47 protein-coding genes and 8 pseudogenes are annotated in these 50,454 nt (G+C 32.5%); 39 read left to right on the top strand and 16 right to left on the bottom strand.

Features of this window, described 5'->3' with window-relative positions; translation table 11 throughout:
• The first annotated feature begins 431 nt into the window (after positions 1-431).
• Complete coding sequence (locus MKX45_RS12210; protein WP_012477785.1) at positions 432-1,280, top strand: ParA family protein; 849 nt, start codon at positions 432-434, stop codon at positions 1,278-1,280.
• Between the two features lie 18 nt (positions 1,281-1,298).
• Positions 1,299-1,598 carry a hypothetical protein gene (locus MKX45_RS12205; RefSeq protein WP_012477786.1) on the top strand — a complete coding sequence of 100 codons (300 nt, stop codon included), beginning with the start codon at positions 1,299-1,301 and terminating at the stop codon, positions 1,596-1,598.
• Between the two features lie 216 nt (positions 1,599-1,814).
• Here the strand turns inward: MKX45_RS12205 and MKX45_RS12200 are convergent.
• Positions 1,815-2,920, bottom strand: a protein-coding gene (locus MKX45_RS12200; RefSeq protein ID WP_340817404.1) for an IS3 family transposase whose coding sequence is annotated in 2 segments (ribosomal slippage) — positions 1,815-2,704 and positions 2,704-2,920 — 1,107 coding nt in all. Because the reading frame shifts where the segments join, the coding sequence is not laid out codon by codon here.
• Between the two features lie 170 nt (positions 2,921-3,090).
• On the opposite strand from MKX45_RS12200, the gene MKX45_RS12195 reads away from it, so the two are divergent.
• From MKX45_RS12195 to recA, 3 genes are read left to right on the top strand one after another with little or no spacing between them, the layout of a single operon-like run.
• Entirely contained in the window at positions 3,091-4,557 is a 1,467-nt protein-coding gene (locus MKX45_RS12195; protein ID WP_340817402.1) for a Y-family DNA polymerase, read from the top strand.
• Positions 4,554-4,946, top strand: coding sequence for a hypothetical protein (locus MKX45_RS12190; protein WP_047686797.1), 393 nt, complete (start codon positions 4,554-4,556; stop codon positions 4,944-4,946). The genes MKX45_RS12195 and MKX45_RS12190 overlap by 4 nt, the downstream gene beginning before the upstream one ends.
• Positions 4,947-4,960: 14 nt before the next feature.
• Positions 4,961-5,986, top strand: coding sequence for a recombinase RecA (gene recA / locus MKX45_RS12185; RefSeq protein WP_340817401.1), 1,026 nt, complete (start codon positions 4,961-4,963; stop codon positions 5,984-5,986).
• Positions 5,987-6,237: 251 nt separating this feature from the next.
• Here recA and MKX45_RS12180 read toward each other — a convergent pair whose 3' ends face one another.
• Positions 6,238-7,161 (bottom strand): hypothetical protein, encoded by a 924-nt coding sequence (locus MKX45_RS12180; RefSeq protein ID WP_311916900.1) that lies wholly within the window; start codon positions 7,159-7,161, stop codon positions 6,238-6,240.
• A 221-nt stretch (positions 7,162-7,382) separates the two neighbouring features.
• On the opposite strand from MKX45_RS12180, the gene MKX45_RS12175 reads away from it, so the two are divergent.
• Positions 7,383-8,264: a nucleotidyl transferase AbiEii/AbiGii toxin family protein gene (locus MKX45_RS12175; RefSeq protein WP_311806017.1), complete on the top strand. Its 882-nt coding sequence runs from the start codon at positions 7,383-7,385 to the stop codon at positions 8,262-8,264.
• A 215-nt stretch (positions 8,265-8,479) separates the two neighbouring features.
• Positions 8,480-8,569 (top strand): annotated as a pseudogene (locus MKX45_RS12170) (IS6 family transposase); the annotation flags it as partial.
• A 102-nt stretch (positions 8,570-8,671) separates the two neighbouring features.
• Here MKX45_RS12170 and MKX45_RS12165 read toward each other — a convergent pair.
• The 4 genes from MKX45_RS12165 to MKX45_RS12150 form a co-directional block, all read right to left on the bottom strand.
• Complete coding sequence (locus MKX45_RS12165) at positions 8,672-9,304, bottom strand: ABC transporter ATP-binding protein (protein WP_023189878.1); 633 nt, start codon at positions 9,302-9,304, stop codon at positions 8,672-8,674.
• 1 nt (position 9,305) lies between these two features.
• Positions 9,306-11,297 carry a DUF1430 domain-containing protein gene (locus MKX45_RS12160; protein ID WP_340817397.1) on the bottom strand — a complete coding sequence of 664 codons (1,992 nt, stop codon included), beginning with the start codon at positions 11,295-11,297 and terminating at the stop codon, positions 9,306-9,308.
• A gap of 9 nt (positions 11,298-11,306) precedes the next feature.
• On the bottom strand, positions 11,307-11,585 hold the full coding sequence (locus MKX45_RS12155) for a hypothetical protein (RefSeq protein ID WP_340817396.1): 279 nt from the start codon (positions 11,583-11,585) through the stop codon (positions 11,307-11,309).
• Positions 11,586-11,746: 161 nt separating this feature from the next.
• Entirely contained in the window at positions 11,747-11,941 is a 195-nt protein-coding gene (locus tag MKX45_RS12150) for a hypothetical protein (RefSeq protein WP_340817394.1), read from the bottom strand.
• 60 nt (positions 11,942-12,001) lie between these two features.
• Here MKX45_RS12150 and MKX45_RS12145 point away from each other — a divergent pair.
• Positions 12,002-12,681 (top strand): IS6 family transposase gene (locus MKX45_RS12145; protein ID WP_340817392.1). Its coding sequence is split into 2 segments (ribosomal slippage): positions 12,002-12,326 and positions 12,326-12,681, totalling 681 coding nucleotides; the frame shifts between segments, so codons are not numbered across the junction.
• Between the two features lie 137 nt (positions 12,682-12,818).
• Here MKX45_RS12145 and MKX45_RS12140 read toward each other — a convergent pair.
• Positions 12,819-13,976, bottom strand: a pseudogene (locus MKX45_RS12140) (IS3 family transposase).
• Between the two features lie 336 nt (positions 13,977-14,312).
• On the opposite strand from MKX45_RS12140, the gene MKX45_RS12135 reads away from it, so the two are divergent.
• The 8 genes from MKX45_RS12135 (at position 14,313) to MKX45_RS12100 (ending at position 23,060) form a co-directional block, all read left to right on the top strand.
• Positions 14,313-14,540 (top strand): hypothetical protein, encoded by a 228-nt coding sequence (locus MKX45_RS12135; RefSeq protein WP_340817390.1) that lies wholly within the window; start codon positions 14,313-14,315, stop codon positions 14,538-14,540.
• Between the two features lie 248 nt (positions 14,541-14,788).
• Positions 14,789-17,866: a type I restriction endonuclease subunit R gene (locus tag MKX45_RS12130; protein WP_340817389.1), complete on the top strand. Its 3,078-nt coding sequence runs from the start codon at positions 14,789-14,791 to the stop codon at positions 17,864-17,866.
• Positions 17,866-19,461, top strand: coding sequence for a type I restriction-modification system subunit M (locus tag MKX45_RS12125; protein ID WP_340817387.1), 1,596 nt, complete (start codon positions 17,866-17,868; stop codon positions 19,459-19,461). Before MKX45_RS12130 ends, MKX45_RS12125 begins: the two co-directional genes overlap by 1 nt.
• Positions 19,454-20,680 (top strand): restriction endonuclease subunit S, encoded by a 1,227-nt coding sequence (locus tag MKX45_RS12120; protein WP_340817385.1) that lies wholly within the window; start codon positions 19,454-19,456, stop codon positions 20,678-20,680. The genes MKX45_RS12125 and MKX45_RS12120 overlap by 8 nt, the downstream gene beginning before the upstream one ends.
• A gap of 26 nt (positions 20,681-20,706) precedes the next feature.
• A complete protein-coding gene (locus MKX45_RS12115; RefSeq protein WP_340817384.1) occupies positions 20,707-21,042 on the top strand; it encodes a hypothetical protein in 336 nt (111 codons plus the stop codon).
• A gap of 115 nt (positions 21,043-21,157) precedes the next feature.
• A complete protein-coding gene (locus MKX45_RS12110) occupies positions 21,158-22,048 on the top strand; it encodes a hypothetical protein (RefSeq protein ID WP_340817382.1) in 891 nt (296 codons plus the stop codon).
• A 2-nt stretch (positions 22,049-22,050) separates the two neighbouring features.
• Positions 22,051-22,638: a site-specific integrase gene (locus MKX45_RS12105; protein ID WP_270338050.1), complete on the top strand. Its 588-nt coding sequence runs from the start codon at positions 22,051-22,053 to the stop codon at positions 22,636-22,638.
• A gap of 161 nt (positions 22,639-22,799) precedes the next feature.
• Complete coding sequence (locus MKX45_RS12100) at positions 22,800-23,060, top strand: hypothetical protein (protein ID WP_017865369.1); 261 nt, start codon at positions 22,800-22,802, stop codon at positions 23,058-23,060.
• Positions 23,061-23,259: 199 nt separating this feature from the next.
• Here MKX45_RS12100 and MKX45_RS12095 read toward each other — a convergent pair.
• Positions 23,260-23,337 (bottom strand): annotated as a pseudogene (locus tag MKX45_RS12095) (IS6 family transposase); the annotation flags it as partial.
• Between the two features lie 864 nt (positions 23,338-24,201).
• On the opposite strand from MKX45_RS12095, the gene MKX45_RS12090 reads away from it, so the two are divergent.
• From MKX45_RS12090 to MKX45_RS12065, 6 genes are all read left to right on the top strand, one after another.
• Positions 24,202-24,408 carry a hypothetical protein gene (locus tag MKX45_RS12090; protein ID WP_023189873.1) on the top strand — a complete coding sequence of 69 codons (207 nt, stop codon included), beginning with the start codon at positions 24,202-24,204 and terminating at the stop codon, positions 24,406-24,408.
• A gap of 21 nt (positions 24,409-24,429) precedes the next feature.
• Positions 24,430-24,621 carry a hypothetical protein gene (locus MKX45_RS12085; RefSeq protein WP_011834679.1) on the top strand — a complete coding sequence of 64 codons (192 nt, stop codon included), beginning with the start codon at positions 24,430-24,432 and terminating at the stop codon, positions 24,619-24,621.
• A 51-nt stretch (positions 24,622-24,672) separates the two neighbouring features.
• Positions 24,673-24,849 (top strand): hypothetical protein, encoded by a 177-nt coding sequence (locus MKX45_RS12080; RefSeq protein ID WP_003140242.1) that lies wholly within the window; start codon positions 24,673-24,675, stop codon positions 24,847-24,849.
• 192 nt (positions 24,850-25,041) lie between these two features.
• A complete protein-coding gene (locus MKX45_RS12075) occupies positions 25,042-25,722 on the top strand; it encodes a hypothetical protein (RefSeq protein ID WP_021721732.1) in 681 nt (226 codons plus the stop codon).
• A 5-nt stretch (positions 25,723-25,727) separates the two neighbouring features.
• A complete protein-coding gene (locus MKX45_RS12070) occupies positions 25,728-26,321 on the top strand; it encodes an ATP-binding cassette domain-containing protein (RefSeq protein ID WP_032946499.1) in 594 nt (197 codons plus the stop codon).
• A 200-nt stretch (positions 26,322-26,521) separates the two neighbouring features.
• Positions 26,522-27,358: an AraC family transcriptional regulator gene (locus MKX45_RS12065; protein ID WP_251904868.1), complete on the top strand. Its 837-nt coding sequence runs from the start codon at positions 26,522-26,524 to the stop codon at positions 27,356-27,358.
• Positions 27,359-27,600: 242 nt separating this feature from the next.
• Here the strand turns inward: MKX45_RS12065 and MKX45_RS12060 are convergent, their stop codons facing one another.
• The 3 genes and pseudogenes from MKX45_RS12060 to MKX45_RS12050 all read right to left on the bottom strand — a co-directional run bounded on the left by MKX45_RS12060 (position 27,601) and on the right by MKX45_RS12050 (position 29,640).
• Positions 27,601-27,924, bottom strand: coding sequence for a hypothetical protein (locus MKX45_RS12060; protein ID WP_251904867.1), 324 nt, complete (start codon positions 27,922-27,924; stop codon positions 27,601-27,603).
• 4 nt (positions 27,925-27,928) lie between these two features.
• A complete protein-coding gene (locus tag MKX45_RS12055) occupies positions 27,929-28,765 on the bottom strand; it encodes a hypothetical protein (protein ID WP_259760165.1) in 837 nt (278 codons plus the stop codon).
• Positions 28,766-28,959: 194 nt separating this feature from the next.
• Positions 28,960-29,640: pseudogene (locus MKX45_RS12050) on the bottom strand (IS6 family transposase).
• Positions 29,641-29,700: 60 nt separating this feature from the next.
• Here MKX45_RS12050 and ssb point away from each other — a divergent pair.
• Positions 29,701-30,153 (top strand): single-stranded DNA-binding protein, encoded by a 453-nt coding sequence (gene ssb / locus MKX45_RS12045; protein ID WP_340817372.1) that lies wholly within the window; start codon positions 29,701-29,703, stop codon positions 30,151-30,153.
• 152 nt (positions 30,154-30,305) lie between these two features.
• Complete coding sequence (locus tag MKX45_RS12040; RefSeq protein WP_080613287.1) at positions 30,306-30,407, top strand: putative holin-like toxin; 102 nt, start codon at positions 30,306-30,308, stop codon at positions 30,405-30,407.
• A 331-nt stretch (positions 30,408-30,738) separates the two neighbouring features.
• Here MKX45_RS12040 and MKX45_RS12035 read toward each other — a convergent pair whose 3' ends face one another.
• Both MKX45_RS12035 and MKX45_RS12030 read right to left on the bottom strand, forming a co-directional pair.
• The gene (locus MKX45_RS12035; RefSeq protein WP_017865312.1) at positions 30,739-32,547 is read right to left on the bottom strand and encodes an AAA family ATPase; all 1,809 of its coding nucleotides are present in this window, start codon (positions 32,545-32,547) and stop codon (positions 30,739-30,741) included.
• Positions 32,548-32,627: 80 nt separating this feature from the next.
• A complete protein-coding gene (locus MKX45_RS12030; protein WP_017865313.1) occupies positions 32,628-33,197 on the bottom strand; it encodes a recombinase family protein in 570 nt (189 codons plus the stop codon).
• A 292-nt stretch (positions 33,198-33,489) separates the two neighbouring features.
• Here MKX45_RS12030 and MKX45_RS12025 point away from each other — a divergent pair.
• From MKX45_RS12025 to MKX45_RS12015, 4 genes and pseudogenes are all read left to right on the top strand, one after another.
• Positions 33,490-34,028 (top strand): annotated as a pseudogene (locus tag MKX45_RS12025) (IS6 family transposase).
• A 94-nt stretch (positions 34,029-34,122) separates the two neighbouring features.
• The gene (locus MKX45_RS12020) at positions 34,123-34,698 is read left to right on the top strand and encodes a VanZ family protein (RefSeq protein ID WP_014017398.1); all 576 of its coding nucleotides are present in this window, start codon (positions 34,123-34,125) and stop codon (positions 34,696-34,698) included.
• A gap of 420 nt (positions 34,699-35,118) precedes the next feature.
• Positions 35,119-35,295, top strand: coding sequence for a putative holin-like toxin (locus MKX45_RS12565; protein WP_080613289.1), 177 nt, complete (start codon positions 35,119-35,121; stop codon positions 35,293-35,295).
• 66 nt (positions 35,296-35,361) lie between these two features.
• Positions 35,362-36,734, top strand: a protein-coding gene (locus MKX45_RS12015; protein WP_340817370.1) for an IS3 family transposase whose coding sequence is annotated in 2 segments (ribosomal slippage) — positions 35,362-35,821 and positions 35,821-36,734 — 1,374 coding nt in all. Because the reading frame shifts where the segments join, the coding sequence is not laid out codon by codon here.
• Positions 36,735-37,060: 326 nt separating this feature from the next.
• Here MKX45_RS12015 and MKX45_RS12010 read toward each other — a convergent pair.
• Positions 37,061-37,444 (bottom strand): transposase, encoded by a 384-nt coding sequence (locus MKX45_RS12010; protein WP_340817368.1) that lies wholly within the window; start codon positions 37,442-37,444, stop codon positions 37,061-37,063.
• 157 nt (positions 37,445-37,601) lie between these two features.
• On the opposite strand from MKX45_RS12010, the pseudogene MKX45_RS12005 reads away from it, so the two are divergent.
• The 10 genes and pseudogenes from MKX45_RS12005 to MKX45_RS11960 all read left to right on the top strand — a co-directional run.
• Positions 37,602-37,901 (top strand): annotated as a pseudogene (locus MKX45_RS12005) (DDE-type integrase/transposase/recombinase); the annotation flags it as partial.
• A 69-nt stretch (positions 37,902-37,970) separates the two neighbouring features.
• Positions 37,971-39,035, top strand: a complete 1,065-nt coding sequence (locus MKX45_RS12000) for a glycosyltransferase (RefSeq protein ID WP_340817366.1) — start codon at positions 37,971-37,973, stop codon at positions 39,033-39,035.
• Positions 39,036-39,059: 24 nt separating this feature from the next.
• Positions 39,060-39,989: a glycosyltransferase gene (locus tag MKX45_RS11995; RefSeq protein WP_340817364.1), complete on the top strand. Its 930-nt coding sequence runs from the start codon at positions 39,060-39,062 to the stop codon at positions 39,987-39,989.
• 276 nt (positions 39,990-40,265) lie between these two features.
• On the top strand, positions 40,266-41,282 hold the full coding sequence (locus MKX45_RS11990; protein WP_340817362.1) for a hypothetical protein: 1,017 nt from the start codon (positions 40,266-40,268) through the stop codon (positions 41,280-41,282).
• Positions 41,272-41,904, top strand: a complete 633-nt coding sequence (locus MKX45_RS11985) for a YveK family protein (protein WP_340817359.1) — start codon at positions 41,272-41,274, stop codon at positions 41,902-41,904. Before MKX45_RS11990 ends, MKX45_RS11985 begins: the two co-directional genes overlap by 11 nt.
• Positions 41,897-42,994, top strand: a complete 1,098-nt coding sequence (locus MKX45_RS11980; RefSeq protein ID WP_340817357.1) for a glycosyltransferase — start codon at positions 41,897-41,899, stop codon at positions 42,992-42,994. Before MKX45_RS11985 ends, MKX45_RS11980 begins: the two co-directional genes overlap by 8 nt.
• Positions 42,995-43,002: 8 nt before the next feature.
• Positions 43,003-43,950: a glycosyltransferase gene (locus tag MKX45_RS11975; RefSeq protein ID WP_340817355.1), complete on the top strand. Its 948-nt coding sequence runs from the start codon at positions 43,003-43,005 to the stop codon at positions 43,948-43,950.
• Positions 43,951-44,801: 851 nt separating this feature from the next.
• Positions 44,802-45,482: pseudogene (locus MKX45_RS11970) on the top strand (IS6 family transposase).
• 321 nt (positions 45,483-45,803) lie between these two features.
• Entirely contained in the window at positions 45,804-46,934 is a 1,131-nt protein-coding gene (glf, locus tag MKX45_RS11965; protein WP_270337527.1) for a UDP-galactopyranose mutase, read from the top strand.
• Positions 46,935-47,258: 324 nt separating this feature from the next.
• Positions 47,259-48,416, top strand: a pseudogene (locus MKX45_RS11960) (IS3-like element IS-LL6 family transposase).
• A gap of 371 nt (positions 48,417-48,787) precedes the next feature.
• On the opposite strand, the gene MKX45_RS11955 reads toward MKX45_RS11960, so the two are convergent.
• The gene (locus MKX45_RS11955) at positions 48,788-48,919 is read right to left on the bottom strand and encodes a hypothetical protein (RefSeq protein WP_340817351.1); all 132 of its coding nucleotides are present in this window, start codon (positions 48,917-48,919) and stop codon (positions 48,788-48,790) included.
• Positions 48,920-49,023: 104 nt separating this feature from the next.
• Between MKX45_RS11955 and MKX45_RS11950 the strand changes: the two genes are divergently transcribed.
• On the top strand, positions 49,024-49,203 hold the full coding sequence (locus MKX45_RS11950; RefSeq protein ID WP_124174881.1) for a hypothetical protein: 180 nt from the start codon (positions 49,024-49,026) through the stop codon (positions 49,201-49,203).
• A 54-nt stretch (positions 49,204-49,257) separates the two neighbouring features.
• On the opposite strand, the gene MKX45_RS11945 is transcribed toward MKX45_RS11950, so the two are convergent.
• Positions 49,258-50,454: a replication initiator protein A gene (locus tag MKX45_RS11945; protein WP_340817349.1), complete on the bottom strand. Its 1,197-nt coding sequence runs from the start codon at positions 50,452-50,454 to the stop codon at positions 49,258-49,260.

Genomic DNA, 50,454 nt, shown 5'->3' with positions numbered 1-50,454 from the left:
ATTTGCAGTTCCTTTCTGTGATGTTTCTTGTTAGCAATAGGATAACAAAAAAAAGTAGAAGTTTCAAATGTTTTTTATAAGTATAGAAATATAGATATTAGTAAATTAGTAAATATTTATATTATTATATATCTAAAATTACTAATTTACTAATATCTATAAAAATTCGAGATCGATAGTTATATAGAGCTCTTTATAAAAAAATATCTATATATAGATAAAGTTAAATATCTATATATAGATAAATAGATATTTACAAATATAGAATAATACTAATATACTTAAATTGATTTTTTAGGATATTAATTGGAATATAACATTTATATCAACAAATGAGGATGAGTATTAGAAATATAAATTAATAAATATAGATATTTCTATATTTATATATTAGTATAGATATGATATAATATATCTAACAGGAGGCAAAGATGGAAGAATTAGAACAAGCAAAACAGCTATTTAAAAAACGAAAAAAAGCAGTTACTATTATCATAGGTAATCAAAAAGGTGGAGTCGGTAAAACAACGAATACATACTTAATCGCCTACACTCTAGCTAAGCTTGGTATAAAAACGTTAGTATGTGACTTAGACCCACAATCAAATTCTACAAAAGCATTGATACTTACTAAATCACAAAACAGTAATGAAATAATGACTATTGATAAAACTTTGATGTGGGGTGTTCAGCAACGTGACTTAAAAGATTTGCCTGTTTCAATTATAGAAAATCTTGATTTGCTTCCCAGCTACATTGATTTTGAGGATTTCGCAAAGTATTTATATAAGAATACAAGCAATGAATATGAAGAAACACATCTCCTAGAACCATTGTTTGAACCTTTAAAAGAAGATTATGACATCATTCTAATAGATGTACCGCCATTAAGTGTAGAAGTAACAAGTAACGCTGTTATGTTTAGTGATTACGTTCTAATTTCTCTTCAAACACAAGATGATAGTATGACAGGAGCAATTGAATACATTAAAACCCTAGTTAAACTGAAGATGAAATATGAACTTGGTATAGAGGTGCTTGGTGCTTTACCGATGTTGTCAAATAGTAGAGGTTCTGTTGATAAACTAATTATTGAGTCAGCAAAAGAAGAGTGGGGAGAAGACCTTGTTTTTGAAACAGTGATTCCTCAAATGGAGCGCATTAAACGATTTAGTATAAATGGTATAACTGATGAAGATCGTTTTGACCGAAAAGTACTGGAAATGTATGAGAAAGTTGTTTCAGAAATGCTTTCTAAACTTATAGAATTTGAAGAGTAAAGGAGAGAAAAGAATAATATGGCAAGAAAAGGTTTATTAGAGCGAAAAGTTGAAGGAGCAATATCTCCAACTCAAAAGTTTGAAGCTGATGCAAGTATAAATATTGTAAAACCAGAAAAAAAACAGAAAAATCAATTCAAAAACCAAAAAGTCACCCTTAAAATTTCTGATGAAATAAAAACAAGTTTGGAAGCAATAAAAGTATTGCATAAATTGAAATTCGACTATGAAGCAATTCAATTTTTGATTGATGATTTTACTCAAAATTTGAGTGCAGATGAAAAACGTAGATATTCAGTTTTAAAAGATAATCTTTAAGGAGAGATAATGATGAATTTGAACGCCTAGTAGAGTATTTCAAGAAGAATTGTTTAAAAACAGGAATAAAGTTTTTTTAAAAGAACAAAAAATATAGAAATAGGTAAATTTACTAATATCTATATTCTTAAAGATCAGATTTTAAAAACAGAGAAAAAATATTCTCTCTGTTTTTTTTTGTATCAATTTGACGTTAAGTCAAGTTTTTAGGGTATCTTACACCTTTTCAAATTGATTAGGTGTAAGATACCCTAAACTTTGATGGATTCGTTTTGAATTATAAAAGGCTTCGATGTACCAGAAAATACTCTGATAGGCTTCTTCAAAGTTCTTATATTTAAATTGATACACCCACTCTCTTTTTAAATGTCCATGCCAAGATTCAAGACTGCCATTATGATAAGGGTATCTCCTTCGACTGAAAGAGTGAGTCATCCCATAATACTTAAGCAACTCTTCATACTCTAGACTCGTATACTGGCTTCCTTGGTCAGAATGAAGAATAAGAGCTTCTGGATAGTCTTGTGATTTAATGGCCTTATTTAAAGTTCTTTGCACTAATTCTACAGTCATTCGCTTGCCCCAATCCCAAGCAATGACTTTTTTAGTATAACGATCCATAATGGTTGAGAGATAAGCCCATCCTTGTTGAGTAGGAATATAAGTAATATCGGTTGACCAAACCTTATTTTTCTTTGTAGGTTCAGTCTGTATGAGATTTTTTCGATTGATGTGATCACTTAGTGAGTATCCAGGCTTAAATTTCTTAATGACTACAGACTTGAGTTGAAGTTGCTTCATTAGCTTCTGTACCAGTTTTAACCCGACTTTTTCCCCTTGTTTAAGTAGAAGATGATGAATTTTAGGAGCACCATAGATTCCTCGGTTAGCATTGAAGAGTTGAGAAATTTTGAGTGACAGGTATTGTCTCCTTAATTGAGTTTTAGATGGATGTCGGTTAATCCGTTCATAATAACTTGATTCAGGAATATCAAGGAGTTGACAGCTGAGCCTGACATTGAGTGCTAAAGTTTTAATGGTTTGAGTCATATCCGCAGCACTCACTTCTTTTTCTCGGCGAATATGGTCAATACTTTTTTTAAGATGTCTCGTTCTTCCTTAACTTTAGCCAGTTGTCTTTTTAATTCTAGAAAATCAGCTTTAGAGACGGAGCTTTCATTAGATTTAGAGTAGAGGTCTATCCATTTATAAATTGTTGCAGGGGCCACGTCGTATTCTTTAGACAGCTGGGTGACGGATTGACCAGAATGATAGAAGGCGATAAGGGTTTCTTTAAATTCTTTTGAGTAGCGTTTTTGCATGTTTTTGTCCTTTGTCTAAATTATACAATAGTGACTCTAAGATTTAAGGATAACATCAGATATACCATTTTACTATTTTATCTGATATTATATGTTGATTTTAGGACTTTTTAAATGTATAATATCATTTAAACAGATGTTTTGTGTTTGCTATACTACTGGAGGTTCAAATGGTAAAACAAAAATTAAATAACTTTTTTGACTACTCAGTTGAACCACAACGAGCTATACTTTTTGAAGATGTCAAATCAAACTACGCTTCAATTGAATGTATTGAACGTGGTTTAAATCCTCTCACTACTTCTCTGTGTGTAATGAGCAGGGCTGATAATTCAAATGGGTTAATACTTGCTGCTAGTCCAACTTTCAAGAAAGTATTTGGAATGTCTAATGTCAGTCATTCCAAAGAACTTCCGTTCCTGGTACATAACCGTAAATTTAACTATCATCTGTGGCATAAAAAGCATACAGATATTTTTGGACAAACGGTTGAACCTGATCCAAAATATATTGCTGAAGTTGAACGTTGGGCAAGACAAACTTATATTGTTCCTCCTCAAATGCTGCTATATATCAAAAAGAATTTAGAGGTAATCAATATTTTAAGAGAAATTACCTCTATAGATGAAATTCATGCTTACTCGATAGATGAATCATGTTTGGATGTTACCGAATCTTTGGACTTCTTCTTTCCTAAAGTTACTGATAAATACGAACAAATGGATAAATTAGCTCAAATGCTGCAGCGTAAAATTTATTATAAAACTGGCTTATATGTGACAATTGGAATGGGAGACAATCCACTTCTCGCAAAACTTGCAATGGATAATTATGCTAAACATAATACCAACATGAGAGCCTTGATTCGCTATGAAGATGTTCCCTCTAAAGTGTGGTCAATATCTGATATGACAGACTTTTGGGGTATTAATGTAAGAACTGAAGCACGTTTAAATAAGTTAGGGATTCATTCAATAAAAGAGCTTGCTCATGCTGACCCTGATATGTTAAAGCGTGAGTTAGGAGTGATTGGGCTTCAACAATTTTTCCATGCCAACGGAATTGATGAAACACGTTTAACTGACAAGTACAAAAGGAAATCTGTCAGTTTCTCAAATAGTCAAACCCTACCTAGAGACTATACTCGAAAATCGGAAATAGGATTGATAGTAAATGAAATGGCTGAACAAGTTGCTGTGAGACTACGAAAATCAAAGAAAAAAGCGACAAATTTTTCGCTCTTTGTGGGATTTTCAATGGCTGATTATAAAAAGTCACTCTCAGTTTCTAGAAAGATTGAACCAACTAGCTCTACTAAAGATTTACAAGAAATTGCTACCAGACTATTGAATGAAAAATATGATGAAGGCGCAGTTAGACGGATTGGGGTTAGTGCCAATAATCTCATAGATGAACCTTATCAACTTATTTCACTCTTTGATTCTGATGAAGAAAACGAAGAAACAATCAAACAAAAAAAGGACGAAGCTGTTCAAGAAGCACTTGACTCGATTCGTCAAAAATATCACTTTGTTTCTGTTCAAAAAGCAACTGTTCTTAAGAAAGGGTCACGTGCAGTTGCAAGAAGCAAAATGGTAGGAGGACACTCTGCAGGTGGATTGGAGGGCTTGAATTGAGTCGTGTTGACAGGTCTTATAGTAAATATGAATCAATAAGAACGTATGAAGATAGAGGGAAAATGAAATGGAATCCTTTTGCGACTGCCGAACTTGCTTCAGCTCATCGTGATTATCATAAAGAATTTACCTTTGAAGAGCCAGATTTTTCTTTGGAACAAGATGAGATTCTTACCATGATTTCTTTCGCAAAGAGCCTTCAGCTTGAAATTAATATAGAGTACCAGGTAGGTAAGAATTTAAAAAATGTAGATGGAATAATTGTAGATTGGAAAGATAAAACAGGAATAATCCTAAAAAAAATAGATGGACATTATTTAGAACTGGAATTTAGCTCCATCGTGAAATTAACTGATAAACAATATTTTGATTCCTACCTCAAACAATAATGAAAGGAGAAATCATGGAACAACCTCAATATAATTCTTATAAAGTAAGAAAATTAGATGATCCAGAAGAAAAGAAATTAGCTATTACCAAAGCAACACAATCGATTGAAAAAAAGTTTGGCTCTAATACCATTTTGAATGAGGAAGGGAAAGCTTCACAACATGTTCAGGCACTACCTTCAGGTATTCTGTCATTAGATTGCGCAATTGGGATCGGTGGTTATCCTAAAGGACGACTCATTGAGCTATTTGGAGCAGAATCCTCTGGAAAAACAACTGTAGCGCTCCAAGCAGTAGCTGAAACACAAAAAAATGGGGGTTATGTAGCTTATATTGATGCTGAAAACTCACTTGATATAGAATATGCTGAAAACATAGGTGTCAAATCAGATAGTCTTATATTTGCCCAACCTGATACAGGAGAGGAGGCTTTCTATATGATTAATGAATTTGTTAGAACAGGAGCTTTTGACTTAATTGTAGTGGATTCAGTTGCAGCACTCACTCCTGCATCTGAGATAGATGGTGTTAAAATGCCTGGTCAGCAAGCTAAAATGATGTCTGAGCAACTTTCCCAGTTAGTTGGAAAGGTTAACCAAACAAAGACAGTAATCATCTTCATCAATCAAATACGCTCTACCATGAGTGGCTTGTTCTTAAATAAAGAAACCACCCCAGGTGGTTCAGCTTTAAAATTTTATTCTTCGGTTCGTATAGAAGTAAAATCTGGAGAAAAAATTAAAGATGGAATAGATACCATTGGTAAAAAGACAACACTTCATACAGTCAAAAATAAGGTATCAGCTCCTTATAAAAAGCCAACTGTTATTAATATTTTTGGAGACGGATTTTCTCAAGAAATCGATGTCGTTACGACTGCCATTCAACTTGGAGTAGTAAAGAAGCTAGGTGAATGGTATTCATTTAATGGCCAAAAATTAGGACGTGGAATTTTCGGAGTAAAAGAATATCTCTCTCATCATCCTTCAGTTTTTAATGCACTAGATGACTTGACTCGTGAAGCATTACAATTTTCATAATAAAAGAGGCTAAATTTAGCCCCTTTTTATTATCTCAATTAACTTAACAAAAAAGGATAGTTTTCCTGAAGGATTAATTTTAATACTTTTTTTAAGATTACTAAACTTTGTTATAATCTTTTTTCATTAACCCTGTTATCCTTCTTTTGTTTAGTGAAAAGGGTTGGGACTGATCTGGTAATTTTGCATACATCATTTTCCTTTAATATTTTAAATTTCTTAATTATATATACCATCATTTAGATTACTTATCAATTGAAATCTTTTGGATGATAAATATTTAATTCATTATCAAGTGAGATATTTATCATTTGATAGTCTAAATAGAAATTTAGACTATCTTCAATTTTATCCCTCCATAAATTTTTCAAATCAGTAAATAATGTCGTATTTTCAGTATGTTTAAGGTAGAAAAGTATAGATTTTTCATAGGGATAGATATAATCAAACTTTTTAATATACGTAGCAATACGTTTTGCATTTATCTCAAAACAAGCCGTCTTATATGCATCTTGTATTTCTAAAAATCCCCCACTATACTGTGGACGTACAACGGTATCTATCAATGTTCTTTCTAAATTAGTTACTTTAATAGATTTAGAGAAACCTACTGGTTTTTTTTTAATAATACCAGTATTTTTTGTGTTTTTGGAATTCAAAACAAAAACATTATACATTATCCCTTTGTATCTAAAAAGGTATACACTATTTGTTCTTCTCATAGGCTTCGAAAAAGCATAGTCAATTTTCCCTTGAGTCAACTTTGAATTAGAATCGTTTTTAGGTTTCGCCGTTTGTTCTCTATTTATATATATGTCTTTAGGTTCATTTATTGTTAAATCGTTCACATATAAAGCGCTATAATGTGATAAAAAAGAATTCGATAATAATGAAAGAGCAATTTCATACGGAGAAACTACACAATATTTTGCTACATATCTCGAAATTGGTTCTTTTCCCTCTGGATAAACTCGAATTTCATCAAATAGGTCTAAATAGTCTGTTAAATACCTGACCATAATACCAAAGCTCACATTTTTCGAAATATTAGACTGAAGCTTAGCCTTCTTTATGAAATTTATCATAGAAGTACGATTTAACACATTTCCGAAAGTTTCACCTAGCTCTTGCAGTAATTGTTTATTCTCTTTAATATGATATGGGTCTTTATCCATAAAAACCTCCAAACTTATAAAAGTGTTACTAAAGGTTATAGTTATAGCTATAGTATATATACTATAGCTATTCCTTCTATCTAAATTATAGCAAAAAGAATCTTAAATAGATAGCTATAGTATATATACTATAGCTATAATTAACAATACCTCTTTATTTACCATTTTTACTCTGCAATTTATGATAGAATGGATATATATACTTCTTACGGAGACAAAAAATGATCACACCTGACGAAATTCGCATGACCTGTTTAACGGCTATTTTTTCTAATTCTGACTTATCTAGTTTACTTACATTAAAAGGTGGTAACGCTTTAAAGCTTTTAGGGATTACCAAAAGACAATCTCAAGACTTAGATTTTTCTATAGCTGAATCTAAAAGATTAGATAAAAAAATACATGGTCCTATTTTTTTTGAAGCTATTTCTACTTCTTTTTCAAATTTAGGATACAAAATAATAAATTTCAAGTTTGAGCACCGCCCTTCTAAGCGAGGTGAGCACACTCCTCCTTTTTGGGGAGGGTATTCTGTAACTTTTACCATTATCTCAGAAGAAGTATTTCAACAACTTAATGATACTCAAAAAAAGAACCCTGGGGCTTACGCAGAGTCCATTGAAAATAGTCAAAAAAAAATATGTATAGATTTAAGTTTTGATGAGATAACAGATGATAGACTACAATATAACTATGATGGTATCGATATCTTTATATACTCACCCATGATGATTGTTGATGAAAAAATACGAGCTACATGCCAACAACTACCAGATTATAGGGTGTCATCCCCCAAAACAAGATCTAGGGACCTTTATGATATTTACACAACGCTTACTAGCAAGCCAGAATATTTTATAAATATTGATTCCCCGGAAAATATAGTTATAATAAAAAAAATGTTTGATATTAAACAAGTACCGATCGATCTAATTAAACAATTTATTAACCCTTCCCAGGAACTACTTGAAAGATTAGAATTAGATTATAATAGCAAAGTAATTCCTCAAATTCCCTCAAATGAGAGAGTGGCTTTTAATTATTTAATTGAATTTAATAAAAAAATTTTTGAACGGGTATATCTGGCCCTACAACGTTCTTAATACATGTTACATATAAACTTTGAATTGTATTTAATTTATGAATAGGCATCGTCCGAAAAATAATTTCGCCCTGCAAATCATAAATACACTTAAACCACATTTGTCCATTTCTACCGAACTGGGCATTTTTTTATCAAAAATCAAGGAATATATAGTTCCTCAGTTCCTGTTGTGAGATACCGCCCCCATTAATCGTTAATTAAATAATAGTATGAGGAATATATAAAAAGAACCGAAGAAATGGAACGCTCTTCGGCTTTTCGGTCTCTACTGAAATCAAAATCTTAATGGGAATATCAGCCTAAGATAATTGAAATTCAGAGAGGTTGTATTTTATTTTAAAACTTCGCAACAGAACCGCTAGCCTTTTTTATTTTGTTTCTGCGAACTTATTGACAGGTAAATTCTTAAATATTGATGACTAAATCGCTTTGTTCTTTAATGTACGGGTCGTGAGTTACAATTATGACTGTTTTACCTGCTATATCCACTTCGTCTCGTAGTAATCTTATAACTTCATTTCTATTTTTTAAATCTAGAGAACCAGTAGGCTCATCTGCTAGTATTATTTTGCTATCTTTTAATAATGCTCTAGCAATAGCGACACGTTGTTTTTCCCCTCCCGAGAGGCTGTAAATTTTTGTACTTAGTCGATGTTCAATATTTACTTTTTTTAAAAAGTGTTTCATTTTTATTTGTTTTTCTTTTTTAGACATTTTAGAATACACTAAGCTAATATTTAAATTTTTTTCTATACTTTCATCTTCAATTAACGCAAAATTTTGAAATAAATATGAAATGGTATTTCGACGTAGTTTTAATGCAGTCGTACTGTTAAAAGGAGGAGCGAAAGACCCATCAAAGTAATATTTACCATCATCATAATCTTCCACGAGCCCAATTATATTCAAAAGTGTAGATTTACCAGAACCGCTAGAACCATATATCGCCACCATTTTTCCTTTAGGAATTTCTAAGTTAAAGTTGTTAAAAATATGATTATTTTTATAACTTTTATTTAAGTTTTCAATTTTTAACATACTACTCTCCTTTTAAAAAATTTAACATTAATTTTTTTTGTAACTTTTTAGAAAGCCAGATTGTTATTATGATTTCAATCATAAAATATAATAATAAAGCTTCTAAAATAATAATTCTATTTTGTTGGAGTGCTCCATAAATTAAGAAAATTAACCCTTGTATAGAGAGCAACACAAACAAAGATTTGTACGTTCTCAAGTATGACATTCCGTAAAGATAACTGACAGCGATCTTCTTTTTATAAAATTCGAAATAAAAGAAAGTAGTAGATAAAATCATAGATAAAAAGATCAGTATTATTAAACCATTAGTTACAGTATAACTTAAAGGGTTTCCAATAGATGATAAGTAATCAGACCTATTAATATTATTTACTGTGATTAAAGAGGGGTGAGTTTCCAATTGTCCATGTTTTTTAAGTATTTTTTTGATAGAATTATATGTTTTATCTTTTGTACCAAGGATTTTAAACTTCATTGTTGCATTATGTAAAGCATCAAGATTTTGTCCTACATTTTTTGATGTATATATTTCCAATAAATCAGGAGTTATATACCCATTACTACCATCTAGAAGTTTAAACTTTTGATTATCTTTCATGAAATAATAATGGATAGTTGGTGAAGAAAAAGATGAAGAAGAAGCATAAAATTTCTTTATATCTTTTAAGTAAGGCTTCAACTTATCTGATACCACTACAATACCGGACGTATTATCATTGTTTATGAGTATCGATTTGTTATCCGATGTTTTAATATTGAATTTCAAAAGATAATTATAGTTTAGTTGTAAAACATTTTTTTCATCACTATTTTCAACGTTTAATCTTATAGGATTAACATAGAGCCCATCATGTTTCTCAGCGTAATTAAATAAATCAGAAGTTAGATCTGAATCATTGTTGTAAGAACTATCACTGTTCAGTGTATAACCAACATATTCAGGATAGAGAACTGAATAGTCATTTCCTGTTTTTGTGTTAGTATTGAGGCCACTATTTATAAGATAAATTAAAGAAGCACTTGTAGAAATTGTAACCAAAAAAACGAAAGCTTTAATTGAGTATAAAATATAGTGGCTGTATTTAAAGAAAGATTTTGAATTAATTTGATTTGAAAGAGAAAACTTAGCTACAAGTAAAACAGCAAGGTAAGAAATAATAACTACAATTGACATCATAAATATTATCAGAATTGTATATTCAAAATTTAAAGATTTAAAATTTGCAAGACTCACAATTAAATAAATTAATAATGCGGTACAACAAAACTCCTTCATAAATAATAGCTTAGTTATCTTAGTAGAACTAAGTCCATTAAGACGATAAATAGCAATCTTTTTGTTGTTGGACACAAGCCATACGAATAATAGAATTGCAAAAAATATATTAGATATAACAATGAATAAAGTTAAATTACTATTATTATAACCAATGAAATCTCCATAATGAGTATCATACTGGTTGGGATTGGAGGATAATAAGTCTTTATCTTGTATGTTTAATCCATATTTTTTATTTATTAGGTTTGCAAGTTCTTTAAGCCCTTTAGATTTATTTTTATTATCAATATATATATCACTATTTTTTAGTTGAACAGATGTAATTTTTGATAATGGAAAATTCAAAAAAACGTACTCAAATCCATGAGTTACAAAAACTTTATCTTCTTTGGGGAAATGTTTCGTATGAAAAAACATCACGCGGTTTATAGGTTTAATAAAATCAACATTCCCTTTACCGTCATTTTTACTTGCAACATAGGTTACTCTGAAAGTGAAAGAGGTATCAGTAGCCTCTGATACATCTTTCACTTGTGATATAAGATTGTTATCGTATTTTACATTTGTAGGAAGCTGTATCTTTGATAACTCACTTGGCTCATAATTCTTTTTTATTTTGGAATCTATGAGACTATTTTTAATCATGTTTGCAGAAGAAAAAGAAATAACAGTAAATAGAATTAATAGTAATAATTTAGTAACTCTATTCATTAGAACTCCTTACCAAGCTTGATACCAACCTGACAAATTACCATTCCAAGCACCGACAACTTTAGCATAGGAAATTTGGTTAGCTGAAGCATTCCCGCTGTCACCTCTTCGACTTCCAACTTTAACCCAACTTGAGTGCCATTTATTAATTTTTGCATTATCATGTCCAGTTGACTGGCTAATTGAGGGGTTAAGACGATCAGCATAAACATTATTCCAACCTCCTGGAAAGAAAGTTTGTGCAGCTGAAACTGCTGTACCTGAAATTAATAGTGAAGCAATAGCCAATACTACTATTTTTTGCTTCTTGCTTTTGTTTCTAATTGTTGCTCGTGAAATTGATGAGTTGATATGTAACCTCTTTCTTATTTTATAAAATTATCTTAACATTTAAATCTGACAAAAACAATAACGATATATAAATATAGTTGAAGTTATGAAAAACTAGTTTATTTTTTGAACCAGCCTTTTAACAAGTCGCCGAATCCAGCGCTGTCCTTTTCTGTTTCTTCTTTTTGTTTGCGTAATTCAGGGTTTTGATATTCCGTTTGAGCGACGGCGCTTGGCATTGGTTCAGGCTCGTCAGATTTCCAAAATTTAGCGTTTTGTACTTCTTTTTTGCGGTCAATCTGGTTCTGTTGCAAAGTTTTCCGATAAGTCTATTTTAGTGTAAAATGGGATAGAAAGACAGCGAGGACATATGGATGAATCATTTTAAAGGCAAACAATTCCAAAAAGACGTCATTATTGTCGCTGTGGGCTATTATCTACGTTACAATCTGAGCTATCGTGAAGTCCAAGAACTCCTTTATGATCGTGGGGTTGACGTTTGTCATACCACTATTTATCGCTGGGTACAAGAATACAGTAAAATCCTCTATCATCTCTGGAAAAAGAAAAATAGACAGTCCTTCTATTCGTGGAAAATGGACGAAACCTATATCAAAATCAAAGGCAAATGGCATTATCTGTACAGAGCAATTGATGCGGATGGATTGACTTTAGATATCTGGTTACGAAAGAAGCGGATACTCAAGCTGCTTATGCATTCTTGAAACGACTACATAAGCAGTTTGGTGAACCTAGAGTAATTGTCACGGATAAAGCTCCGTCTATTGGATCTGCATTTAGAAAGTTGCAGAGGAACGGTTTATATACCAAGACGGAGCATCGAACAGTGAAGTATCTCAACAATTTAATTGAGCAGGACCATCGGCCAATTAAGCGGCGTAATAAATTTTATAGAAGTCTTCGTACTGCCTCAACCACGATAAAGGGCATGGAGACCATTCGAGGAATATACAAAAAGAACCGAAGAAATGGAACACTCTTCGGCTTTTCGGTCTCTACTGAAATCAAAATCTTAATGGGAATATCAGCCTAAGATAATTGAAATTCAGAGAGGTTGTATTTTATTTTAAAACTTCGCAACAGAACCGAAAATCGATATGAGAGACCATGGAAATATTTCAAGGTTTAAAAGAGAGTATGAAATAACTAAATTGGACCAATGTCAAATATTTAGACACAAAATGAGCTATATTTTCTTAAAATAATTTTCTTCTTTCTGATTTGGAGTTAACCCATTGTTGGCAGGATGAGGATTATAATTATTATAAAATTGTTCGATGTATTCAAAGCAAGAGAGTTGAACTTCTTGAATGGAGTGATAAGTTCTGCGATTAATTTCTCGTTGTTTAAGATACTTGAAAAAGACCTCAGTGACGGCATTATCATACGGATATCCAGGCTTGGAGTAAGAAGCAAGCAATTGATGCTCATCTAATAACTTTCTAAAGGAAGCTGATTTAAATTGGCTTCCTTGATCCGAATGAAAAATAATTGGTTCCTTAGGTTTCCTCTTATTTATAGCTATTTCTAAGGTGTCACAGGCGAGTTTAGCATCAATCCTATCACTTACTTTCCACGCAATACATTTCCTTGAATAGAGGTCAAGAATAGCACAGAGATAAACATGTCGCTTAGGTCCTATAGAGATATAAGTGAAATTTGTTGTCCAAACTTGATTCGGGGACTTCGGGTTAAATTCTTGTTTAAGCAGATTATCAGAAGAAAATACAGGAGATTTATTTGATTTAAAACGAGGTTTGATGGTTGACATTTTAGGGAGTGTCATAGACTTGAGAAGTCTTAAGATACGGCCTTCAGAAATATTAACGCCATAATCACGCAGAAGAATGATTTTAAAAGCTCTCGTTCCAATTCTTTTCTTGGCTTTCATATAAATCTCAAGGAGTAATTTTCTCAAGCGTTGATTTTCTACTTCACGCTTCGAAGGCCTCTTGTTTATGAAGTTATAGTAGGTGGAACGATTGACATGTAAAACACGACAGAGCATAACTGTCGTGTGTTCAAATCGGAGTCTATAGATGGCTTTCAATCTTACTTGGAGTTTTGCATGAATATGGCACTCGCTTTTTTTAAGATCAGATTTTCTTCTTCTAGTTGGGCATTCCTTTTTTGTAATTCTTGAATCTGTTTAGCAGTCAACACCGTATTATCTTCAAGACGAACTTGAGAGTACTGCTTAATCCATTTTGCAAGTGCAGAAGAAGATACCCCATAATCTTTACAGAGTTCGGATTGAGTTTTACCTGTTTGGTAGAGGTTGACGAGAGATTGTTTAAAGTCCTCGTCGTAACGTTTAAATCCTGACATAAAAGTCCTTTCATTTTTGTGTCTTCTTAGACAGATTATAACACACGTATTTGTGTCTACTTTTATAGTATAGCTCCAGAAACTCAAGCTAGAAGAGACGATCTCGAACTTGACCGAGAGCAATTTGAATCAGAGCGAAGAAATTTTAAAATTGAGTACCAAGATTTCAGAGCAAGAGTCGAAGCAGCATCAACAGTTATTAACACTGCGGAGTTTAAAGCAAGAGAACTTAAAGCTCAACGAGCAACTCTCAAATCAGACCAAGAGCGATTCCGTCGCTTTTCTCAAGAAGTTACAGAAGAATTCGAAAGAAGAGAATTAGCGGACAGAGAGTGGATGAAAAACGAAAATTTAGAGCTGAAGGAACGAGAAAAAGCCTTTAATGATAAACTGGAAGATCCAGAAGTGAAGCGTGCCGTTAATGAATTTGAGACCCGTCAGAAAGCCAAAGTAATGCAGAACAACAAAACGGATTCCTCGCAGGTCCTCGATCAAAAAATAAACGAATGGTTAACGTTATCCGATGGAATGAATGTGAATTCCGATACGGAAATCGAACGTTAAAAAGTACAAAACACCCCTCGTTAAAGGGGCGTTTGGAGTGCTTTATGAAAAATTTTTTTTGGAATGGTTTTATTATATTCTCCATTTCTTAAATGAACAATAAATTTTTTCATATTTAAAATGGAGATGAATGCTTCTTAGGCTTTATTTTTAGTGCTTTTTCAATTAAAATAAGATAAGATAATATAAAAGAGATTAAAAACACAAACTAAAAAAATAGTGACAATGATGGAAATGAGGCTTAACAAATGAGTCATTCGGAACAAATGATTGAAAACCAGTTCATACAAATCTTAAGTGAGAAAGAAAATCAGTGGACTTATCGTCCGGACTTGAAGTCGGAAGAAGCACTTTGGCAAAACTTTAGAGGCCATTTGAACCGAATAAATTTAGCAGTATTGGAAGAACAACTATTAACGGATAAAGAATTTAAGCAAGTCAAAGTCGAGTTTTCACGTTTGACCGGAACACCTTTTTTAGCTTCTCAATGGCTTAGAGGAGAAAACGGGGTGGCTCAAGTTTTATTAGAGCGAGAAGATGGGAAAAAAGTGACTTTAGAAGCCTTTAGAAATAAGGATATCTCAGGAGGGACTTCTTCTTATGAGGTGGTTCACCAAGTGGTCCCAGATGCCTCTAGAGTAGATCGTGGAGATGTGAGTTTGCTGATTAATGGGCTCCCAATCATTCATATTGAGCTCAAAAAAGAGTCTGCTAAAGACGGTTTTATGCAAGCTTATTATCAAATTCAGCGTTATGCAGAAGATGGATTTTTTAAAGGGATTTACGCAACTACTCAAATCATGGTGATTTCCAATAAAGTCGATACCCGATACTTTGCAAGACCTAGTGAAGATACCGCTGAAGCCTATGCTAGGATGAAGAAGTTTTTATTTAATTGGCGGACTGAAGACAATCAAACGGTTTCCGATTTGTTTGATTTTACTCGTATAGTTTTGCGGATACCCGATGCCCATGAATTGATTAGCCAATATACTATTCTCGTCGATGATCAAAAAAATCAAAAATTCCTCATGGCTTTAAGACCTTACCAAATTCATGCTATTCGTAAGATTCGTCAAAAAGCAGCACAGCATGAAGGAGGATTCATTTGGCATGCGACAGGTTCAGGAAAGACCATTACCAGTTTTGTCGCAACGAAATTATTAGCACAAAATGCGATCGGTGTCGATCGTACGGTCATGGTTGTTGATAGAACAGACTTAGATGCTCAAACGCAGGATGAGTTTACGAAGTTTGCCTCGGAATACCATACCGGACAAACGACCGGAAATTCGGTAGCCAATACTTTGATTGTTGGGATCAAAAATCAAAAACAGTTGGCTCGAAACCTCCTATCATCAAAAAATAATAATACGATTTTAGTGACCACGATTCAAAAACTCTCTGCGGCTATGCGGAGTGCCCAACAAGAGAGTGAAGAAAAAGGCTCCAATCAATTTGAGAAGCTACGGCAAGAACATCTTGTTTTTATTGTTGATGAGGCTCATCGTGCGGTTAGTGATGAGGAAATGAAGCGGATTAAGAAAATATTACCCAATTCAACCTGGTTTGGATTAACGGGGACGCCTATTTTTGAACAAAATAAAAAGCAAGAAAATGGAACCTTTGCTAGAACGACGAGCCAGCAATACGGGCCACTCCTTCACTCCTATACAACCAAAAATGCCATGGATGATGGGGCTGTGTTAGGCTTTCAAGTCGAGTATCATTCACTGATTTCAGAAGAGGACCAAGAGGTGATTGTCACCCAACTCAATAAAGGAAAGTTGCCAGACGATGCCCTCCAACAAGAAAAATTATTGCCTACGGAACTTTATGAAACAGATGAACATATTCGGACCATGTTACAAAAAATCTTTAATCGGAGAAGTGTGGTCAAAAAGTTCAAGGTAAAGAATGGTTTTCCTACGATGTCAGCCATTCTTACCACTCACTCGATTGCCCAAGCCAAACATATTTACCGGATTTTAAAGGAAATGAAAGATAATGGGACACTCTTGAATGGGCGACAATTTGATGAACGTCATCAACTGATTGATAAAGCTTTCCCAAGAGTAGCTATTACCTTCTCAACCAATCCGGATCAATTAGAAAAAAATGAACAAGACGATGAATTAGTAGAGATCATGAAAGAGTATGCGAAACAGTTTGATGCTTCTCCTTATCAAGATGAGAAACTCTACAATCAAAATATTAATAAACGGTTGGCCCGTAAGGAAAAGCAATATCAATCGGATGGTCAGTGGCTAGATTTTGTCATTGTTGTCGATCGTTTATTGACAGGCTTTGATTCTCCAACGATTCAAACCTTATATATTGATCGAGAAATGAACTATCAAAAGCTCCTTCAGGCGTTCTCAAGAACCAACCGTATTTATACAGGAAAAGATTCTGGGTTAATTGTCTCTTTTAGAAAACCCTTCACCATGAAAGAAAATGTGCAAAACACGTTTCGTCTATTCTCAAATGAAAAGCAAAACTTTGATCAACTGATTCCAAAAGAATATGAAGAAGTCAAAAAAGAATTTATCGAATGTTCAACACTTTATAAACAAAGCGAAGCCGACCTATCGGATAATCCCAATGATCTTAAAACGATGATTGCGCAAGTAAGTGCTTATCAAAAGCTAGAAAAGAGTTATAAAGCGCTCGGAAGCTATGATCAATACGAAGAGGACTTTGAAGCATTTTCAGAAGTAGTGGAGCAGTTGCCACAATATCAAGGAAAAACGGAAAATATTAAAACAAAGATTAAAGAAATGATCGAGGATGAGGGGCATCCTGAGGAAGACTTCGAGAAGCTTTTACAAGAGATTGCTTTTTCTTCGCAGCTCAATGCGACACATAAAGACGTCGTGGATAGTTTTTATATTAATCAACTTTTGAAAGCGATTCAATTAAACGAAGCAGGGGCCGTTGAAAAATTTGAAAAAGAAATCCAACAAAAGGATCCTCAAATCCAACAGATGTATCACACCTTGAAAGATCAACTCGTCAATACGACTGAAGAGATTGATGTGGCTCAATTAAAAGAGACATCGATACAAAATGAAATTCAAAGACAACTTCAAAAAGAAGCTGAAGAATTTGGATTATCCTTCGACTTTTTACAGTCTGCAATGAATGAGTATCAAGGCGATAAGAAAACGATCCCTTATTTAACCCATTTACTGGATTCGATGACTCTTAGTAAAGAAGAGTTTGAAGCCAAAACGGGTGAAAAATACAGAAGAAGAACAAAAGTTTTAGAAGAACGACTACAACAAAAATTTGAACAACTTCAAAAATGGAAAGAAGAATTATAATGGCGACAGGTTTAAATCAACAACTATGGGCTTCTGCGGATATCTTACGTGGGAAGATGGATGCAAGTGAGTATAAAAACTACTTACTGGGATTAATTTTCTATAAGTACTTGTCTGATGCGCAGCTTAGAGAAGTTTATGAACAAGAAAATGGAAAAACAGATACCTTCCCAGAACGTTCCACTCAGTATGCAGGCTTCATGGAGTGGTACGAAGAAGACAAAGACGATTTAATCGAAAATATCCAACCCAAACAAGGTTACTTTATCCAACCCGATCAATTGTTTTATCACTACCGTATCAAAGCTGATAACTATGAATTTAACTTGACCGACTTACAAGCAGGTTTTAATGAGTTGGAACGTCAAGGAGAAGAATTTAGTGGATTGTTTGCGGATATTGATTTAAACTCCACAAAATTAGGCTCAAATGCACAACAACGTAATGTGACGATTACTGAGGTCTTGCGTGCTTTAGATGAGATTGACTTATTTGAACACAATGGCGATGTCATTGGAGATGCTTATGAGTATTTAATCGGGATGTTTGCGGCAGGTGCAGGTAAAAAAGCAGGAGAGTTTTATACCCCTCAAGCTGTTTCACGCATCATGTCAGAAATTACGTCGATCGGACAAGAATCTCGAGCGCCTTTTCATATTTACGATCCTGCGATGGGGTCGGGTTCTTTGATGCTTAATATCCGTCGCTATCTCATCAATCCAAATCAAGTGCACTATCATGGACAAGAGTTAAATACAACGACCTTTAACTTGGCACGTATGAACTTAATTCTTCATGGGGTGGATAAAGAACGCATGAACCTGAATAACGGGGACACTTTAGACGCTGATTGGCCGTCAGAAGAGCCTTATCAGTTTGATTCTGTGGTCATGAACCCTCCTTATTCTGCGAAATGGTCAGCGGCAGATAAGTTTCTCTCTGATCCTCGCTTTGAACGTTTTGGGAAATTAGCGCCTAAATCTAAAGCGGACTTTGCCTTTCTCCTTCACGGTTTTTACCATTTGAAAGAATCGGGAACAATGGGGATTGTCCTGCCTCATGGCGTTCTCTTTAGAGGAGCCGCAGAAGGAACCATCCGTCAAGCCCTTTTAGAAATGGGAGCTATTGATGCGGTTATTGGCTTGCCGGCCAATATCTTTTTTGGAACGAGTATTCCGACAACGGTTATTATTTTGAAGAAAAACCGTTCTCGGCGTGATGTCTTGTTTATCGATGCTTCTCAAGATTTTGAAAAACAAAAAAATCAAAATGTCCTGTTGGATGAACATATTGATAAAATTGTTTCTATCTACAAAAAACGAGAAGATATTGAAAGATATGCTCATGTTGCAAGTTTTGATGAGATCCAAGAAAATGACTTTAACTTAAATATCCCTCGTTATGTCGATACCTTTGAGGAAGAAGCACCAGTTGATTTGGTTGCAGTAAATACCAATCTCCTTAAGGTCAATGAAGAATTAGTTCAACAAGAGCAAGTACTCTTATCGTTGATTAACGATTTTTCAGAAAGTGAAGAGAATCAAGGACTGATTGATTCGATGCGTCTTTTTTTGAGAGGTGGTCATGATGAGTAAAAAGAGTCCACAATTAAGGTTTGAAGGATTCACGGACGCTTGGGAAGAGCGTAAGTTCTCAAATTTAGCTGAAGTAAGACGGGGCTTAACATATAAGCCATCCGATGTCCAAAAATATGGTATTAGGGTTCTTCGTTCTTCTAATATTGCAGAAGATACTTTTTTAATTAAATCGGACGATGTCTTTGTAAATAAAGAGGCAGTTAAAATTGACAAAGTGAAAAATGGGGATATTCTTATCACTTCTGCAAATGGATCTAGCCGTTTAGTTGGTAAGCATGCTTTGATTGAAGGGATTGAAAATGATACTGTTCATGGTGGATTTATGCTTGTCGCAAGGGCTGAAAAACCGGAATTTGTAAATGCTATTATGAGTTCTTCATGGTATAGTAAATTTATAAACATTTTTGTTTCTGGTGGGAATGGGGCAATTGGTAATCTAAGTAAATCAGATCTCGAAGATCAAAAGGTTTATGTTCCTAGTGAAATAGAACAAACTAAAATAGGATTATTCTTTAAGAGGCTCGACGATACTATCGCTCTTCATCAGCGTAAGTTAGATTTGTTGAAAGAGCAGAAAAAAGGCTACTTACAAAAAATGTTTCCTAAAACTGGTGAAAAAGTTCCTGAATTAAGATTTGGGGGATTTTATGGAGATTGGGAAGAGCGTAAGTTGGGAGATATACTAATAGAACGAAAAACTAAATCAAAAATAAGTGAAAATATACCGTTATTAGCTTTTGCGTCAGGACAAGGTGTAATAAATAGAAGTGAGCGGAAAACAAATAATAGAGATTTTTTAACGAAAGATGTAAACTCTAAAGTATATTTATTAACTAAATATAATGATATAGTATATAACCCCTCTAATCTTAAGTATGGAGCTATTGATAGAAATAAATACGGTACAGGTGTAATATCTCCAATCTATGTAACATTTGAAACAAATCAAGTTCCAGAATTTATTGAATTAATTGTTACTAGTCATAATTTCAAAAAAAAAGCTCTTCAATATGAAGAAGGAACAGTTACTAAGAGACAATCAGTTAAACCTGAGAGTTTGTTAACGTTGAATATAAGTATTTCAAAATCTAAAGAAGAACAACAAAAAATTGGTTCATTCTTTCAACAGTTAGACAATACTATCGCTCTTCATCAGCGTAAGCTAGATCTTCTCAAAGAGCAGAAAAAAGGATTTCTACAAAAAATGTTTGTTTGATATTTTAAATAGAAAAGAGAGATAAAGTGAAGTTTTTAAATTTTTTGAACTATAAATATTTAAATTGGTTATTATATGCTATTACATTATTTTTTATTGTTTATTACTTTTTTACCAATGATAATATTTATTTAATTTTAGCAATACTTTTTCTTGTCTCATCTAATTTTAGTGATAACTTAATTGAAGTTCTTACAGAACCAGAAATTCGGTCTATGACGGATGAAGAACAACAGATTATTAAAGCTATGATTTTGGAAAATGAGAAAGACGTAGTAGTTATCAAAAAGATTAGAGAGTATACAAATTTAGGTGTTTTACAAGCCAAAAAAGTATATGAAAAAATAAAACAAGGTCTATAATTAGATAATGACCCCTAGGAAATACTATTAAAACAGCCCCCATTATCTAATAGTTAGATAACGGGGGTTGTTTTTTTATAAAATGATATAATACTCCCTAGATGGGAGAAAACGTATGTCTAGACAAAAACGATCGATCAAGGAAAATAATGATAAATTAAAAGTTCAATTAGAACTCCTCCGTAGTTATACGGAACACTTTGACTCAGGTATGATTCATATGGCTTTGCCAATGGCTACACAGGTTCGTGTATTAATACATCAAACAGATAAGTCCAATTCACTATTACATCAGCTAGATTTGGACAATAAACTTAAACTTTGGCACTCACCTAACAGCAGTTTTTCTCCACATAATTTACTAACTACTTGGGATTTGTTGAAAGTGTCGATTGGAAGTGAGGGGGCCTCTTATCTTCCATTAGGAAGTAAAGAGGTATTTAACAGAAGGCGAGATGATTCTAACAATATCAGGCCAGAAATATTTTTACCCCTAGAATTATGGTGGAATCAGACTGTCTTCTCACAAGGGTCTGATTATGTTTCGCGAAAAGATATTGTACAGTTCATAGCCAATAAAGATGGTGGAGCTCATGTAGATGAAGAAAAATGGCCTATTGACAATTATAAAGAATCTCAACTATTGGGATTTTATAATCAAAACGGAGATTCCCCTGATGGAAACCCTTTATACGCTGCTATGCGTCAAATTGCAGAAGAAATATTGGTATCATTTGAAGTATTTGAATCTAGTCCTACACGAGTAATTCCTAGTTCTACAATAGAAGTTGAATTTTTTGATCTCTCAAAGCATGAATTTAATAAGCATTTATATTTTAATTTTTTGAGAGATCGCAGTTTTAGGTCGAATGATCAACGTAGCTTTCAAATTAAAAATTTTTCATTGAAATATTATGACTACGGTAATAATAATTGGTCATTCATTGACAAAGACAAAAGTGAACCAATTATAGGCAAGGAATGTTCTATTTTTGAGGTTAAATAGATATGCAACAAATCGTTCTTCCAATTAAAGATTCAAATATCTTAAAAATGGTGCAGGATACACTACTTGATAGTTTTCGTGCTGGTCGTCGTAACTATACAATTTTCCAAGTTGGGAAAGCGACCTTGCTACGTGTGAGTGACGTCATGAAATTAAAAAAAACAGATGTCTTTAATCTTGATGGAACAGTCAAACAAACTGCATTTATTCATGATCAAAAAACAGGTAAGGGAAATACGTTATATTTAAAACCTGTCCAACAAGATTTAATGCTTTATCATGCATGGCTCATCCAACAAAATCTTAATTCTGAGTGGTTGTTTCCCTCAACGACTCACCCAGACCGTCACATCACCGAGAAGCAATTTTATAAGGTCATGGCACGTGTTGGTGATCTTTTAGGAATCAACTATCTAGGAACGCATACCATGCGTAAAACAGGCGCTTATCGGGTCTATACGCAGTCAAACTATAATATTGGTTTAGTGATGCATTTATTAAACCATTCAAGTGAATCAATGACGCTAACTTATTTAGGTTTAGATGAAGCCAGCCGTGAAACAATGTTGGATCAAATCGATTTTGGATAATCCCGTTTTAGTTAAAAGTTTTGATTTAACTCATTTTGTTTAAAAATATTTGAAATATCAAACATTGCAGCAGAAAAATAAATTTAATGCTCATTTGAACTGTCTTTTTAGTCATTTTTGCATTAAAATAGGACTATTAAAGAAAAAGAAGAGAGGTTCATATGGATATAAAACTGATTAAGAAATTAATTGATGAGTGTGGAGTAAAAGGTTATGCGAAATATCGGATGTATACACTCATTCATGTTGGTTCTGGTTATGAACTAATGATGAATGGGAAGTTAATCGCTCGATTCATCATAACAGGTTACGAACAAGGCTTTCTAGAAGTTAATTTAAGTGAAACTCCCTACCAAATTAAAACGGTAGAATCACTAAAAACTTATCTAACTGGTGGGAGGACAACGAAAGAAGTAAATTAGATTGGGGCTTTTTTTTAATTTTTGGTTAAAAGGGAACGAATTTTTTCTGATTTAAGAAACCGTTGCGCTTTGTTTAAGATGAATCAATTATAATGATTTTATCCTAAAAAATACTTTTTCATAAATTACTCCTCAATACCTTGTAGGTTCTGTTGCAAAGTCTGAAACTCAAAAACACTATCTCTGACCAACCGTCAATCTAAGCAGGTATTCCCATTAATATTTTGATTTCAGCAGAAACTGAAAAGCCGAAGAGTGTTCCATTTCTTCGGATTTTCGGTATCTACTGAGATTAAGGTCTTAATGGGAATATTAGCTTAAGAACAAGAAGGATTATAAACCTCGTATTTGATTTTTAAACTTTGCAACAGAACCAAAAATAATAATTTTTAAAGAAATGAAAGTTATAATCTGAAAATCTTATTTTATTTCTATTATTCTAATTTTTAATATAAAATAATAGAATCCAAATAAGCAAAATTATTGACGGAATTATTTTAAAAAAGCCAGTGAGATAAAAACTCAGAAATAGTAACCCCAAAAAGCATAAACCTAAAATCCATGAATATATAAAAAAAGCTTTAGATATATGCTTTCCTTGTTTTTTTCTTTTAGAAATCAAAGGTTTAACTACAAACTCATTAGCACCAAAATAATATGCTAATAGACAAAAAATGATTATTAATATAAATAAAAAGAAAGTCATAACATCACCACAATTCTATCCAACCATTATTTCTTATTTTATCTTAACTTTTAATATATTTGGCTACAACAGTTACAGAATCAAATTTACTAACTAGTTTTCCAATTGCTGTTCCTTTTTTTACTCAGATAAATAATAAAAAAATATTATATAATTATCTGAAAAATAAGTCAATTTATTTCCATTCACTTTCTTTTTATCTCGTTTTACACTAAAATAGACTTATTAGCCAAAGCGTAAATTAAAGTCAATGGAACTATATCTAATTTATAAATAATGGAGGTGCGTTTTGAAAAGAAAAAAGACCTATGGACAGAAGAAAACAATCAAATCAATTTTTGATACTTTAGTAGATTCTATCACTACAATATTTTTATTTTTAAGATAGGGATTTTAATTTAAATACTATAAAATTTTTAAGAGAGGATGATAACAATGAAATATAAAATGAGCAAAGGGCTGAAAATCATGATAACAGTTTTTATTTCTGTTTATCTTGGTAATTTGGTTTTAGATGTACTAAGTGACGAGTCTAATATCAATATTTGGATAGCTCGTATTATTGGACTTTTTGTTGTCCTCATCATTTATCTTCCTTTAAATTTTTTATGGATAAAAAATTCAAAAAGTCAGAATGATTAATAAAGAACTGGGAGAACTTAAATGATTTATACAATTGGCTATTACATTGCTGTTATAGGATTAGTCATTATGATGTTCGGTTTTAAAAGTTTTTATTCACAAATGAATAAATGGAGTCGTTTTGGCTTTATCTTTTTAGCTTTAGGCCTTGCATTTCCAATAGTTTATGATTTTATTGTTGGATTTATAAATGGTTTATTAAAAAATGTTTAAATCAGAATTTTTTAAAGAAAGGGCACTTTTAAAAAGTGTAAGTATAATATTATGGGAATTGTGACACCAACACCTACTCCACCTCCTTCAAATGATAACTTTTTTAAGCAAATAGAAAAATTACAAGCCAATTTTTCAAAAGAAGATAATAAAATTTGGACTGATGTCAATAAAGAATATAAAAAACTAAAGAATAAAAAGTCCAAAACAGAGCAGCATGAAAAATAAAACAATAATAAAAGTAGTTTTTAGTATGATTACTGCTTTTATTATTTCCTCTAAAACTGTTGTTTTACCTTTGTGTCGGTAGATTGTCGTTCTTTTGTCGTCTATCTGTCGTGTACATGTTTTAAAAAATAGTTTATTATATATTCATGAATAAATATAGAGTTGCTGAGTTAAGAAAAAAAAGAGGTTAATATGTCAGAAGTAATAACACTTTTCCGTTTAAATATATTACTACTATTGAAAGATAAAGTATCACTAGTTTGGTCTCTGTTGCTACCTACTATAATGCTATTTATAAACAGTAAAGAGATTACATCAATTAATAATTTATCTTATTGGTGGATTTATATTGTTTTTAATTCATTTATCTATGGGGTAGGTGTTTTTGCTCTACAGGAGAAAGATTCAGGAGCACTATCCATAATATTCTCAATAAAATGGATTCCCAAACAATTTTTTTTCGGACTGCTATTGACTCAGATACTATATAGTTTGTTTTGTTTAGCATTATTCAATATCATTCCAGTAGTTATGTTTAACTTTAATTACATAGAATTAATGTTTTTTTCACTTTTGGCAATTTTGATTACGATTCCAGTAGCATTTGTTGGATACAATATCACATATTTTAAAAATCTATATGCTTCAACAATCAGCTCAATTTGTAATATCTTGGTTTTTCTGTGTTTTATTATAATTAATGTAAGAACACCTTTTAATTTTATCAATCCCTTTTTAATTATAGGGAATGAATTAGGAAATTTTATGGATGGAAAAATTAACCTTATATATATAATCATAAGTCTGCTCTTAATAGTAATCAGTTTACCAAGTATTATTTATTTTAAGCCATTATCCAACGAAAGTAGGTGACTATTGTGATATCAGTCGAGAATTTGTACATAAAGGAAATTGATAGAACTATAAGTGTAAAATTTAGCAAAGGAATAAATTTTTTAAAAGGATCAAATGGAAGTGGCAAGACTTTGTTGTTAGACTATCTTAGTGGTTTAAGAAAATTGAAGAATAAAAAGAATATAAAAAATCAAAATAGTAACGTCTATATGAGACAAAATTTTTCTTTTTATACTAAGATTACAGCTTATGAATTTATAAATTTTATTGAAAAATTGAATGGCTATTCAGTTCAACATTTTTTTGATTTTTTAGAAGAATATGTACCAAACTATGATTTTAATTTATATAAAGCTAAAAAATTGGGATTACTATCAGGTGGTGAGAGAAGATACCTATATATATTAGCTATATTGAGCATCGAACGAGATTTATACATATTAGATGAACCATTTTCAAATATTGATCAAGAAACAAAAGAACAACTCATAAAATTAATTGAAAAAATTCATTATAAGAAGAATTCAAATTTTATAATTACCTCACACGAATTACTTACTTTTGAGAATATGAACGTTTTTGAATTTAAAGATATTAGTTCAGCTGGTAAGATATAAAAAATGCTACTCTATTCTTTTTTAAATACTGATGTTAAGTAAAATATATAATAGACTTGATAAAAGACAAAAAAGGTAAATAGTTATAAGGAAGTCTTAATTCAAAAAAGAAGTATTCAGCTGACAGTTATTATTTGTACTAAAATTATTGAGTTTTGAATCTCTTTATCTGATAAACTTCTATGTGAGAGGTGATAAAAATGATGCATCAATTTAACAAAACCATTGACTATTTAGAAAATACACTTATATCGGAAGTTGATTTTAAAAAATTTCAAAACATATCAGGTTATTCATATCCACTATTTAGTAGAATTTTTTCGATTTTATCAGAAATTACATTGGCAGAATACTTGAGAAATAGAAAACTTACACTAGCTGTAGATGATTTGTTGAATACTGATCAAAAAGTAATTGATATTGCTTTGAAATATAATTATGATTCAGCTGATGCTTTTAGTTTTGCTTTCAAAAAGTTTCATGGGAATTCACCCTCAGAAGTTCGAAAAGGGAAAAACTATAAGTTATTTCCTAAAATGAAATTAGCTTTAAAAGTAATAGGAGGAAGTCAAATGAATATTAAAATCGAAACAAAGCCATCATTCAAAGTAGCTGGCGTATTAAAAGAAAACATTGATTCTAATCAATGTCCGAGTACATGGGATGAATTATATAGTAAATATAGTTTTGAACAATTAGAAAGTTTTGGAAATGGTCAATCATTAGGTGTTTGTTATGAGAATGAGGGAAATGATAAGATTAATTATATGGCGGGTTATAACGTCTTGGATGACGCTAAAGCTAGAAATTTAGGACTTGATATCTTAGAAGTCAAAGAATCTGAGTATGCAGTAGTTCCAGTTAAGGGATCAGTCCCTGATTCTATTCATCAGGCATGGAAATATCTGCTTGAAGAATTTTTCCCAGAAAATGGTTACAAACATTCAGGTTTACCAGATTTTGAAGTATATACCGAAAATGATATTCATGATCCCAATTATGAAATGGAGCTTTGGGTACCAATTAGTAAACAATAAAAATGTAGATTATTAAAATTCTTAAGAAAGATTTCTTAGGGATTTTTTGGTATTCGAATAGTCTGTGCTATAATTATGGTAATTTGTCAGGTTGGTATCAAGCTTGGTAAGGAGTTCTAATGAATAGAGTTACTAAATTATTACTATTAATTCTATTTACTGTTATTTCTTTTTCTTCTGCAAACATGATTAAAAATAGTCTCATAGATTCCAAAATAAAAAAGAATTATGAGCCAAGTGAGTTATAAAAGATAGCTTAACCCAATTGAAGTAATGAGGGCAAAAACCATAAGGCTTAAAAAACTCAAAGTTGCTAAAATAAGATATAGCATACTCAGATCATTATTCTTTTCCTTGATATATAAATAAAGATAAAATATAAAAGATAAAGTTGGGATTCCTAGTAGCAAAAGAACTGGTACAAGCCAGTCAATTGGTATTATTTTGCTTAGTACATCAGAAACAAATCGTAGAGAAGCATTCATAAATTTAATATGACTAAAAGAGGGTGAGGATACCCAAAGCCATACGACTAATAAAGCAGGAAGTATTCTTCTTATTTTCAAAGTATTAGTACCTTCCTACCTGATAGGGAGCATATGCTGGAGTAAACAAAGCTGGTAAACCAGTCGGAGCAACAACTGAATCGCTTATTCCGTACATAACTGGTAAATTACCTGAGCCGAAATAATAAGCTTGCCAAACTAATTTAGAACAGTAGTTTGGATTTGTTACCTTAAGATTAGATCTAACTAAATAATTAATGTGGATGTTTTTTGTTGCACCACCGTATGTATTATAAAAGTGAGTATCTGCATATCTAGCGACTTGACGAGCTAAACCAGTATTTCTTATTCTGTAAACAGATGTCCATTCTTTAATATGATTTGTTATCCATTGTCTTTTTGGGAGTTGGCGATTATTATCTGAGATTCCCCAAAACCAATTAGGTCCTCCAGGCATTTCTAAAACATAACCGTCTGCATTTAGGATTGCTGCATGACCAATTACTCCTGTAGGAAAGTTCCCTCCTACGATCAAAATATCACCAGCCCTTGTCTCTCTGCAGAAGGCGTTGATATTATCTTGTGATGAACGTAGCATACTATTTGTTGAAGGAGCTTCCTCTTTTGTTTGCAAGATTGGTAGCTTTGTATCAGACATAACCCCATAATTGTTTGTCTTCAACCATGATTCATAATTAATTGATGAATCATATTTTTTATATTGTTCGTAAGAGGGTCTCATAGTTGATCGTTCATCTTTTTCCCAGTTCGTTTTTGGATAAAGATTTGGGTCAATAATGTTTTCGCTTACTGCTTTGTCATAAAGGCTTCCAACGTTTGTAAATTCATCAGCACTAGCAGAAACTCCTGTCAATAAAACCAAAGCAGTTACTAGTGACATGAGGGTTCCAATTTTTAATTTTTTCATAAATTCCCTCTCTTTCTTGTGACTATTGCACAAGACAAGTATAACAAAAGAGAGATTAAAAGTGAATCGTTAACTTAAATTAAACTAAAAAAATGCAGTTGATTTTATTCTTAGGTTCTGTTGCGAAGTTTGAAAATCAAATGCGCCCTCTGTGAACTCCAAATATCTTAGGCTGTTATTCCCATTAATACCTTGATTTCAGTAGACACCGAAAAGCCGAAGAGCGTTCCATTTCTTCGGTTCTTTTTATATATTCCTCGAAGGGTCTCCATGCCCTTAATCGTGGAAGAGGCTGTACGGAGACTTTGATAAAATTTATTCCGTCGTTTAATAGGTCGATGGTCTTGTTCTATTAAATTGTTAAGATACTTCACAGTTCGGTGCCCTGTCTTAGTATATAAACCCACACTCTGTAACTTTCTAAAGGCGGAGCCAAGAGAAGGTGCTTTATCGGTCACAATTGCTTTCGGTTCACCAAACTGTTTATGGAGTCGTTTTAAGAAAGCATAGGCTGCTTGTGTGTCCCGTTTTTTACGTAACCAAATATCCAAGGTTAAACCATCTGCATCGATGGCTCGATACAAATAATGCCATTTTCCTTTAATTTTGATGTACGTTTCATCCATTTTCCATGAATAAAAGGATTTTTTATCTTTCTTTTTCCAAATTTGATAGAGTAGTTTGCCATATTCTTGCACTCAACGATAAATCGCCGTATGAGAAACGTTAATGCCACAATCATATAAGATTTCTTGAACATCACGATAACTCAAATTATAGCGAAGATAATACCCAACAGAGATAATAATCACGTCTTTTTGGAATTGTTTGCCCTTAAAATGATTCATCTGTTGTCCTCGCACTCTTTTTTATTACATTTTACAATAAATCAGTTGTTATGGGGAACTTTGCAACAGAACCCTTTAGTGGGCCGCCTTACACGTGATCCTGAACTTAGATATACACCCCAAAATCAAGCAGTAACTACTTTTTCCCTAGCTGTAAACCGTCAATTTAAAAATGCAAACGGAGATCGTGAGGCTGATTTAATTAATTGTGTCATCTGGCGTCAACAAGCCGAAAACTTAGCCAACTGGGCTAAAAAAGGCGCTTTGATTGGCATTACTGGCCGTATTCAAACACGTAACTACGAAAACCAACAAGGACAACGTGTATATGTGACTGAAGTTGTGGCAGACAGTTTCCAAATGCTCGAAAGTCGTCAGGAAAGAGGAAATGTACCCACTCCACCACCTTCAGCAACCCAAAATAATCAAAAACAAAGTTCCCCTGCAGATAGCCATGATCCATTTGCGAACTCAGAACCAATGAACATTCAAGATGATGATCTACCATTCTAAAATAAAAGGCATGTACAAGTTTTTATAGCTTGTACATGCCTTTTTTGTTATAATGATATCAGAGAAAGTTTATAGCGGTTGGCTGAGTAAAGAAAGAGGGGTGATGCCATGTTAATGGGTTACACCCTATCAAACTAGAAAGGCTATATTTTTTGAGCGTTTACAATGCAATCTCACTCATGCTTCTTTTTGGCATGTTTGTACTTGCACTGATTACTCTTGTAATAACAATAGTAAAAAGCATAAAAAAATAGACCCGCTAAACTTTTGACGAAGTAAGGTCTATTTTAAAGATTTTAACGAAGTCAACCGTCTTAAACGGTCTCTATGGAGCTTGTTAGTAGCAAGCTCTTTTTTCTTTACCTTTATTTTATCAAAAGTTATCAAAACTTGTCAAATTTTATCAATTATTATCAAATAAAGCTTGGGGCGGATAGTTCCCTAAAAATCAATATATCGGCGGCTTTTAGCCCTTTTTTATTACTCATAATGTGTGAATGGCTCAACCATAGGATTTTCGCTTGAAACAACTTTTCGAAAAAGACTAAATTTTCTGATATACATCAAATTGTGTACTGAGAGAAATTAGGAATATAATTTATCCATTAAGATTTTAATTTTATCGCTGCTTTTTGGGGAAACCTCAATATTTCCCCCTTTTACATGATTTAAGAATTTTCTTGCTAAGATTACTTTATCTAATCTCTCATTTTTTATGTAATCAGAATTCTTAATTACATTTATACTATTATCTTCAAGTATAATATTTTTAAAATCCTCCACACTAATTAGGTCTACTGTAGATTCTCCTGAGACATCACTTACATAATGAACTAATGCTGATGGATTATCACGTAAAACTTTATTTCCTGCTCTTTTCCCAGCTGTATCGTTATCAAAGAGATACTTAACATTCAGCTCCCAGGCTTCCAAAATTCTTCCAAAAAATTCTAATTTTGCTGCCCCATTACCGTTTATAAAATTTATGTCTTTATCAATATCACTCAACAGCTGAAAAGCTTGTAAGTATAAAACTTCCTCCATCCCTTCACAGATAATATTATTTTTAAATCTATCGGATATTGAGTCACCAAGTCCAAGTCCTATAGCTGTTAATATGGGAGTTAAAGTTTCTTTGTCTTCTATCTTTGCCCAGGGTTTACTCACAATAGTAGTTGAGCCTTCAATTTTTTCTACTAACCTTATATTATTAAGCCTATTTTCTTCTATTAAGTATGGAGAGTGTGTAGAAAAAACTAACACATTACTAGAAAACTGTCTCTCTAAGACTTTTAGTAAATCTTTTTGAGCTTTTGCATGCAAGTATAATCCTGGTTCATCAATCAAAATAACATTGGGCGTAGTTTCTTGCATTTTTGCCACTACTTTTATATAAAAACTGAGATACCACTGTTGACCTTTTGATCTTTGAGATGGTTTGAATAATTTGTGATTTTCTTCAATCCAAAAGTTTATTTTATCACCATCTTTTCGCACAACTAATTTAATGTCATCTTGTGTCCAGTAATCTTCAAAAACTTTAGAGAAATTAGTATTCACCTGATTTTCGTGATTTGCCTGTATTTGCGAATCATCAGATATTATTTCATCGATTCTAAAGTCACTAACCTCCTCTAAATCTTGAATCACAGGGTTTGTTTTTATGGTATCTATAGATACACTATCTGGGAATACATCATCAAAACTATCAAATTTAACAAAATAAGGCATATTACGCTTGATTAAAGTTTTTAAAAATTTATTCTCACTAAATTCTGTATTACGAAACTCTTCAATATGTTTTAAAATCATAGAAAAGGTATTAATACTAGGTTCATTCAAACTATATGTATTACCGTATATATTTGCATTAGTTGGATTTTCGAGCCATTTTGGGATATCATATTCATAGTCCGCAAAGGTTAAACCTTGATTTAAAATATGTTCTTTTGTTGCATCCTTTAAGTCAGATTCATTGATAATTTTTATAATATTATTTTCAAGTGCTTTTATTTCTTCAGTTTCTATTTTTTTAGTCTTTTCAGGAAGTTTAATGCCATCCTCAATAGTATATCCTGACATATCTTTTTTAATAGTGATTAATTCACTGTTTGAAATCGACATATTTTTTGAATAAATCTCCCCAAGTTCCTGCTCAATTTCTTCTTTTGAAACCTCAAAAGTTATGAAGAGCTCACTTTCTTTTTTTGTTCCAATTGGAGAAGTAGATTTGGATAATACTTTTTCTTCATCAAATAGTTCTAATGCTTCTAATATTGTTGATTTTCCACTTTCATTTTTTCCAGCTAAAACTGTATAACCGGGTTCAAAATAACACTCACCACTATCAATGATCGACTTAAAATTAACAATTCTAAATTTTTTTGGTTTCATACCTTATTCCTTTTTTTCAACATTATTAATAAACTTACTTCTCATTATACCAAAGTATATAATACTTTAGATTAATAATTTTAGTGAGTAGATATATTTAAACTTTTAAATCTTCTTTTCTGAGTCGCAATACTTATACCCGTTTTTCGTTCGATCATTTTATATGTCATTCCCTGCTTCTTCAGCTCCAAAGCAAAAGCAATTTGTTCTTCAGTAAACTTTTGAGGACGTCCTTCTTTAAATGATGGATCATTGTCCCTGGCATACTTTTTTCCTTCGCTGGTACGATTGATAATCATATCTCGTTCGAATTGAGCAAAGGCACTAAAAATAGTAAATATAAGCTGACCTGTTGGAGTGTTATCAATAATCCCCATATTTAGGATATGCACTTTTATATCATTCTGAAATAAATGCTGAATGATTTCTAACGCTTCTCGAGTATTTCTTGCAAATCGGTCCAACTTTGTCACAATAAGCATATCGTCTTTTTTTAAGTGATTAAGTAATTTTTGAAATTCTGGCCTCTCCGTTGTTGTTCCAGTAAATTTTTCTTGATAAATTTTTTCTGCTCCTGCAGCTTTTAAATTTTCAATTTGACTTTCTAATTTTTGATCTGTTGTACTCACTCGAGCGTATCCAAATTTCATAATTCTCCCTTCACTTATAACCCTTAGTTATGAGCTGCTAAAATGTCTTTATTTAGAGTATACACAAAAAGAGCTCAAAACTGTTAAGTTTTGACCTATTTTTGGCATGCAGAGAATTATAATTGACTAAAATAGACATTGTTTCAGAAGTAATATCTTTCCTACTCTTTCAAGAATAAGGGCTCACAAGCTAGTAATCATATCTTGAATAGCTTTCTAGGTTCTGTTGCAAAGTTCCCCATAACACCTGATTTATTGTAAAATGTAATAAAAAAGAATGCGAGGACAACAGGTGAATCATTTTAAGGGCAAACAATTCAAAAAAGACGTGATTATTATCTCTGTTGGGTATTATCTTCGCTATAATTTGAGTTATCGTGATGTTCAAGAGATGTTATATGATCGTGGCATTATCTCTATCGTGCAATTGATGCGGACGGCTTAACCTTAGATATCTGGTTACGAAAGAAACGGGATACGCAAGCAGCCTATGCTTTCTTAAAACGACTCCATAAACAGTTTGGTGAGCCGAAAGCAATTGTGACCGATAAAGCACCTTCTCTTGGCTCCGCCTTTAGAAGGTTACAGAGTGTGGGTTTATATACTAAGACAGAGCACCGAACTGTGAAGTATCTTAACAATTTAATAGAACAAGACCATCGATCTATTAAACGACGGAATAAATTTTATCAAAGTCTCCGTACAGCCTCTTCCACGATTAAGGGCATGGAGACCCTTCGAGGAATATATAAAAAGAACCGAAGAAATGGAACGCTCTTAGGCTTTTCGGTGTCTACTGAAATCAAGGTATTAATGGGAATACCAGCCTAAGATATTTGGAGTTCAGAGAGAGCGCGTTTGATTTTCAAACTTCGCAACAGAACCAAATAGGGTTAATCTCATCAAGAAAAGGAGTTAGAAACAGTTGCGAAAATATATGATCTACCTCAGCAGTTTATTGGTCACATTTATCCTGAGTTATGCGACGATTACTTGGCTGATTATGCCCGTTCTCACTCGCTATCAAAGCCTGGCTAGGTTGATTAACCACTTTGACTATACCGCATTAACTTTAATACTCTTATTAACGCTGATTATCTGGTTGTTTGGTATCCAGTATCACCTCAAACATTTTTCAGTTATTTATCTCTATCTTGCTTTCAGTGTGTATTTATTACTGTTATTCATGGTTCTTTTTACTAAAACAACGGATTTTCAGGCGATATCACTGAATCCTTTTGACTTTATAAAAGCGGATACCAGAACGATTCAAGAGGCAGTGCTAAATATTATCTACTTCATTCCTTTAGGTGGCCTTTACTGTATCAATACTGATTTCAAACAGTTTGTCATTGTCAGTTTGGTCACACTTTTAGGAATTGAAACCATTCAATTTATCTTTTATTTGGGCACATTTGCCATTAGTGATATTATCTTGAATTTTTTGGGTTGTTTGATAGGGTATTATTGTTGTTGGGAGATTAAAAGGCGGTTGAGTTGAGCTAACCCAAAAGTAGCATAAAAATAGACAGGAGGTGTATCTCGAATGGTATCGAGATATATCTCCTGTCGGTTCTGTTAAAATTTGTCCAAGATATTGACCCAAATACAGATTGACGTTAAGTCTAGTTTTTAGAGTAACAAACGTATGGACTATTATCAAATAATTAGACATAAAAAAGAAAAGCGTTAATAATTGTTTTTATTTTTTAGAAATTAGAGAAATATCTTTTAAATTTTATGTTCACTAAAAGTGATAATAACAATTGACATACAACTGTACACATATCAGTATGAGGTCATGCATAACTTATATTAACTTTCCGAAAAACCAAACTATTATGGAAAGTTATTTCACTATATATCTATAGATACCATTTCTTCTTTTTGTTATAATATTTAAAGAGAAAGTTTATAGCGGTTGGCTAAGTATAGAAAGAGGGGTGATGCCTATGAGTATAGGTATTTCCCTATCAAACTAGAAAGGCAAAAATTTTTGAGTGTCTCAGACAGCTTAACCTTGATGATTGCATTTGCAAGTTTCATTGTTATGTTGCTCAATCTCATTATTGTGATTGTAAAGAGCATAAAAAAATAGAACCGCTAACTGTAGTGACCCCCAAAATATAGACTTTTCAAATCTATATTTCGGAGGTCTTTTCTTATGGTCAAATATTCCATAGAATTAAAACAACGCGTTATTCAAGATTATTTATCTGGCAAGGGAGGCTCTACCTATCTTGCTAAACTGCACAATGTAGGTTCATCTAGTCAGGTTAGACGCTGGATTCGCAATTATCGAGCAGAGGGACTTCCTACAGCTCACGCCAAAGTCAATAAAAATTATTCTATGGAGTTGAAAGAAAATGCGGTACAATGTTATTTAACAACTGATTTAACGTATGAAGCTGTGGCAAGAAAATTCGAAATTACTAATTTTACCTTACTTGCAAGCTGGGTTAATCATTTCAAAATTTATGGAGAAGTCCCAATAAGCAAAAAGAGAGGACGGCGTAAAAAACTAGAAAGCATTGCATCGTCTATGACTCAGAACCCAAATGATTCTCAACGAATTAAAGAACTTGAACAAGAATTACGTTATGCGCAAATTGAGGTAGCTTATTTAAAAGGACTTCGGAGATTGGAGAAAAATGCTCTAATGAACAAAAATCAAGACTCATCTACAGTCTCCGTAAAACCTTCAAACTCAAAGAAATCTTGAAAGTTACAGGATTCCCTAAAGCCACTTATTATTATTGGGTCAACTGTTTTGAACGGGTAAACAAAGATGAGCTTATCGAAAAAGAAATGATTAAAATACGTCAAGAACATGCCAATGCAGGTTACCGTCCAATGAGTGAATTACTTAAGCAACGTGGCTATCACGTCAACCACAAGAAGGTCCAGCGCTTAATGAAGAAGCTAGGGCTTCGTGTAACGTCTTATTGGCACAAATCACGTAAATATAATTCTTATAAAGGAAAAGTAGGGATGGTAGCTAAAAACAAATTGCACAGACGATTCAGAACTTCCATTCCTCATCAAAAAATCACAACAGATACGACTGAATTCAAATATTATCAAGAAGGGATTCAGAAAAAATGTTATCTCAATCCTTACATTGATTTATTTAATAGCGAGGTGATCAGCTATCATATCTCTAAACACCCCTCTTATCAATCAATTGAGACTGCTCTAAATAAAGCCGTAGCTGTGACATCTGATTGTCCTTATCGACGTACTTTCCACTCAGATCAAGGATGGGGATACCAAATGAGAGACTATGTTTCTAAATTAAGATCTCATCGAATTTTTCAGTCTATGAGCCGTAAAGGAAACTGTCATGATAATTCAGTCATGGAGAATTTCTTTGGGCTACTTAAACAAGAAATTTATTATGGACATATCTTCTCGTCTTTCGAAGAACTTGAGCAGGTTATTGTAAGCTGGATTAGGTACTATAATACAAAACGAATCAAACAAAAATTGAACTGGATGAGTCCAATTCAATTTCGCTTGAATTACCAAAACAATTAAAAAAATCCAAGTATTTCTACTTGGATAAAAAGTCTAACTTTTGGGGTGCACATCAAACTTTTGACCGAGTGCGATTCTATTTTTAGATAAGTTACTTGTCAACCGTCTTAAACGGTCTCTATGGAGCTTGTTACTAGCAAGCTCTTTTTTCTTTAACTCTATTATAACACATAGTATCACATATACAAGTTATTTTTAGCTTATAAGTATAATTGCACTTTCTTTTTAACTTGTATATTAAAAAGAACTACGATAATAAATATATACAGGATGGTTCTGTTGCAAAGTTTTAAATAAAGAATAAAATCCCTTACGGTATCTATGATTTAAGCTGGGATTCCCAATAATACCTTGATTTCAGTACAGACCGAAAACCCGAAGAGAGTGCCTTCTTTTCGGGTTTTCTTATATAATCCTCGGATGGCTTCCATGCCCTTAATCGTGGGTGAGGCAGTGCGTAAACTTCGATAGAATTTATTGCGTCTCTTTACTGGACGATGGTCTTGTTCAATCAAATTATTCAGGTATTTAATGGTACGATGTTCTGTCCCTTGATAAAAGCCGTTTTGATAGAGTAGTTTGCCATATTCTTGCACCCAACAATAAATCGTAGTATGACAAACATTTATTCCACGATCATATAACAAATCCTGAACTTCACGATAGCTTAGATTGTAACGCAAATAATAACCCACAGCTACAATTATCACATCTTTTTGGAATTATGTTATTAGAATGATTGCAGCGCTTTTTGGACAAGGATATTAAGTAAAAAAATGTATTTATAAAATTCTAAAAAAAGTTGTATTTTCAAATTATTTCGAGTATACTGTTGTTATTAAATATAAAGGAGATTTTATAAATGGAAAATCAATTGTGACCGATAAAGCACCTTCTCTTGGCTCCGCCTTTAGAAAGTTACAGAGTGTGGGTTTATATACTAAGACAGAGCACCGAACTGTGAAGTATCTTAACAATTTAATAGAACAAGACCATCGACCTATTAAACGACGGAATAAATTTTATCAAAGTCTCCGTACAGCCTCTTCCACGATTAAGGGCATGGAGACCCTTCGAGGAATATATAAAAAGAACCGAAGAAATGGAACGCTCTTCGAATTTTCGGTGTCTACTGAAATCAAGGTATTAATGGGAATACCAGCCTAAGATATTCTGAGTTCAGAGAGGGCTCGTTTGATTTTCAAACTTCGCAACAGAACCCAAGGAGACAATGAAATGAAACCAAAAATATTATTTGTAGTAGAATCTATGGGTGGGGGGGTGTTTACTTACATTTACAGTTTGGCAAATAGATTAAGCAATAACTATGAAATCTTTATTATATATAATACTAGAGAGGAAACACCTGCCAATTATAAAGAGTATTTTAATAAAAATATTAATTTGATTCAATTGAATAGTTTCACTCGAAAGCTGAATTTATTTAATGACTTACGATCACTAATAAAAATAAAAAAAATAGAACATTGTATTAAACCAGATATTATACACTTGCATTCATCAAAAGCAGGAGCACTTGGAAGGCTGGCTTTTTTCAACTACAAGGTGCCGGTCTTTTACACACCACATGGCTACAGTTTTCTAATAAGTAATATTAGTCCCTTAAAAAGAAAAATATACTACTTTATTGAGTATGTACTGTCTAAAATGGGGGCCACAACGATTGCCTGTAGTAGAGGTGAGTATGATATATCGTTAAAGTTTTCTAAAAATTCTCTCGCAATAGATAATGGAATAGATATTAATGACATTCATACAATGCCAATAGATAATCAGAATAAAACTAGGAAAATATACACTTTAGGACGAATTACAAATCAGAAAGATCCTAAAACTTTTAATGATATAGCTTTGAAGCTACCGGATTCAGAATTTTATTGGATTGGCAGTGGGGAGCTTAAGCATGAACTAACAGCACCTAATATTAAAATAATTAATTGGTTACCCAAGAATGATGCGTTAGAGATAGCAAATAAAGCGGATATATTTTTATTAACATCTAAGTGGGAAGGCTTATCTATTTCATTGCTGGAATCGATGTATATGAAAAAACTATGCGTAGTGTCAAACATCCCAGAAAATAAATGTGTAATCACTAATGGATTCAATGGATATACATGTAGTACTATAGAAGAATATGTAAAAGCCATTAATACATCCAATAGTAATTATGATAGATGCACTTTGCAGGCACATGATGATGTCATTAACAACTATACACTTGAGTATGCTGCTCGGCTTTACAGTGCCTGTTATCAAGCATCTATGTTAACTAGTTAGTATGTTTTAGAAAGGAAAAATAAAATGTTTAAATACTTGGCAGTGATTGTTACTTATAATAGAGCTGAAAAATTAAAAAGAGAAGTAAACAGTTTACTTCTACAAACAGTAAAACCTTCAAAAATCATAGTTGTTGATAATGATTCATCGGATAATACGCATGATTATATGACCGCATTGGCACGTGATAATTCTAAGATAGTATATAAAAAAATGAATAAAAATTGCGGTGGAGCTGGTGGCTTTTATGAAGGGATAGCGTTAGCAAAGAGGTTTAATGTAGATTGGATAGCGTTAGCTGATGATGATGTTATTTATGATAAAGAATTCTTTAAAAATATAGCTCTAGCCTCTCAAAAGAATAATGATGTCTTTTGTTTCACAGGATCTGTGAGATATCCAACTGGTGAGATTCAGTTAGATCATAGAAGACAAACAAGAGAAAAAATATTTATTCATCAAAATAATATACCAATTGAATGTTATCAACAGAATTTTTACTTGCAAGCATTCTCATTTGTTGGTGTTGTTATTAACAAACATATTGTAGATAAAGTTGGATTGCCAGAAAGGGAATACTTTATTTGGTGTGACGATACTGAATATTCTCTACGTGTCAATAAATATACGCCAATACTTAATATCTCTGCAGCTATTGTATATCATGATACCAAAAAAGATTCTAACAATAAGTATCAGGGGTATATTCCTAATTGGAAATACTATTACGGACTGAGAAACAGTATTTTAATGAACAAAAAGCATTCTAAGCATCCTAGTATTTACAAATTCTTTTTATTTTTCTTGGAAATCAAAAAGATTGTGACTCCCTTAGTGAAATATAGATATTATCACCCATATATTTTTAAAACAATGATTATGTATCATAAAGCATTTCATGATGGGAAAAATAGTATTTCTGGCATTAATAGTCAATTCTTACCAAAGAAATGATGTGATTATGAGATGATAATTTATAAAAACGCAATTAATTTTATGGAATATTTGTTATCAATTATTATTGTTATAGAATTTGCCAGTGTATATTCACATTTTGATTCATATGTAAGCAATATACTAAATGTGTTCACTATAATGATATTGTTGCTATTAATAGTGACTTCCTTTCTCTACTTAACAGCTGATCATAAAATTTCTGCTAAACTTCTATTGATAATAGTATCGTATTATATTTTTTTTGTTTTTCCATTTATTTTTATGAATAATAGAATGTATCCTATCGGAAGTTTGTTTGTTCTACAATTATTTTTACTTCCATTAATGTTATTCTATTTTGAAATGTGTTTCTTAATTAACAATCCATGGTCTTTACTAGATAAAATTTGTAAAATTATTTATATAGTTGCAATTATTAGTATGTTTTTTTGGCTTTTATGTTCAGTGTTTAAGGTGATTAGTCCTACTGGAACTGTTACAACTGACTGGGGGCCCAAGAGACAGATACCTTCATACTATGGTGTTTATTTTGAAACACAGCCTATTAATTTCGGATCCATCGATACTGTTAGAAACTCAGGAATTTACACAGAAAGTCCCATGTTTGCTTTTACTTTATCACTTTGCTATGGTTTTAGGGTTTTTATACAAAAAAAAAGTGCAAGAAGTAATATTCTTTTAATTTTATCCATGATTTCTACTATGACAAGTACATCTGTAATAATATTGCTGGGATCAGCATTGGTTGTCTTTTTAGAGAATACTAAATTTAATAAAAAAATACAATTTTTAATAGGACCTTTGATATTAATAATAGTTATCTACTTGTTATGGTTAATAGCTTTGCAAAAAATCACTACGGGAGAATCGTTCAGTGTTAGGATGGACGATGTGCATGCTGCTTTTCTAGATTGGTTACAGAATCCACTTTTTGGAAATGGCATAGGTAATTTTGAAAGTTTAATAAATAAAATGAGCTCAGCAAGAACAGCGCTTCAAAGCCACCTTTATATTGGTTTTAGCAGTGGGTTTATGCAAATTTTAGCATTAGGGGGAATCTTTTTAGAATTGATATACACCATTCCTATATTTGCTTTTGGCATAGCAAATCACTCCAAATATGGATTTTATGGTTTTGTTTTTTCCGGTATGATTTTAATTTTGTTTTTTAATTTGATAATAAGTTTTGAATGGCTCTTTTTGATATTACTACCAATGCTATTTTCTTTTAGTATTTTTCATTTGGGCAAGCCAATAATAGATGATCAGGAGACTAATTATGGAATATAGAATGAAACCAAAAGAGTTATCTAAATTCATTAGATTTAGTGGCATAGTTATATCACTTTTAACTTTATTCGGAATACTAGTAACTTTTGGAATGAATGAGTACGTTTTTAAACCTAGATATAGTTCTTCCGTACAATTATTAGCTCAGCAAAGTAATGAGAATTCTGACAACTCGTTAAATAATTACCAAGCAAATATCCAAGCAATTATTACTTATAAAGATTTAGTCAAAAGTGAAGATGTACTAGGACTGGTTTTGAAAAATTATAAAGTGGAGTCTGGAGAATCTTTGTCATTAAAACGGTTAACTCAAGAAGTATCCATAACAAATAATGAAAATTCTACTGTTTTTTCAGTAAATGTAGTAGATGATATTTCACATAGGGCTTCTGATTTAGCAAATTTAGTTGCCAAATCTTTACAATATAGAGTTAGGAAGTTAACTAACAACAATATTGTTATCGTGACTCATGCTTCAAATAAAGATACCCCTATTTATCCTAACAAGAAATTAAATATATTTATTGGCGCTATACTGGGGGCTTTAATTGGGTCGTTTGTTTCATTACTCTATTATTTGCTTAAGCCTCGAAAAATACCCAGGAGGAGAAATAATGAGTAAAATATTGTTGAATTTTATATCCGGAATTAAGGGAGGTGGAGTTGAACAGTATTTACAGAATAATACTCCCGCAATAAAACGTGCAGGTATTACTTCCTATGTTGTTTATCAACATACACCAGATGCGCAATCATTAGATGCTTTGGAGCATAGTGGTTGTATATGCATCAGAATTCCTGAAAAAAAAAGTCATCCTTTAAAAAATGTTATTGAAAGTATAAAAATTATTAAGGCATTACATCCTGACATAGTTGAGTGCCATGAAGATCTCGCTAATGTTTTTCCTCTAATAGCATCTAGGATAGCTGGATCAAAAATACGCATCGCACATATTCACAGTAATGGTAGCGATTTTAAAGCTCCTAGAATAATTATTAAGTATATGAAGAAAGCTATATGTTTGTTGTCAACAGATTACATTGCTTGTAGTATAAATGCTGGCCGATATATTTTTGCAAATAGAAAATTTGAGGTTATTCCAAATGGAATAGAAGTTGGAAGATTCAAATTTTCAATTGCTGAAAGAAATTTATTGAGAACAAAATATAACCTTGAAGGAAACCTTTTGATGGGAAGTATAGGGCGTCTTACTCTTGTCAAAAATCATCTTAGAATGTTTGAAATTTTAAAGGAAGCAAAACTTATAAATGAACATGTTAAGTTGGTAATTATTGGCAATGGTGAATTAGAAAGAACATTAAAAGAACAAATAAGCACAATGGGATTAGAAGATGATGTTTTGTTTTTAGGCTTTTTACGAAATGTTCACTATTTTTATTCCATGATTGATATACTACTTATCCCATCTTTTTATGAAGGTGGACCTATTACGTCAATTGAAGCCCAGGCAAGTGGGCTTCCAGTTTTGATGAGTACTACGGTAAATCAAGATTTGAAGATTTTGCCGACTACTAAGACAGAATCATTAAATTTACCAGCTGCTGAATGGTGTAAAATTGCTTTACATTTATGTCAGATGAAAAATAATAGAAGTTATGCAAATGTTGTCATGAAAAGAACAGAATATAATTTAGACAACTCCATACCAAAGCTTATTTCATATTACTTGGATTTATTAGAAAGGGGTTAACGGTTTTTATGTCAGAAAAAGTGTCCGTTGTGTTATCGACATATAATGGGGAAAAATATATAATTGATCAATTATCTTCCCTACTGAATCAAAGTTATAAGCCGGATGAAGTTATTATTCAAGATGATTGTTCAACAGATAATACAGCTATGTTAGCTAATTATTTTATTGAGGAACACCATTTAAATAATTGGAAAATTTTGATCAATTCAAAAAATCTTGGATGGAAAATAAGCTTTTGGAAAGCTTTGCATAAGGCACACAATGAAATTATATTTTTATGTGATCAAGATGATATATGGATGCCAAATAAGATCTGTGAAATGCGTACAGCATTGTTATTTGATTTAAAAATTGAATTGTTAGCCTGTGATTATACTCCCTTTTCCAATAAGAAGCTATCTGATATTAGCAGTTCAGAATTTTATGATATAGATGTAGAAAAAATTGATATGAAACATTTTCTCAAGGTTAATAGACCCGGCTGTAGTTTTGCCATTAGGAAATCCCTATTGCACAAAGCAGATTCTTTTTGGACTAGTCTGCAACCTCATGATTTTACACTATGGAATACTGGGCTCTTGTACAATTCAGCTTATTATTATCATAAAAGTTTAATGAATTGGAGAGTTCATAAAGATAGTGCTGATTATTCTTTAACTAGTAGGATGGATATTATTTTATTTCACCCTATAAAATTTTCTAATGAGATATATGATGAAAAATTGGAATATTTACAATTCAACTTAGAATTTATGGAGAAGACTATTGGGATAATCCCAAGACAGTCTAATTGCTACGGGTACTATGATTTTTTCTCTAATCGTTTAGATTATTTGACAACATCAGATTATCATAAACTTTGGAGGTCATATAAAAAGTCTAAGTCTAAATATACTTTAAAGGTAGTATTAACCGATGCTTTTTTAGTTGGGATTAATAAGTACATTCGATAGTTGATTAGATTTGCATCTACGATTCATCAAATTTTTTGTATGCTTGAAAACTAGTCAAAAATATTTAATGTGGTTAATTATAGTGATTTTAGTGTTGGAGCAACGGTTTCTCTGAAAATCAAAAGATAGTGTTCGGTGTTTTAGTTATCGAATGATTTTTGATTGGCTGTAAGGGTATAAATTTCACTGAAGAAAAGTGATTAAATAAACTTGTTGTTTATCTTGACTAGAAATAAACATATCGGGTTGCTAATTAGCAAAAAAGTAACGTAGAGTGACATTCAATAACCAAGGGTTTGAAGAAAATTACAATAGCCACTAACTCATTCCAAATCTTAAATTGTTATCAAACTTTTTTGGAAAAACACAAGCACTTGACGGTCAATCATTTAATGATTGATCTGTTAGAATTGGGTAAGGCCACAGCTTTGCAACTGTAAAATTCAATTGTGGTTCTAAAGCGATAATATTTTGGACTTTAATTTGGAACAGTGCTTTAGTAGGATGGTCTTAGGAATAATCTGACACTCACTTTCAATTGGTTTTGGCCGACTTGATTGTAGCACAGGACGATATGTCCTTTTGTTGTGTCGAATTTACAATTGAACTGCAACAAATGATCAAAAAGAAGACCCACAGCCTGAGTCCTTGTAAAATATAGTCACCACAACATACTTACAAGGAGGACTCAGACTATGAGCCTATATCATCATCTTACCTTAAATGCCTACTAGTTGGGCTCACTTTAAAACAGTCTTACCAAGCCATTGCCCAACGGGTTCTGTTGCAAAGTTTTAAATCTACTATCAAATAAGGTAGAATAATAGAAAAAGATAGCAGGAGGAATGACGATGAATCATTTTAAAGGAAAGCAATTTCAGCAGGATGTGATTATTGTAGCCGTGGGCTACTATCTTCGTTATAACCTTAGCTATCGTGAAGTTCAAGAAATCTTATATGATCGTGGCATTAACGTTTCTCATACGACGATTTATCGTTGGGTGCAAGAATATGGCAAACGACTCTATCAAATTTGGAAGAAGAAAAATAAAAAATCCTTTTATTCATGGAAAATGGATGAAACGTACATCAAAATTAAAGGAAAATGGCATTATTTGTATCGAGCCATCGATGCAGATGGTTTAACCTTGGATATTTGGTTACGTAAAAAACGGGACACACAAGCAGCCTATGCTTTCTTAAAATGACTCCATAAACAGTTTGGTGAGCCCAAAGCAATTGTGACCGATAAAGCACCTTCTCTTGGCTCCGCCTTTAGGAAGTTACAGAGTGTGGGTTTATATACTAAGACAGAGCATCGAACTGTGAAGTATCTGAACAATTTAATAGAACAAGATCATAGGCCAATTAAGCGACGGAATAAATTTTATCGAAGTCTCCGGACAGCCTCTTCCACGATTAAGGGCATGGAGACCATTCGAGGAATATATAAAAAGAACCGAAAAAATGGAACGCTCTTCGGCTTTTTAGTGTCTACTGAAATCAAGGTATTAATGGGAATAGTAGCCTAAGATATTTGGAGTTCAGAAAGGGTGCGTTTGATTTTCAAACTTCGCAACAGAACCCCCTCATAAAACCTCTCTATATTTAGCAGCAGGGTTTCCTGTGATTGTTTGGAAAGAGGCTGTTTTGGCTGAATTCGTTTTGGAAAACAATTTAGGATTCGCTGTTAACAGCTTATTAGATTTGCCTGAAAAAGATTGCGGAAATTTCAGAGGAAGATTATAATAAGATGATAACTAATGTTCGAAAAATGGGAAATAAAATTCGCTCAGCTACTTTTTGAGTGAGGCCTTAAAAAAAGCTGAAAACATTCTTGAGGAGAATAAATAATGAAATATAATACTAATAACTATGACTATTTAATTGTTGGAGCAGGACCTTACGGTGCAATTTTTGCTCATGAAGCAGCTAAGCGTGGTAAACGTAGCTTGATTATTGAGCGACGTGCACATGTTGGTGGAAACATGTACACTCATAAAGAACATGGTATCAATGTCCATGACTTTGGAGCACACATTTTCCATACAGACAATAAAGAAGTTTGGGATTATGTTAATCAATTTACAGAGTTCAATGGCTATATTAACCAAGTAGTAGCTAATTATAAAGGTGAACTCTATAATCTTCCATTCAATATGAATACTTTTTATCAAATGTGGGGAGTGAAAACTCCAGAAGAAGCAGCGGCAAAAATTGAGGAGCAAAAAGTTGCTGCAGGTCGTTCAGGTATTCCAAAAAACCTTGAAGAACAAGCGATTTCTTTAATTGGTACTGATATTTATACAAAATTGATTAAAGGATATACAGAAAAACAATGGGGGCGTAAAGCAACAGAACTTCCAAGTTTTATTATCCGTCGTTTGCCAGTTCGTTATACTTTTGATAATAACTATTTCAACCATCGATATCAAGGAGTTCCAGTAGATGGATACACAGCAATTTTTGATAAGATGCTGGATTCTGATTTGATTGATGTTCAAGTAAATACTGATTTTTTCTCAAATAAAGAGGATTATTTAGCGGAATTCCCTAAAATTGTTTATACAGGAATGATTGACCAATATTTCGACTATGAATTTGGAGAATTAGAGTATCGCTCAGTTCGTTTTGAATCAGAAACTTTTGAAACGGATAACAAGCAAGGAAATGCCGTTATTAATTATACAGATGCTGAAACTCCGTTCACTCGAGTGATGGAATGGCGTCATTTTGACAAAAAAGGCGATGATAATAAAACAATCATCACTAAAGAATATCCTCAAGATTGGGATCCTACAAAAGAAGCCTATTATCCTGTCAATGACACTAAAAACTCAGAACTTTTTAAGAAATATCGTAAATTAGCAGATTGTGAAAAAACAGTGATTTTCGGTGGCCGTTTGGGAAATTATCAATATTATGATATGGACCAAGTCTTTAATGCAGCTTTAAAGGCTGTGGATAAGGAATTTAAAGATTGAAAGTATTAAAAAACTATCTTTTGAACAGCTCTTACCAGCTTTTAATTGTGATTATTCCAATGGTTCTGTTGCGAAGTTTAAAAAATCAGATTCTTGAGTTGAATTCTTCACTTCTTTTAAGCAGAGATACCCTTAATAGCTTGATTTCAGTAGACACCGAAAAGCCGAAGAGCGTTCCATTTCTTCGGTTCTTTTTATATATTCCTCGAATGGTCTCCATGTTCTTAATCGTGGAAGAGGCTGTACTGGAGCTATACTATAAAAGTGGACAGAAAATTGTGTGTTATAATCTGTCTATTAAGACACAAAAATGAAAGGACTTTTATGTCAGGTTTTAAACGTTACGACGAGGATTTCAAACAATCGCTCGTTAATCTCTATCAAACTGGTAAAACACAAACTGAACTCTGTAAAGATTATGGGGTATCTTCTTCTGCACTTGCAAAATGGATTAAGCAGTACTCTCAAGTGCGTCTTGAAGATAATACGGTGTTGACTGCTAAACAGATTCAAGAATTACAAAAAAGGAATGCCCAACTAGAGGAAGAAAATCTGATCTTAAAAAAAGCGAGTGCCATATTCATGCAAAACTCCAAGTAAGATTGAAAGCCATCTATAGACTCCGATTTGAACACACGACAGTTATGCTCTGTCGTGTTTTACATGTCAATCGTTCCACCTACTATAACTTCATAAACAAGAGGCCTTCGAAGCGTGAAGTAGAAAATCAACGCTTGAGAAAATTACTCCTTGAGATTTATATGAAAGCCAAGAAAAGAATTGGAACGAGAGCTTTTAAAATCATTCTTCTGCGTGATTATGGCGTTAATATTTCTGAAGGCCGTATCTTAAGACTTCTCAAGTCTATGACACTCCCTAAAATGTCAACCATCAAACCTCGTTTTAAATCAAATAAATCTCCTGTATTTTCTTCTGATAATCTGCTTAAACAAGAATTTAACCCGAACTCCCCAAATCAAGTTTGGACAACAGATTTCACTTATATCTCTATAGGACCTAAGCGACATGTTTATCTCTGTGCTATTCTTGACCTCTACTCAAGGAAATGTATTGCGTGGAAAGTAAGTGATAGGATTGATGCCAAACTCGCCTGTGATACCTTAGAAATAGCTATAAATAAGAGGAAACCTAAGGAACCAATTATTTTTCATTCGGATCAAGGAAGCCAATTTAAATCAGCTTCCTTTAGAAAGTTATTAGATGAGCATCAATTGCTTGCTTCTTACTCCAAGCCTGGATATCCTTATGATAATGCCGTCACTGAGGTCTTTTTCAAGTATCTTAAACAACGAGAAATTAATCGCAGAACTTATCACTCCATTCAAGAAGTTCAACTCTCTTGCTTTGAATACATCGAACAATTTTATAACAATTATAATCCTCATTCCGCCAACAATGGTTTAACTGTAAATCAGAAAGAAGAAAATTATTTTAAGAAAATATAGCTCATTTTGTGTCTAAATATTTGACATTAGTCCAACATTCAATATTATCAAAAATCAGAACAACGTTTAGAAGCCTATCAAAAAAATCAAAGTCCAAAACATAAAGCACGTGATGATGACTTTGAAATTTAGTCCGTTGAAAAATCTGATGAGTAAACAATAAAAAAGTCGGATCTGAAATTTTTGGGCTTTAAAATTTCAGACCGGACTTTTTTATTTGAGTTTTGAAAAAACTCTATTTAATGCTTGAATAGTCCTATAAGCTCATATTTTGCCTTTTAAGGCCTTTTAAAAGCTTTCTGATGGCGTTTATTCATTGAGTTGACTCCTCTCTAACATAAAACTATAATTGTAATTATAGTTGTAACTAAAACTATAACTATAACTTTAGTTAAAGTAATCTTTATTCTTCTTGAAATGCTCTATTAAGGCTTCTCTTATAACAGCCTTTGCTCCGCCTTGAAGTTTACCTTTCTTCTTTCCTGCTATTTTAATTGCTTCTTTGAGTGCTTGTTCCATTGCTACTGAATAAATCACTTGTTCATATTCAGCTTGTTGTTTCTCAATTTCTTTTTCGTACTCTTCCCATTTTTTGTTTTTTGAACTTTCTTGTAAAAAACTTTTTGGTTGAGTTAGTCGGTTCTGTTTATGTGGAAGATGATTATATTAGACTTGTCTCTTTGAATGATGATATAGATTTTGAAGGCAATCGACTATTTCCTGATATTCTTCTTCCAAGAGATGAAATTACTCGAATCATTGGAAAAGTTATTGAAGCCTTTACTCCAATTGAAAAAGTATAAAAAAATGAAAAACATTATTGATTTTCACTTTTTTTATTAAAATAGTACCCTGAATCATGTTGCTTTAGAATTGATTTTCGCTAGAGCTTCAAGTTTAATTCTTTCAAGACGAGCTAAACCATTTTGACTGGTTTCATTCTCATAATTAGAATTAGACCAAACAGAATCATCCATATTTAGGTTCTCTTTATTTGTTTCGTTTGAGTTTAATCTTTGTTTGAGCGCTTGATTATTCCAGTATTCAGCAAACATATTTTTCATTGACCCAAATAAATAATTTTCGTAATTGGTTATTTTATTTTCTTTAGTTCTAATGGCATTAAAATAGCGTCTTAGAGTGTTAAGAATTTTTTCTTGTAATGCTTCTTCTTCGAGGACAAAGAAAACTCCAAGTTCCTCATTTTCTTTGCATACAGCATTTTTAGCATTAAGAATAATACCAACCATCTTTCTAAGTTGTTGAGGCGAGTTACACCACATTTGAAGTAACTTAATGGCTTCTTCACTAAGAAATAGTTCATGTGTCCCTTCTTTGAGGAAAGATTTTGAGTTTTTCACTAAATCTTGATTTTGGGCTTTAAGTTGAGCTTCTGAAAAATTAGAAGAAGAAAAATCAAGTTCTTGAGTATCTTTAATATTATCTAAATAGGTATCTAAAAAGTTATTATATAGATTTAGTGCAGAATTTGCACTTCCGCTTGTGACAAGGGTTTGCGGCAGTTCTTCAACGGAACTATGCGGAGGTGCAAATTCTGCACTTCCGCTTGTAGCAAGGGTTTGAGCGAAGTTATGCGGAGGTGCAGAATTTGCACCTCCGCTTGTGGCAAGGCTTTGTGGTACTTTTTTGTCATATTCTCCACGTAAATAGACATCTGTGGCACTAACTTCAAGTTCCGCTAGGTATAGTCGATTGGGCTCGTTTTTTCCAGTTTTCGGATTAAATCCCATTTTTTTCTGTAGCAAAAGATTTGCATTCTCAAGCTCCTTTTTGATATTAATCACAGTACGAAGAGAAACATCTAGTAAGTCAGCAAGCTCTTGGTTAGTAAAAATGAAATAAACATTGCCATTTTCATCGATCCACTCGTTCTTGAGAGAATACTCTTCACGATCCATAAGAACCATATAAGCAGCTTTAGCGCTAAGGGATAACTTTTTTTTGTATTTTTGACTGTAGTAAAGAACCTTAGGAAATTGGAAAAAAAGTTCTTTGTATCGATTGTCAGCTTTTCTAAAATTAAAAGAAGTCAA

Origin of the sequence: Lactococcus sp. FSL W8-0209 (assembly GCF_038006585.1) — a bacterium.
GTDB classification, from domain to species: Bacteria; Bacillota; Bacilli; order Lactobacillales; family Streptococcaceae; genus Lactococcus; species Lactococcus lactis.
Note: the sequence above shows the minus strand (reverse complement) of the source record. Positions and strands in the feature narration are given on the sequence as shown.

What these genes read in the sequence shown, in the direction of transcription:
- MKX45_RS12210 (WP_012477785.1), top strand. Translation starts at nt 432, where the DNA reads ATGGAAGAATTAGAACAAGCAAAACAGCTATTTAAAAAACGAAAAAAA.
- MKX45_RS12205 (WP_012477786.1), top strand. Translation starts at nt 1,299, where the DNA reads ATGGCAAGAAAAGGTTTATTAGAGCGAAAAGTTGAAGGAGCAATATCT.
- MKX45_RS12195 (WP_340817402.1), top strand. Translation starts at nt 3,091, where the DNA reads ATGGTAAAACAAAAATTAAATAACTTTTTTGACTACTCAGTTGAACCA.
- recA (WP_340817401.1), top strand. Translation starts at nt 4,961, where the DNA reads ATGGAACAACCTCAATATAATTCTTATAAAGTAAGAAAATTAGATGAT.
- MKX45_RS12180 (WP_311916900.1), bottom strand. Translation starts at nt 7,161, where the DNA reads ATGGATAAAGACCCATATCATATTAAAGAGAATAAACAATTACTGCAA.
- MKX45_RS12175 (WP_311806017.1), top strand. Translation starts at nt 7,383, where the DNA reads ATGATCACACCTGACGAAATTCGCATGACCTGTTTAACGGCTATTTTT.
- MKX45_RS12165 (WP_023189878.1), bottom strand. Translation starts at nt 9,304, where the DNA reads ATGTTAAAAATTGAAAACTTAAATAAAAGTTATAAAAATAATCATATT.
- MKX45_RS12160 (WP_340817397.1), bottom strand. Translation starts at nt 11,297, where the DNA reads ATGAATAGAGTTACTAAATTATTACTATTAATTCTATTTACTGTTATT.
- MKX45_RS12135 (WP_340817390.1), top strand. Translation starts at nt 14,313, where the DNA reads ATGAAAAACGAAAATTTAGAGCTGAAGGAACGAGAAAAAGCCTTTAAT.
- MKX45_RS12130 (WP_340817389.1), top strand. Translation starts at nt 14,789, where the DNA reads ATGAGTCATTCGGAACAAATGATTGAAAACCAGTTCATACAAATCTTA.
- MKX45_RS12125 (WP_340817387.1), top strand. Translation starts at nt 17,866, where the DNA reads ATGGCGACAGGTTTAAATCAACAACTATGGGCTTCTGCGGATATCTTA.
- MKX45_RS12120 (WP_340817385.1), top strand. Translation starts at nt 19,454, where the DNA reads ATGAGTAAAAAGAGTCCACAATTAAGGTTTGAAGGATTCACGGACGCT.
- MKX45_RS12110 (WP_340817382.1), top strand. Translation starts at nt 21,158, where the DNA reads ATGTCTAGACAAAAACGATCGATCAAGGAAAATAATGATAAATTAAAA.
- MKX45_RS12105 (WP_270338050.1), top strand. Translation starts at nt 22,051, where the DNA reads ATGCAACAAATCGTTCTTCCAATTAAAGATTCAAATATCTTAAAAATG.
- MKX45_RS12100 (WP_017865369.1), top strand. Translation starts at nt 22,800, where the DNA reads ATGGATATAAAACTGATTAAGAAATTAATTGATGAGTGTGGAGTAAAA.
- MKX45_RS12090 (WP_023189873.1), top strand. Translation starts at nt 24,202, where the DNA reads ATGAAATATAAAATGAGCAAAGGGCTGAAAATCATGATAACAGTTTTT.
- MKX45_RS12085 (WP_011834679.1), top strand. Translation starts at nt 24,430, where the DNA reads ATGATTTATACAATTGGCTATTACATTGCTGTTATAGGATTAGTCATT.
- MKX45_RS12080 (WP_003140242.1), top strand. Translation starts at nt 24,673, where the DNA reads ATGGGAATTGTGACACCAACACCTACTCCACCTCCTTCAAATGATAAC.
- MKX45_RS12075 (WP_021721732.1), top strand. Translation starts at nt 25,042, where the DNA reads ATGTCAGAAGTAATAACACTTTTCCGTTTAAATATATTACTACTATTG.
- MKX45_RS12065 (WP_251904868.1), top strand. Translation starts at nt 26,522, where the DNA reads ATGATGCATCAATTTAACAAAACCATTGACTATTTAGAAAATACACTT.
- MKX45_RS12055 (WP_259760165.1), bottom strand. Translation starts at nt 28,765, where the DNA reads ATGTCACTAGTAACTGCTTTGGTTTTATTGACAGGAGTTTCTGCTAGT.
- MKX45_RS12035 (WP_017865312.1), bottom strand. Translation starts at nt 32,547, where the DNA reads ATGAAACCAAAAAAATTTAGAATTGTTAATTTTAAGTCGATCATTGAT.
- MKX45_RS12030 (WP_017865313.1), bottom strand. Translation starts at nt 33,197, where the DNA reads ATGAAATTTGGATACGCTCGAGTGAGTACAACAGATCAAAAATTAGAA.
- MKX45_RS12000 (WP_340817366.1), top strand. Translation starts at nt 37,971, where the DNA reads ATGAAACCAAAAATATTATTTGTAGTAGAATCTATGGGTGGGGGGGTG.
- MKX45_RS11995 (WP_340817364.1), top strand. Translation starts at nt 39,060, where the DNA reads ATGTTTAAATACTTGGCAGTGATTGTTACTTATAATAGAGCTGAAAAA.
- MKX45_RS11990 (WP_340817362.1), top strand. Translation starts at nt 40,266, where the DNA reads ATGTATCCTATCGGAAGTTTGTTTGTTCTACAATTATTTTTACTTCCA.
- MKX45_RS11985 (WP_340817359.1), top strand. Translation starts at nt 41,272, where the DNA reads ATGGAATATAGAATGAAACCAAAAGAGTTATCTAAATTCATTAGATTT.
- MKX45_RS11980 (WP_340817357.1), top strand. Translation starts at nt 41,897, where the DNA reads ATGAGTAAAATATTGTTGAATTTTATATCCGGAATTAAGGGAGGTGGA.
- MKX45_RS11975 (WP_340817355.1), top strand. Translation starts at nt 43,003, where the DNA reads ATGTCAGAAAAAGTGTCCGTTGTGTTATCGACATATAATGGGGAAAAA.
- glf (WP_270337527.1), top strand. Translation starts at nt 45,804, where the DNA reads ATGAAATATAATACTAATAACTATGACTATTTAATTGTTGGAGCAGGA.
- MKX45_RS11955 (WP_340817351.1), bottom strand. Translation starts at nt 48,919, where the DNA reads ATGGAACAAGCACTCAAAGAAGCAATTAAAATAGCAGGAAAGAAGAAA.